Here is a 54,590-nt window from a genome sequence, read left to right as displayed (position 1 = left end):
TTCTAAAACCCAACTCAATCAAACTTAACTAAGTCACTGTTTTATCAGAAGTTTTAATCTTCATCACCGCCGATGGATGTGCATTCTACAGCATTTCAGAGCCCTTGCAACACTTCTTGCAAAGATTTTTTATCGTGTGTTTATTTTTCAAACCAATGAAAACATAAGACACTGTTATATATAGTTAATTTATTTCATTATTTTTAAATTTTATTGAGCACATCCAACGAAACCAACCTGCAAATAACATAAGATATTGTTTTATTTGAATTTAAATTATAATAATCTTTATCACATGACTTATATCGTTCAATTCACATTCTATTCTTGTTTGATTTTTCATCAACCTGGCGTTTATATACACAAAACTTGTTTTATCCGGTCTTCTTCCAAGATACATAGGCCCTATTTAAATATGGAAAAATTGATTGCAACGCTAAAAATTAAAAAGCCATCGCTATTGAGCAATGGCTTTTGGAGTACTGAGTAACAATTAGAATTTCATACTGACACGTGCCCAGTAATTACGTCCCATATTATTAAACTGCTCGGTTGTTGGTAAACCTGTCCCGAAAGCCCCCATTTTATTTAAGTGCTCGGTATAAGTCCGGTCTAGGACATTATCGACTCCGACTGATACATCCACGCTATCCATAATATGATAGCTACCGTTTAAAGACAAAGTGCCAAAGCCTGCGCTCTGCTTGTTGTCATAACCCACAATATTACCTTCGTTAAGACTGATCCGGTTTTGACCACCCACTACACGCCATAGCAATCCAAAATTATATTTGTCTTGAACATAGCGCAAGTTAACACGGGCTTCTAAAGGAGAGATTTGTGGCAAAGGCGTATTATCTGTGGTGTTTTCACCCCAAGCATACATGGCGCTGATATCGGCCTGCAGGCGGTCAGTAAACTGATAACCAATTCCAGCTTCTGCGCCTGCAATGGTTGCATCGATATTTCTTGAATCCGCACTATTCATTTTTGCTGGCTGCATTTCTCCCATATCATTACCCATAGGATGACCATGCCCAGAGTTTGCAGACTTAGGATAAGTCATCAGAATAAAATCCTGAATCACACCGGCATAAGTTGATACCCAAGAATTAAACGCGCCATGATGATGTTGATAACCCAGATCGAGTTGTAAGGTCTTTTCTGTTTTCAGTTGCTTAAATGTATTTGCAGTTATTCCATGATAATCGGTCTTAAATAATTCCCAATAATCAGGCACACGCTCCACATACCCCAGTCCGATATAGGTTTTACCATCATCATGTTCTGGATGGGTATTTTCAAAACGAATGAAGCCGCTTGGCAAGGTTTCCTGACGGGTTTGTCCAGTTTTTAAGGCATCAATCTCCACTTGATCGACCCGCACACCAGTAACCAATTTGTTGTTATCACTTAGTTCATGACTTAGCTCAGCAAAAGCTCCATATGACTGGAATTTCATATCTGGAGTGAGCGGCATATTCATGCTTGTGGATGTCATTCCTCCAGCATGCGTATTGCGCTGAGAATCCATCCCGGCAATCAATTGGTTTTGATCCCATTCACTCGTTATCGCCATACGGGTATTTAAAGTACGGCGTGTAACCTGCATTTCAGAGGGTGCTGGCTGCATGTTATGAGTATGCTCATCATGCTTCATCGGCACTGGACGCAGGCTAAAATTATCCATGATGTGGTCGTTATAGTTATAGTTGATCTGTGCCTCAACTTTCTGAATTACATCAGTCAGGTTTTTCTTTTCAACACGTAAACCCAGACTTTCACGGGCAAACTGTGATCCATCCATATCACGACCGGCATAAACTGCTTCACCATCCGCCTTACCACCCGTCAGCTCTACCCAGGTATCTGTATCTGGAGTCCAGCCCAATGCCAGATCCGCATTCCAGCGCTCCCAGTCTGAAGGCACAGTAGTTCCATCACCATCTTGATAACTACTCGATACCGAACGATTGGTATTGAGTCGGATATATTTCTGTTCATCGCCTGCTGCGACTTCCACATTATGATCAAGACGTCCGAAAGATCCCATCAAGACACTGGCCTGACCGCGATAGTTTTGATCTTGATCAAACTGCTCCGGTGTACGTTCGAAAATCACTGTGGCCGCAGAGCCAGTATTGGCATACTGAACCGTTTGCGGTCCTTTAATCACCGAAATACGGTCATAGCTTTCCGGAGAAATATAAGAGGTTGGCGAATCCATACGACTTGGACAGGCGCCCAGGTTTTCGGTGCCATCGGTTAGGATCTTAATTCGTGAACCAAACATGCCACGGAACGTCACATCACCATTGGTGCCGGCACCGCTATTGACCGAACTAAAGCCAACAATACTTTGCAAATAATCCGCACCATCACTGGCAGGAATCGGTTGAATCGGCTGTTTTGGATCAGCGCGGACAATCAGCCCATTGGCATCATTACCTGCTGCCGATGTCACCACAATCGGGGCCAAAGTCTGAACCGGCATGGCATCATTGGCCATCACCACCGAAGAATAACAAGCAACACAAATCGCAGCCGCAAGTGGCTGTAAAGAAAATTTAGGCTGAGCCATTTCTCTATCTCACTAAATACATAAATTAGGCACGGCTTGAGTCAATACCAACCCAAGCTGAAAAATGCAGATTTATGCAGGCAGTGGTGGCGCTCGCCCCTGAGGAATTAAGAAGAGTTGCTGAAGGACAAACCAGACATGCTTAAAAGTTTTTTGATAGGCAATTAAACGGACATGAATCCGGTCAAGAACCTGTTTGATGTCCAGATCAGGCGGTAAGACTAAATTGGCATGAACCTTACAGTACTGACACTGATGATTGGCATCATGATGATCATGTTGAAGATGATCAGATTGGATAAGGTGACTATGCTCGCCAGCGCTATGCTGCGCATGAGCATCTGTCGCGATAAAAAGCGCACGCGTGATGGTTTCACAGACCGGAGCAACCTGATATTGCTTCGGTAACAAAGGCTGTAAAAATACAGCAATCTGTAGAAACACAGCTGCAAATGCAAATAGCAGCCCCGCGCGTAAAAACACAGGCTATTCCTAAAACATGCTTATGTCGATTATAGCAAAGCCCAATCAGAATTGGGCTTTGCTAGACCATTTAAATAAACTTTAAAATGATCCTAGCGTTTCACTGCTACCTTGTCTTTATTGCGCTGGCGAACCAGTTTTTCCACTTTTTCACGTGCACGTTGACGTTTTAATGGCGATAAATAATCGACAAACAATTTGCCATTTAAGTGATCCATTTCATGTTGGATACACACAGCGAGAAGTCCGTCAGCATCGAGCTCAAATGCTTGACCTTCCAGATTAATTGCCTCAATTTTTACGCGTGACGGACGATCAACTTTATCGTATATTTGAGGAACTGATAGACAGCCTTCTTCGTAGGGCTGCGTTTCTTCAGTCAATGGTGTGATTTTGGGGTTAATAAACACCATCGGTTGATCTTTATTTTCAGACAGATCCATAACAATCAGCTGAATATGACGATCCACCTGAGTCGCGGCAAGTCCGATACCTGGTGCTTCATACATGGTTTCAAACATATCCGCAGCGAGCTGACGAATTTCATCAGTCACTTCTTCGACAGGTTGTGCAATGGTACGAAGACGGGGATCCGGGAAACTTAAAATAGGTAATAAGGCCATACTGCGTCCTCAATTATGCCATTGATCAAAAAACCAAATGAAGGGAATGCTTCATCAAAAAAATGTGTGTAAGATCGTTATTATAACGCAACTACGCACATAATTTTAGGAATTATGATAATGAAAAAGGTTTTGAAGGGCATGCCATTTTTTAGTGCCTTGGGGTTTAAAAATCAGATGCTGGCACTTGCAGTTTGTGTAGGCGTCAGTATGGGGACCATTCATTCTGCCGAGGCAGCACCTGCACGCAACGTCAATCCACCGGCATTAAAAGCTAATGCACCGAACGTTTATGTGGTGAAAAAAGGCGATACGCTTTGGGATATCTCGAAACGCTTCCTGAAAAATCCGGTCCGTTGGCCGGAAATCTGGGCCAGTAATAAGCACGTGAAAAATCCACATTGGATTTTCCCGGGTGACCGCCTGCTGATGTGTGATTACCAAGGCCGTCCGATTATTGGTAAAGATGAAGGTGATGGTTGTGAAGGCATTATCAGCCGCTATCTGGGTAGTACCTCCTTGCAACCTCAGATTCGGGTTGAATCGTTAAACAATACCATTCCAGTAATTCCACTAGAACATATCAAGCAGTGGCTGGAACGCTATACCCTGATGGCACCTGACTCAGTTCAAGGTACGCCATATATTCTTGGCACTGCCGATCAGCGCGTACTGGCTGGCAAAGGTCAGAAAGTCTATGCACGTGGTCACGGCCTGGTAGTGGGTCAGCGCTATGCGGTGTATCGTGAAGCTGAACCGTATGTATTTACGGATGCAAACGGCAAGAAATATACGGCTGCACTCGAGCTGCAACAGGTGGCATCTGGTATTGCGGTACGTGGCGAAGGTGATGTGACCACACTTGAACTGACAGATAGTTACAATGCTGAAGTCCGTCGTGGTGATCGCGTCTTACCTGAATACGACCCAATGTTACCGACTCTGTTCTATCCGACCAATGCAGAAAATATTGCTGCCGGTGGTCAGATTGTGCGTGTACTGGGGTCGATTGGCACAGCAGCGCGTCATAGTGTCGTCACCATTGACCGTGGTACGGCACATGGGGTTCAGACGGGTCATGTCTTTAGCGTGAATCAAAAAGGTGAAGTCGTGACTGATCCGAAAACTAAAGAACGTGTGCAATTGCCAGGTGAGCGTATTGGCCAGATCATGGTATTCAAAACCTTCGATCAATTAAGCTATGCTTATGTGCTGGAGAGCGAATTACCAATCAAGGTTGGTGCAGGAATTCAAGCACCTCTTTTAGATGAATAAATATTTGTCTAAATAAAAAAACTTAATAATAAGAAGACAACCCTATAGGTCTCAATATGCTGAACCCGTTATCACGCGCGCAACTGGAAACAATTACGTTATGGTATCTGGTTCAGCATTCCCTTTCGAGTTTCTATAAAATCAGTCAACACTATGCCGAACTGCCCCATGCCATTCAGCCGGATCAAGTCCCTGTCTGGCAGGCGCTCGGTATTCATGCCAATCATGTACAGCGCTTAAAAGAATTCCATCTACCAGAAGCGCAACAGAAATTTCAGCGTTGTCTGCAGCAGATCCAGCAGGATAGCGATTTTATTTTGCTGCACAGTGACCCGTATTATCCGCAACAATTACACCCTTACGCAGATAAACCACCGATCATTTTTGGTCAAGGCAGGTCTGACACCCTGCTTCAGGCACAGATTGCGATTGTAGGTAGTCGCAAGCCGAGTCCGCATGGCCGGCAAGTAGCTTACGATTTTGCTTTTTATTTGAGTGAACAGGGCTTCTATATCAATAGCGGTCTGGCACATGGTATTGATGAAGCAGCGCATCGGGCTGCCCTACAACATCAAGGCACGATTGCAGTGATGGCGACCGGACTGGATCAAACCTATCCAGCACAACATCAGTCACTACGGCAGCAAATCATTGAGCATGGTGGTGCGGTCATCAGTGAGTTTCTGCCAGATACACTGCCTCTGCAGCACCATTTTCCACGGCGCAACCGAATTGTCAGTGGTTTAAGTCTAGGCGTGATTGTGGCAGAAGCCGCATTAAAAAGTGGTTCTCTGATTACAGCCAAACTGGCGGCCGAGCAAGGCAAAACCGTATTTGCCATTCCGGGACATATTTACAGTGAGCATCATCAAGGCTGCCATCAATTGATTCGTGAAGGTGCGATTCTGATTGATCACCCTCAGCAGGTAATAGAAGAACTGGCACTGGCGACGCAATGGCAGGCTTTGGAAAATATCCCCAAACTGGAAGTCGCTGCAGCAGAATCACAACAGATCCCGCCACATCTGCTCAGTCTGTATAATCAGCTGGACTGGGTGGGACAGAGTCTGGATCAATTGGGAACGCAGGTACAGCAAGAGGTATCTGCACTGACCAGTCAACTGATGGAACTGGAATTACTCGGTTTTTGTACCCAGCAAGCCGGCCTGTATCTACGTTGTCGGATTCTGAAATAAGGTTCACAATAGTGCTTTGTTGTTTAATATAAGGTATCCACATGATCACTACCTCTGTTGCCGAAGCAGCAGCATGGCTTAAAGACGGACAAGTCTTGGCATATCCTACAGAGGCTGTTTGGGGCTTAGGTTGCGACCCCTATAATGAACAGGCATTTCATCAGATTTTAGAATTGAAGCAGCGACCGATTGAAAAAGGTGTAATTCTGCTGGCAGCTCATCTTTCACAGGTAGAACATCTGCTGCAGGATCTAAGTGAAGAAATGCGTGAAAAAGTAATTGAGTCCTGGAGTAATGATCGACCTACAGACCGGGCGACCACCTGGCTACTCCCTGCCAATGACGATATTCCAGGCTGGATTAAAGGCAAACACCCTAAAGTGGCAGTGCGCGTGACCACTCATCCTCTTTGTGTAGCCTTGTGTCAGGCTTTTGGCGGTTTTATTGTTTCAACCAGTGCCAATCCTGCCGGCTTAGAACCTGCACGTTCCCTGCAAGATGCCATGCGTTATTTTGGTCAGGATCTGAATTATCTGAATGGCGATCTGGGACTGAGCCAGAAACCAAGCCGGATTATTGATGCCGTAACAGGTGAAATTATTCGTGACTGAGCCTTTGCTCAGTCATTTTTCTTTTCAAGCCGACTAAAGTTTTAAGACAAAAAAAAGCTCAACCATATAGGGATGGTTGAGCATAAAAAAGGATGTGTATTATCACATCCAGAGGGTATCGAAATCTCTGGGCATTTCAGCAACAGTCGCTGATCTGCGATGGAGCGTATTATGGGCGAACAGTTTAAAAAAAACAAATATATTTTAGCTCTTAAAAAACAGCTTAAACCTATGATTAATCAATCATTATTTGAGAAAAATTCAAATTATCTTGCTCTTTTTAAAGTGCTTTTTAAAGAAGCTAAAAGCTACTCTTCTCGACTAAAGTCTATTTGCCTTTATTCACGAGATCATTCAAGCAAAGAATTAAGTTTGTTTGTTCGTTTTTTGGGCAACTATTTGGCTTTCAGGAGCACTGGCGCCACAGTTTTTTTTCTGGGCCAGCACAATTCCGAACAGAATAATCGCCCCACCAATACTGTGATAAATGGTCCAGGCCTCTTTTAACCAGACAAAGGCAATTAAAGCGGTAAACACCGGCATCAGGTTCATAAAGATACTGGTGCGGGTCGGTCCCAGACGCTGAATCGCCATCATCCACACCAAAGGGGCAATTAATGAAGGGAAAATACTGGCGTAGATAACGCTGCCGGCATTGGTCATATTGATGGCATCAAGACCCAACCAGGCCACAAACGGCAGGTGATACAGCAGCGCAAACAGAATCTGCACATACAGGCTCAGCATTAACGGAATCTGCAGCTGCCATTTTTTCAGAAAAACCCCATAAAAGGCATAGAAAAACACGGCGATAATCATCAGCAGATCGCCCCATTGGCCGCCGGCATGCAGCAGGCCCCAAGGATTGCCCTGCCCCATCACATAGATCAGCCCGGCAAAGGACAACAGACTACCAATAATGGCGTAGCGATTCGGAATATCGCGCAGAATCAGCATCGACACAAAAATGGTAAAAATCGGAATAAAGGCATTAATAATGCCCATATTGGTGGCGGTGGTGTAATGTGCAGCGGTATAAGCCAGTCCCTGATACAGCACCAGACCAAAGGCACTTAGCACTGCCAGCTGTTTCAGATGCGGCACAATCAGGGCACGCTCACGAATCACCCGCGGCAAAATAAACGGGGTTAGAATCAGAAAGGCAAAAAACCAGCGATAAAAACTGATGCTCACCGGCGAGATAAAGTCGGTCACATAGCGGGTCACGACAATATTCAGTGACCAGATCAGTACCGCAGTCAATGGAAGCAGCATGGCCCACCACATTGTTTTTTGCTGCTGCGTCATAACTTCATCCCTGTCTCTATCTATTGTTAATCTATGCGCTCTTGGCAAGTGCCTAAGCATAATTGATTTTTCAACTAAAATTAATGCTATTTGTAGCTGGCAGGTAAGCATTTCACTGATTCCGACTTGTACTGTATTTAAATACCCGTTAAAACAAATAGCCCTCATTCATTTAATAAAAAAGGAAATCTGATGAGCACCTCTGTGTATGACATTCCGGTAAAAACGATTCAAGGAACGGACACGACGCTGAACCAGTATCAGGGTAAGGTTTTGCTGGTGGTTAACGTCGCATCTAAATGTGGCTTGACGCCGCAATATGAAGGCTTACAAAAACTGTATCAGGACAAAAAAGCGGAAGGTTTGGAAATTCTTGGCTTCCCTGCCAATAACTTTTTGGAACAGGAACCGGGTAGCGAAGCCGAGATTCAGGAATTCTGCTCAGTGAATTATAAAGTTGACTTCCCGCTATTTGCTAAAATCTCTGTCGCGGGTGAAGACAAGCATCCTTTATATACCACCCTTACGCAAGCGATCCCGGAACGCATCGGTGAAGGCCCTTGGTGGAAAGATCTGGTCGATTATGGCCTAACGCCAAACCAGCCACCAGAAGTACTATGGAACTTTGAAAAATTCCTGATCAATAAAAATGGTGAAGTAGTGGCACGTTTTGCTCCAGATATCACTGCGGATGATCCACGGATTGTCGATGCAGTGAATGCAGAAATTGCAAAATAATTCTCGATTATTCTCATAATCATCAAGCTTGAAATAAGTATCTATTTTCTTGGTAGATACTTATTTTTTTTTATTTAAAAACGATTATTTAATTGCATTCAAATTCACCTAAAACATTTTCAAAGTGATTGCGGGCCAAACAAGCCAATTTGGTGAGAGCAAAGTACTTCTTTACCAGCTTTTAATAATCTTTTTCTTGTTTTTGAATAGAGTAACGTTCACAACCCAGAAGAATTGTTATGAGTTTGCAACAATCTTTTTTATCTCCATAGTTTGTCCTTATATTAGATACTAATAAAATTCCATCACCTGTATCGAGACCCTGATTCCATGTCCAAGATTCTTGCCAATGCTGTCCTTCCTTTCGCATTATTTAGCTCGGGAATTTTACTGATGGGCTGTGAACAGGCTGTCGAAACACCGACTGAACAGGCAGATACAACAACGTCAGATTTAGAATCAGCCTCTCAGCAACAAGGCTCGGCAACACCAACTGAACTTAAATCTGGCAATATGTTTTATATGGTTCGGGATGTCGCCGACTTGCAGCTCAAGGCCGGCAGTTATGTGGAACAGTTAAAACAGACCCAGAGCGAACTGCAAACGGCGGTCGAAGCTAAAGATACCCAGCAACTGCAGTCCACTGCGACCCAGCTACAACAGCAACTCAGCAATTTTAATCAGGTGTTAGGCAACCTGAACTTGAAAAGTCAGGAAATTGACCAGATTCGTGACAACATTATGACCGCCAATCAGCAAGTTCTGGCTTCTCCTCTTTTAAATGGTCAGGTGGATTTCAGCCAAGTGAACTTGAAAAAGATTGAATCCCAGATGGTTAATGTGCAATCCGAAATGGTCAAACTGGCCGGCTTGCTGATCCAGAATCCAGATCAGAAATCAGAGAGCAATACTGATCAGGACAACACTTAAAATACTTAAAAATCTCATTTTGAGGCGATTGATCGAAACACATCTTCCTCAATCGTCTTGCAGGCTATACACTGTTATCGATTATAAAAATTATATTTAGATCAGGAATTTTCATCTAATCAGATCATCAGGAGTTCAATCATGTCGAATTCAGTGCTGTATTCTATGGTTCCAGTCACATCCCGGCTTGATCTGAAAGATCCTTTTATTTTTACCGTTCATCATCAAGATCATTATCCACAAGGCAATGCCGAATTAGGCCCAGTTTCCCCGCCACAGCAGCATGAATATGACATGTATTATGGCGAGAGTATTCCCGGTTTTCCGGAGCATCCGCATACTGGCTTTGAAACCATTACCATTGTCGAGCGCGGTTATGTCGATCATTTTGACTCGCTGGGAAACTCGGGACGTTATGGCGCGGGTGATGTGCAATGGCTGACTACCGGCAATGGGGTACAGCATTGCGAGATGTTTCCTTTAGTCCATCAGGATCAGGACAATCCTCTGGAGCTGTTTCAAATCTGGCTGAATTCCTCACCGGAACAGAAAAAACAGCCAGCCGATTATAAAATGTTGTGGCGTGAACAGATTCCACATGTATTTTCAGCCGATGCGGGCGGACGTAAAGCGGATATCCGGGTCATTTCAGGACAGTTTAAACAGACTCAGGCACTGGACCGCCCACCACATTCATGGGCAGCCCTTCCAGAGAATCAGCTCAATATTTATTTAATCACTTTAGGGCCGGAAGCAGAATTAATCATTCCTGCAACCACTGCTACTGCAACGCGTTTTTGTTATTTTTATCAAGGTAGAAGCTTGGAACTTGAAGGACAGAAGATAGCGCCGAAGCATCTACTTGAACTCAAACCGGATGCAGATATTCAGCTCAAAGGCGGGCTGCTGGAATCACATATTTTATGGCTGGAGGGTGAACCGATCGGTGCACCGGTGGCTATGCATGGGCCTTTTGTTTTGAATAGTGCTCAAGAGCTAGATACTGCTTTTCGCCGTTATCGCGAAACCCAGTTTGGTGGCTGGCCTTGGCCAAGTGCTGAACTGTCATTTCCACCAGAACATCCGCGCTTTGCCAGTTATGAAGGCGGCAAACGTGAAGAATATCCAGACCAACTAGACAAAGAAACCACTAAATAGTGGCTTCTTTGACATTGGATCAGCTCATATTATTCTTTCGGGCTTTTGACGACGACCAGTTTCTTCTGCACAAACTCTCTAAAACCATCAATCGACAGTTCATGCCCATAACCGGAATTTTTGATTCCACCAAATGGCAATTCGGGCGTGGTGTCAGTAAACCAGTTGATCCAGATCATGCCAGTTTCTACCCGTGACGCCAGTTTTTTCGCCCGCTCAATATCCTGAGCATGGATCACGCCACCTAAGCCATAATTGGAATCATTGGCAATTTCGACAATTTCATCATCATCCTTCGCCACATAGATTTGCGCCACCGGACCAAAGAATTCTTCATACCAGGCTTCATTTTCACGCGTGATATTTTCCAGAATGGTTGGCGCATAGAAATTGCCTTGATGGTCTACAGCCTTACCACCAGTAACTACGGTCGCACCTTGCGCTACAGCCTTTTCAACCTGCTTGGTCAGTTTTTCCAGCGCATCTTTTGAAGACAGTGGCCCTAAAGTGGTTTCAGGATCAAGCGGATCACCCAGTTTTAACTGTTCAAAAGCTTTCAGCATGCCGGTTTTGAATTGTTCGGCAATTTTTTCATGCAAGATAAATCGTTTCGCCGCCGTACACACCTGCCCGGCATTATTAACCCGCGCCTGACAGCCTAACTTGATCGCGCGTTCCAGATCCGCATCATCCAGTACGATGAATACATCATTACCGCCCAGTTCCAGCGTTGACTTTTTAAGATGTTTCCCGGCCTGTTCAGCCACAGCACTGCCCGCACCTTCTGAACCTGTCAGTGCCACACCACGCACACGCTTGTCTGCAATTACTTGCGCGACCTGATCACTGCTGATAAACAGATTGGTCCAGACACCTTTGGGTGCGCCTGCATCCAAGACCAATTGCTCAAAGGCTTCTGCACATTGCGGCACAATGCCGGCATGTTTTGCCAGAACCGGATTACCAATCGCACAGTTCGGCGCAAATACCCGCATCAGTTGATAAAATGGAAAATTCCACGGTTCAACCGCCATGATAATACCCAGTGGATGATGCTCGACCCAAGCTTCTCCTAGTTCCGTTTCATAGGACACGGGTGCTAAAAATTCTTTGGCATGATCGGCATAGTATTCTGCAATTTTGGCGCAGGTTTCGATTTCACCTTCACTTTGCTTAATCAGTTTCCCCATATCCTGGGTCATAAGCTTGGCCAGTTCAGCTTTTTGCGCTCGCATGTTGGTAGCCAATTTACGCAGTACTGCAATACGGGTATCGACCTGCTGTGACCATTCTGACTTTAGAATTTTTTCTGCAGTATCGAGTGCATGTTGAATATCTTGATCGCTATGCGATGGGTAGTCTTTCAATTTTTGATTGGTAAATGGATTAATAGATTGATAAGCCATGGTTTTCCCTTTTTTCAATTATAAGTTTTGCCTGTTCTAAACTTCTATCGTATTAAGCTATAACAAGCGAAATCTGTTCGAATCATTTAACTTATCACTGATTTTTTTATGGCGTGTTTCTGCTTACAGATTGGTTCAAAACATTACTGAGAAAGGGTAAAAGTTATATCGAGCGGTACAGAATGCAATAAATGCAGAGATTTTATAATCTCTTCTTAGGTCTTCTCTTTTGAGTAGTTTCTCTTACTACTGGAATGGGATGTCTAGGTGATGGTTTTAATCCTACACTTTTAATTTTTCTTATCTCTTCTTGATCTAAATTGTAGTAAACAAAAAGTTGTTGAATTAAATTTTCTAAAACTTTTAAGTGCAAAACTAGCTCTTTTCGAGTTTTGGAGTCTGCCCTATGTGCAGCATCATTCCCTAAATAACGAATATCATCAAGTAAGCCTCTTTGCTTAGTTGAGATAAAACCCTCATGTTCAAACTTATTTAAAATTTCCCCCAAATCATCTGAATGACCAAAATATTTCACAATCTGCTCTAATAATGTTCTCAAGCCTAATCCAGTTAGCAAAGGCATTTTATTATTTAACGCCACTATGACCTCTTCATAAGTAGAATAAATCTCTTCAGGTAAGATTTTCTCAAACTCTTTAGAAAAAGCAGTTTCTTCGTCTCTAAGAGGAAAAGTTTTATATAAATAATTTACTTGGTAGATCATATCTTCACTTTGATCATACCCTACAGGATCAACGTCATAAGAGTCATGGGACTTTGTTTGATATGAAATAGACTCACAATTTAAACATCTCAAAATTCTATAATTATAATAAAAAGATATATTTGGATCAGAACAATCATTGTGTGATATATCTACCAATACCTCATGCTTAATTTTTGTTTTACATTCAATACATAATATTTTTTCATAAACAATTTTTGAATCTTGCTTAACACCCTCAAAAATTGGATTCAAAGAAACTATTTTCATTATTCTAGAAATACTATTTAAAAAATTAGTATATAAAAAAACCACCCTTTCGGGTGGCTTTTTCAATCTCAAACCGTCTCTTATTGAGCGCGGTTTTTGATTTTGCGGATCGTTTCCAGCTGAGCAGCAGTTTCTGCAAGAGCAGCCAAAGCAGCAGCAGCGTCCAAATCGCTCTTTTGATTCGCAAGCAATGCTTCAGCGTGTTTACGCGCTTCAACAATAGCTGCTTCATCTAAGTTTTCTGCACGGACTGCAGTATCTGCAAGAACCGTAACAACATGCGGTTGAACTTCTAGAACACCACCAGATACATAGATCAACTCTTCTGTACCGTTTTCCAAAATAACGCGGATCGCGCCAGGTTGGAGCAAAGTTACCAACGGAGCATGGCCAGGCATAATACCCAACTCACCGCCAGCACCTTTTGCAATTAGCATAGTTATAGTGCCTGAGTACAAAGACTCCTGAACACTTACAACATCACATTGCATAGTCGCCATGAGAATCTCCTAAATTAGAGTAGCTAATTAAAGTTTCTCGGCTTTAGCAATAACTTCGTCAATACCACCAACCATGTAGAACGCTTGTTCTGGGATGTGATCGTATTCACCAGCTAGAAGACCTTTAAAGCCACGAATCGTTTCTTTAAGAGATACTAATTTACCAGGAGCACCAGTAAATACTTCAGCTACGTGGAACGGTTGAGAAAAGAAACGCTGGATTTTACGCGCACGGTAAACAACCAGTTTATCTTCTTCAGCAAGCTCGTCCATACCAAGAATCGCGATGATGTCTTTAAGCTCTTTATAACGTTGCAATACGTTCTGTACAGAACGTGCAATTTCATAATGCTCTTGACCAACAACTAACGGATCTAACTGGCGTGAAGTTGAGTCTAGTGGATCGATCGCTGGGTAAATACCAGAAGATGCGATGTCACGGCTCAATACAACAGTTGCGTCCAAGTGAGCAAACGTTGTAGCAGGCGATGGATCTGTCAAGTCATCGGCAGGTACGTATACCGCTTGGATTGACGTAATAGAACCAGACTTAGTCGATGTAATACGTTCTTGAAGAACACCCATCTCTTCTGCAAGTGTAGGCTGGTAACCTACTGCAGATGGCATACGACCTAGAAGTGCTGATACTTCAGTACCCGCTAGTGTATAACGATAGATGTTATCTACGAACAATAGTACGTCACGGCCTTTACCGTTTTCGTCTTTCTCATCACGGAAATATTCAGCCATGGTCAAACCAGTCAACGCTACGCGTAAACGGTTACCTGGTGGCTCGTTCATCTGACCGTAGACCATTGCTACTTTGTCTAGAACGTTAGAATCTTTCATTTCGTGATAGAAGTCGTTACCTTCACGAGTACGCTCACCAACACCAGCAAACACAGATAAACCTGAGTGAGCTTTCGCGATGTTGTTGATCAACTCCATCATGTTTACAGTTTTACCAACACCGGCACCACCGAACAGACCAACTTTACCACCTTTCGCAAACGGGCAAAGTAAGTCAATGACTTTAATACCAGTTTCTAAAAGGTCAGTAGAAGCCGCTTGTTCTGCATAAGAAGGCGCTTGACGGTGAATTGGTAAACGCGCTTCAGTCGCAACAGGACCAGCTTCGTCGATCGGGCGACCAAGAACGTCCATGATACGGCCTAGAGTCGCTGTACCTACTGGTACAGAAATCGGCGCGTTAGTGTTAGTTACGTTCAAACCACGCTTAAGGCCTTCAGTAGAACCCATTGCAATAGTACGAACTACGCCATCACCAAGCTGTTGCTGAACTTCTAAAGTAGTTTCAGTACCATCTACTTGGAGAGCGTCATAGATCTTAGGAACGCTGTTGCGTTCAAACTCGACGTCGATAACCGCGCCGATGATCTGAATGATACGACCGCTATTCATTGCTGTCTCCTCAATTCAAAATAATGTTAAACGGCAGCGGCACCACCAACGATCTCAGAAATTTCCTGAGTAATCGCGGCTTGACGCAGCTTGTTATAAATAAGTTGCAGGCTCTTAATGATCTCGCCTGCGTTGTCTGTCGCTGCTTTCATAGCGACCATACGTGCAGACTGCTCACATGCGATGTTTTCAATCACACCTTGATACACCACAGACTCGATATAGCGAACCAACAAGCCATTTAAAAGCTCTTCAGCTTCAGGCTCGTAGATGTAATCCCAACCGTATTGACGGTTCAGATTCTTGTCTTCTTCAGCAGCAGCCAAAGGAACAAGTTGTTCGATCTTTTGATTTTGAGTCATGGCATTGACAAAGCCGTTTGACACTAGATAAATACGATCTAACTCGCCTTTATCATAAGCGTCCAACATCACCTGTACAGAACCAGATAACTGCTCAAGACTTGGGGCATCACCGACTTGCGTCGTCGCACCAAGCACTTTACCGCCGTAGTTTTTAAAAAACGAAACCGCTTTTTGACCAATTAAAGCAAATTGAACTTCAATTGACTGCTCTTGTTGCTGTTGAACGTGTTTAACCACTTTCTTGAACAGGTTAATGTTCAAACCACCAGCAAGGCCACGATCTGAAGACACAATGATATAGCCAACGCGCTTAACCGGGCGTTCAACCATATAACGGTGTTTGTATTCAGGATTCGCTTGGACCAAATGAGCAATTACACGGTGCATATTTTCGGCATACGGACGGCCTTGAGCCATACGCTCTTGCGCACGACGCATCTTAGAAGCTGCTACCATTTGCATCGCTCGAGTAATCTTCTGCGTGCTCTTGATACTAGCTACTTTGGCGCGAATTTCTTTTAAATTTGCCATACGCTTAACCTAGTATTCGAAAGCCCTTGCGAGCTTCCGAAGGTTGATTCCGTGAACCAAACCAACACTAATCTAGCAAGTTGCTAAATTAGTAAGTTTGAGTCGCTTTAAAGCTTTCAATACCTGCTTTGATTGCAGCTTCAATGTCTTTGTTGTAATCACCAGAGGCATCGATTTGTTGCATTAACGCAGCATGTTCTGAACGGAAGTAAGAAATTAACGCAGCATCAAAGTCTACGATTTTCTTAACGTCTACGTCAGCCATGTAGCCTTCGTTAGATGCATAAATTGAAACAGCTTGGTCAGCAATTGAGTAAGGAGCATATTGTTTTTGCTTCATTAACTCAGTTACACGTTGACCATGTTCAAGTTGCTTACGAGTTGCTTCGTCAAGATCAGAAGCGAACTGAGCAAATGCTGCCAATTCACGGTATTGCGCCAAAGCAGTACGGATACCACCAGACAATTTCTTGATGATCTTGGTTTGCGCTGAACCACCAACACGAGATACAGAGATACCCGCGTTCACAGCAGGACGAATACCTGCGTTGAATAATGATGTTTCAAGGAAGATCTGACCATCAGTAATCGAAATTACGTTGGTTGGTACGAATGCAGATACGTCACCCGCTTGAGTTTCAATAATCGGCAATGCAGTTAATGAACCAGTTTGGCCTTTAACTTCACCGTTAGTGAATTTCTCAACGTAGTCAGCAGATACACGAGAAGCACGTTCAAGTAGACGCGAGTGTAGATAGAACACGTCACCTGGATACGCTTCACGACCTGGTGGACGGCGTAAAAGCAATGAAATTTGACGGTAAGCAACAGCTTGCTTAGACAAGTCATCATAAATGATTAACGCATCTTCACCGCGGTCACGGAAGTATTCGCCCATTGTACAGCCAGAGTACGGAGCTAGATACAGCATTGCTGCTGGATCAGCTGCAGCTGCTGCTACAACAGTTGTATACGCCATAGCGCCAGTTTCTTCTAGCTTGCGTACCACGTTAGCGATAGTCGATTGTTTTTGACCGATTGCTACGTATACACATTTAATGCCAGAGTTTTTCTGAGCGATGATCGCGTCGATCGCCATTGCTGTTTTACCAGTTTGACGGTCACCAATGATCAACTCACGTTGACCACGGCCTACAGGGATCATTGTATCTACTGATTTATAACCAGTTTGTACAGGTTGATCCACTGATTGACGCCAAATTACGCCTGGTGCTACTTTTTCAACAGCATCAGTTAATTTTGCATCAATAGGGCCTTTACCATCAATCGGGTTACCCAAAGCATCTACTACACGGCCTAAAAGTTCTGGACCAACCGGAACTTCTAATACACGACCTGTGCAACGCGCTTTTTGACCTTCTTGAAGGCTTAAGTAGTTACCTAAAACAACGACGCCCACTGAATCCTGTTCTAGGTTCAGTGCCATACCGTAAAGGCCGCCGTCGAATTCGATCATTTCACCGTACATAGCGTCAGCTAAGCCGTGAATACGCACAATACCGTCGGAAACCATAACAATGGTTCCTTCGTTCTTAGCGGTTGCGCTGGTGTCCAGATCGCCGATACGCTGTTTAATGAGCGCACTGATCTCGGATGGATTCAGTTGTTGCATTGCGCTATACCTCAATCTTTTTAAAGTTCAGTCTTCTAAATGCAATTAAGCAAGAAGACGAGTACGCATTTTTTCAAGCTTGTTAAGCGCAGAATCATCTATCACTTGGTCGCCTGCACGAATAACTACACCAGCAATCAGCGCTGGGTTAACTTCTACAGAAACATTTACCGCCGCTTCGAATTTTTTCTCTAATGCGTGAGTAAGAAGTTGTTCCTGTACAGAAGTCAATGGGAATGCTGATTCAATCACAACATCCACAGTATTGTTATTCTGTGATTTAAGCTGCTCATATTCTGCTGCAATCTCAGGAAGAAGAACCAAACGGTTATTCTCTGCAAGCAATGTCAGGAAGTTAGACACTGCTGCAGTTTGGTCTTCACCTAAAACTTTCGCAAAAAGAGCCACCTGCTCAGCAGGTGTAAGCTCAGGGCGATTTAGATAAGCTGAAAATGCTTCGTCTTGCACCGCAGCACTGAGCAATTCAAGTGCTGTTGACCAAGAGTCAGTTGCACTTTGCTCAGAAGCGTAAGCAAATGCTGCTTTAGCGTATGGGCGTGCCAACGTCAAGAGTTCAGCCATAATCCGCCTCTCTTAAAGTTTAGCAGCCAGCTGAGTCAGCATGGCATTGTGAGCTTCTGCATCAACTTGCTGGCTAAGAATTTTCTCAGCACCAGTTACTGCAAGAGCAGCCACTTGTTGACGCAATTCTTCGCGAGCAGCATTGATTTCAGTATCAACAGCTTCTTTAGCCTGTTGACGAATACGCTCACCTTCAGCCGCAGCTTGGGTACGCGCTTCTTCGATCAATTGTGCACCACGACGGTTCGCTTGTTCGATCAATTGAGCCGCTTGTGCTTTTGCCGCGTCTAACTCAGCTTTCACTTGTGCTTGCGCATCTGCAAGGTCAGCCTTCGCTTTTTCAGCAGCATTTAAGCCATCAGCGATTTTACGCTGACGTTCACTAATCGCATTGATTAGTGGTGGCCATACAAACTTCATGCAGAATGCGACAAAAATCGCAAACGCAATCGCTTGGCCAAACAATGTGAGGTTGATATTCATTGCAAATTCCTCAAATAGTGAATTTCGGAATTAAGCTGATTAACCTACAAATGGATTAGCGAAGATGAAGAACAAGCCAATACCAACACCGATCATAGGCACAGCATCAAGAAGACCCGCGATTAAGAACATACGAGTTTGAAGTTGTGGAGCCAATTCTGGTTGACGAGCTACAGCTTCAAGGAAACGGCCGCCTAGAAGACCAAAACCAATCGCAGTACCTAAAGCACCGAAAGCGATCAAGATAGCAGATGCAATTGCAACTAGACCTAAAGTGAGTTCCATGATAATTCCTCAGAGGTTAGGTTTTATACCAAATTAAGTTAAAAAATTGTGTGCCCAACCATCCGTTGACAGTTAGGCAATACCATTAATGCTTTTCGCTTGCCATACTCATGTACACGATAGTCAACATCATGAAAATGAATGCTTGTAGCGTAATAATCAAAATGTGGAAAATCGCCCAAGGCACAGACAACGCCCACTGGATCCAGAACGGTAATAACGCGATAAGAATGAAGATTAACTCACCCGCATACATGTTACCGAACAGTCGTAGAGCCAATGAAACTGGTCGCGCCAAGAAAGTAGTCAATTCCAACAATAAGTTGAATGGAATTAAAAGCACTTTAGCAACTGGATTACTTGGGTTAAATGGGTTCAGTGCTAACTCACCAACGAAGCCGCCAACACCTTTCTCACGAATACTATAGAAAATAATTAAGAAGAATACAGAAATAGACATACCGAGGGTAATGTTTGGATCTGTAGTCGGAACAATTTTAAAGTAAACCTGATGAGGGTCTACACCCAGCATAGAAGCAATCGCGTGTTGAGCTACATAAGGAATAAAGTCAACAGGGATCAAATCCATCAAGTTCATGAGGAAAATCCACACGAAAATGGTTAATGCTAAGGGTGCAATTAATCGAGACTTCCCGTGGAAGGTATCACGTACACTTGAATCTACAAACTCGATAATCATTTCAATTGCAGACTGGAACTTGGTAGGAACACCAGCATTAGCCGCTTTCGCAACCAACCAGAACAACAAACAGAAAATCAGACCCAGTCCGATAGACCAACCCATTGAATCCAAGTGAATAGCAGTGAACCCCATCTGTTGAGCTTCAGCACCGCTCTCGGCCAATTTCCACGTACCGTCCGGCATTTTGCCATAGGTCATGTTGGTCAAGTGATGCTTGATATACTCGGTCGAAGTAAGGGCATGTTCTTCAGCAGCCATAAATCACACCTGGTCAATGTCAAAAAACTAATAGAACAAACGAATATCGCGTGCTGCTTGATATCTCGCCTGCTCCTGAAAAACTTTTCAATTTCTTGTTGTGCTTATACTCATTTTTGTAGACGTGACGCCCAAAACGGAGCGACCCACGACATGGCTTGAACAAGTATAAAACCACAAAACAACGCCACCGCTGACAACGGTTTAACATTGCTTAAAATTAAAATGAAACCAACAATCACAATGGCAAACTTTCCCATCAAGCCTTTATACATGTTCGAAAGAACTTGTTTAGACGCGCGGGCTCCTGCTGCTCGAAACGATTGCCACGAAAAATAACAAGTCGCGAGCCAACATACCAGTGCACCTAATGCTGCACTCAAGGCTGCGGTTGAGTCTTTCACGACCCAGCCGATCAAGGCTGAAACAGGGATCATACAGGCTTGCAAGAGGACCAAAGCTTTCGCTAATCGTCGGTCAATCAAGCGACTAGTTCGGCTCATTATTTATTCACTCACAGCAATCATGCTTGACAAGTTTAACAGGTGATTATTTTTAATCGCAGGCATTATAGAGTTACACCCCTGAACATGCAATCTTTTCCCGACCTTAGTCGTGTTTTTTTAAATCGGGTCACTGCTGTTAAACTAATCAAAATCTGTCTATTTTTTAAATCATTAGCGTGCATTTAGTACACATTTCTGGGTTTCTGTGGCCAATTGCTGCCAAGCCTGCACAAAGTCCCCTGCCCCGCTCATGCTTTCATCGACATGCTGGAACAGTACCGGATTGAGTTTGCGGTACTGGTTTTCACTGGCATGACCTTCGGCCAGCAGGCACATTTTGCGTTGTGGACGATGATCCTGTAAAAACTTGATTTGCGCCACGGTTGGCGAAACATGCGGATCATCGGTCAGCGCACCCATGAATTTTAAATTGAGTGGGCGTTCCAGATACTGATAGGCATCGTGATAAGACCAATAGGGTTTGGCTTTGTTGCTTGAACTATAACGCTGGGCCGTAGCAAACATGTTTTGTGCAAAGTCACGGGCATTTTTCCAGTAGCGTTCACGATGCTCCGGCAGTTGCTGCGAACGTAGCGCCGCAATAAAGAAACCTATCCGTACCGCATTATTCGGATCGAGCCAGACATGCGTGTCTACCGTATTTTTTAAGGCCTCGCCACGCGGATTACGCATCGGCAAGGTAGTCAAAATTCCGGAGTCTAAAAGTGCGATACCTTTATTACTTTCATTCAGCACTTTGGCCAAGGGTGCTTCATGCGCCTGACCCAGCCAGATCACCAGACCTGCATTCTGAATAGTTTTTCGATGCGCCGGAGTCAGACTCACATCATGTCCACTTTGGTTGGCCAGCAATAAAGTCGGCTGTTCCACCCCCTGGGTAATTTTCTTGGCAATCAGATGGATCGGCTGCGTAGACACCACCAGACTTTGTGACCAACTGAGTGTACTGAACAATGCGAGCAGACTGATTGCAAGAAGACGGAACATGAGTAGAAATCACTTAAAAACGATAAAATCAGGAAGTGTTATAATATAACAAAAATACAAAAATACCTATGCCCAATCGAAACTCAGAACGCTTCATGTTAAGATTTGAAATCTATTAATTTTCAGTTTCGCACTTGAGGTGAACTATGGGTTCCTGTTCGCACGAACACCACAACGCATTGCACGGCGTGCACGACCATCCCAATGTCGCACAACGTCTTGCTGAAGCGGAAAGTCTTTGTGCAGCAAGCGGCGCACGCCTTACACCTTTACGTAAAGAAGTGCTGGAACTCATTCTGAATGCGCATGGCCCGATGGGCGCCTATGATCTGCTGGCACAAATGAAAAATGCCAGTGATCGTCCTGCAGCACCACCAACGGTGTATCGCACTCTGGATTTTTTATTAAGCAAAGGGCTGATTCATCGCCTGACCTCGATCAATGCCTATATCCCCTGTTGCCATCCGCGCGAAGGGCATCAGGCGGCTTTTTTAATCTGTACCGAATGTAAAGCCGTGAAAGAAGCGTCGGCTCAGGGCCTGCTCGATCAGCTTGATGCACTGGCCAGCTCGGACGACTTCACGGCACATCACAGCATTATCGAAATTTCAGGAATTTGTCAGCAGTGCCGCAACAAAGCTTAAGTGCCTCTCCCTTGATTCAGCTTTCCAAGATCTGGGTCAAAATCGATGAGCGCGATATCTTAAAAGCCATTGATTTCTCGTTACAAGAGAAAGAAATTGTCACACTGATTGGTCCCAATGGTGCTGGTAAATCGACCTTGATTAAAGTCATGCTGGGCATACTGAAACCACAATCGGGTGAAATCAAAACTGCGCGCAAACTCAAATTTTCCTATGTGCCGCAAAAATTCAATCCCTCACATAGCTTACCGCTACGGGTAAAAGATTTATTAGCACTAGAAAAGTGCCCGTCCCAGATTAAAACCGAAATTATCCGGGATACCGGCATTAGTAAACTGCAAGATTCTAAAGTTCAGCAGTTGTCTGGTGGCGAACGTCAGCGGGTGCTACTGGCCCGTGCCTTATTACGTCAGCCGGACATTTTAGTTCTCGATGAACCGATGCAGGGTCTAGACATCCAGTCCGAAGCTGAACTGTATGAATATGTGCGTAACTTACCGGAAAAATATGGGTGTGCCGTACTGATGGTTTCACATGACCTGCAATGGGTGATGCAAGGTACGACTCGTGTGGTCTGCTTGAACAAGCATATCTGCTGTAGTGGGCTGCCGGAAAGCGTGCAGCAACATCCCGAATATCAGGCGATTTTTGGTACTAACCGGGTATTCTATCAGCATCATCATGATCATTGCGCACACGGCGATTCTGCCACCCCCTGTCAGCATGATTCACGCCCTCATATTCACCCCGAGCCGGAAGCTTAAACCATGATGGATTGGTTACAACTCCTTTTACCTGCATGGATCATGGGAACGCTATTGGTATTTCTGACTGCACCGCTGGGCTGTCTCATGCTCTGGCGGCGTATGTCATTTTTTGCTGACACTATGGCACACGGTACTTTACTCGGTGTTGCCATTGCTGGGGCTTTAAGTTTACCGCTGTGGATGGGTGTAACTTTTATTGCCTTATTATTGGTAGGGATTTTGTGGGTACTGCATGATCCGCGCCTGCCCAATGATGCCCTGCTTGCCCTGTGCTCAGCCACTTTACTTTGCTCCGGCTTGTTATTCATTCAGCATATACCAAGCTTAAGACCTGAATTGCTCAGCTATTTATTTGGCGATCTGCTGACCATTTCCTGGACAGACTTGCCGACCTTTGCCATCGTGATCATTCTGGCTTTGGCTGTGCTGTATAAAAGCTGGCAAGCGCAGATTCAAATCGCGATTGATCCGGATATGGCAGTCAGTGAAGGAGTAAATGCCAAATGGCAGCGTCTGATCTTTATGTTATTGCTGGCATTATTTACCGTACTGGCACTAAAAGCAGTCGGTTCATTGTTGATGGGTGCTTTACTGGTGATTCCTGCGCTAACGGCACGATTACTGGCACATTCACCGAAACAGATGGTGATTTGGGCATTTGTGATTGCGCAAATTGGGGTGACCGTAGGCCTGTGGTCGAGTGCCGGTCTCAATACTTCGACAGGTTTAACTATTGTACTGACCATGGCGGTGCTATTTGCACTGTTCTTCTGCGTGCAGAAGTTTAAAAAGCTGGCTTAATATTTCTGTTAAATCATGATGATTTTCTAATGATCTATTCCGCCTCTCTCCTTTAAGGAGAGAGCAAACACTCTTTATTGATGCACCAAACTCAATAAAAATGCAGCGCCTGCAAATAAACCGGCAAAAGTCCGGTTCATGACTTTTTGTTGTTTCGATGATTTTAGTAGCCTTAAAACTTTAGCAGCCAATCCGGTATAACCCGCCATCACAATCAGATCAATCGTGACCATTGTCGCAGCCATAATCAAATACTGAATCCATTGTGGCTTAGACAAATCCAGAAATTGCGGCAAGACGGCCAGTAAAAATACGATGGCTTTAGGATTAGTGATATTAACCAAGAAACCATGCAGTACCAGTTTCCCTCTCGATTTTCGCGCCAATTCATGTTTAATTTCGATAGATTGTACAGGTGCTTTCCATTGCAAAATAGCCAAATACAATAAATAGCCGACACCAAACCATTTCACCACTAAAAATGCCCATGGGGTTGTCGCAAACAAAACTCCCACGCCTGCCGCAACCACTGCAATCTGTACCAATAATGCCAGTTGCAGGCCCAGCGCATTCCAGTAACCATGCCGAAAACCATAATTCAGTCCACTCGACATGGAAGCAATCGCTCCTGCGCCCGGAGACACACTAATCACCCAGCAGGCCAGCATATAGGCAAACCACATTTGATAGGACATAAACATTTCACTCAGCAAAACTCACCCAATATTATATGAATTTTCCAATAAAATCAGGCTAAAAACCTGCTTAAATATAAGGCACTGTACTATTCACTCTGTCTAGCTTCAGGCACAATATGTACATTAAAAACAGGATCTATCCTTACAGGAGCCATGAATGACAGCCCAATCGGTAATCTTGCCACTTCCTTCAGATCATGCTCGCTTTATTGTGTTACGTCTTAAAGATTTGAGTATTGAAAAATTAAAAGAACAACTCGAACATCTTTTTACTTCTCGTGATCGCCTGATCACGCAACATCCTCAAGCCCAAATTAAAACAGCGGTGGCCTTTGGTCATGAACTCTGGTCAACCCTATATTCGCAAAGTCCGGCAGGATTTAAACAGCTTGAACCTATTCATGGTTCATTTGAAATGCCGGCTGTTCCAGCAGATATGTTAATTCATATTGCCAGTGCTCGGGCTGATATCTGCTTTGCACTTAGTCAGGCTTTTTTTGAAGGCATTCAGGACCAGGTTCAAGTGCTGGATGAGCGAGTTTGCTTCCGATATTTTGATGGTCGTGACATTACTGGCTTTATTGATGGAACTGAAAATCCGCAATTCCCGGATGATCGTGCTGAAGTCGCATTATTAGGTGAAGATTCAGGTATTTTCCAAGATGGTTCATTTATTTTTGCCCAGCGTTACGCGCATAACCTGGAAAAATGGAAAAAGCTAAAAGTTGATACTCAGGAACAGGTCATGGGTCGCACCAAGCTTGAGTCTATTGAATTGGATGATGAAGTCAAACCTGAAAATGCGCATGTGGCACGTACTGTAGTGGAAGATGAAGAAGGTGAAGAAATGGAAATCCTGCGTCATTCTCTACCTTATGGTGACGGACGTGGTGACCAAGGGCTATTCTTTATTGCCTACACCAAAGACCTTACGATTATTGATGCTATGTTAGAACGTATGTTCGGTACCTCTGGCGATGGGATTCATGACCGTCTGCTGCATTTCGTAACACCTCTGGATGGTGCCTATTACTTTTCGCCGAGTGAGGAGCTGCTGGAAGAGGTTTTGGAAGGGTAAAAGAAAAAAGCCGGTGGAAGCCGGCTTTTTAAATTAATTATTCTTAGAATGAGAATTCTTTTTTATTATTTCCTTCAAAATATTTTATGTTTAAATTACCATCAATATTTACATTTTTTCCTGCATAAATATATTTTTCTGAAATTAAATTAAAATTTTTAACTTTCATAATCCTTAAATTAGCTCCCTCTTCATCAAAAAACGGAGATACTATTAAAAAGAAATCTTTTTCCCCTTTCAGAAAAACACTCATTCCATCTTGAGGGTTAATAAAATTATACTTATTTAATATTTTTTGCAAAGATATTAATCTCAAGTTATTACATTGATTTAATTTAATATTATTTATACACTTAAAATGAATATCAGATGAATAGGGCAACTTAGAAAATTCTTCAATACCATTTAATCTTAAGCCCTCTATTTTATTTACACGTCCTTTTTCAAACTTATAACATTCATTTTCAATATTAATATTATTATTTTCTAAAAAGTAGGTAGTCCCTGATAAACAAACTTTATTATCTTTTTTATTATATTTTATAATAGCAGGATCATCATTAATTTCCCTTAAATTACCATCGACAAAATTACCTACCATCTGAGGCACAGGAATTACTTTTTTTTCTAGAGGATCTAATATAACTATCAGCTTAACAACTCTACTTTCACCTTTACCTGTACTTCTATTATGATTTAAAATTAATAATATTTTATCATTTGAAAAATTAGGAAAATCTTTAATATGTTGATTATAGATTTCAATCTTGTTTCTAGAACAAAAATCAACAACTTCACTTTCAAAATAACATCTTGATACATTATTTGATGTTATTAATATATTTTCTTTTGGGTATGTACAACTTGAAAATAATAAACCATTAAAAAACAATGATAAAATTAATTTGGATTTCATATTTAAAACCTATTTATTTGAATGATAAGCATGAATTTTTTCAAATATAACTTTAACTTTTTCGGTAGAATGTTTATTTGCTTTATTCGTTTTAGATTCATGATAACCGATACTACCATCAGAAATAATTCCATATTTATTCTTTTCTCCCTTCGGTAAAGCAATTGAAGCCCACTCTTTCGAAGCATCAACCATGGCCTGCTCTACAGTTTTATCACCTTTAATAATCAAGCTGTAGATAGATGAACGACCTCTTAATAAATGCTCCTTAAAGACTCTTTCTTGCATAGCAGGATCATATAATTCATTACCACTCAAATTTAGTCTCGCTTTAGCTGCTGCTAAAGTAGAAGGAATTGTTTGATATTTTCCAGTGGCAAATCTTCTTCTATTGTCATCCCATCTATATTTTTTCGCAGCGTCTAAAATTTCATCAATAGTTTTTTCAGTGATTGTACCTGGCAAGTCATTCATTTTTCCGTATTTAACTCTTTTTCCTTCTGGAGCTCCTGCATTCCAAGCTTCATAGCTACCTTCACCACTAGCAATCGCATCACCTAATTCTTTTACCAGAGCCTCAATAGTTTGATCTGTTATTTTAGAAATAGTAGAAGTATTTACGATTATTCCTGCACAATTTAAAATAGAATTCATATTTAGTGATTTAATAATCTCAACTACCGGATTTCCATTGAGATCTTTAATTTCTTTTTTGAAGTATTCATCATTAAAGTAAATATTTGAGAATCTTGTCACATCAAAATGAACCCAGGTAGTTGCTCCATTTGCTCCACTCTTAAATTTTTTTGGTTCTAAATATATTTTATCAGAAGCCCTTTCTTCACTTGCTCTCATTTTTATAGTCATAATTTTTTTTCTAATAAACTCTATATCTTCTATAGCCTTAGTCCTCTTCCCATTTTTATTAATATGTATATCTAATGCTAAACCCATATGATTTACTGTAGTTCTGCCTTTTTTCTTATTATCATTTATACATCTATAACCAGATTCTATATAAGCCACTTCAAGACCTTTATATTTAAATTCATTTTTTAAATAAAAATTTAATGCTTTTAATATCCATATTAAAGATCTATGCAATCCTGGATATTCATTAGCAGTATTCAAACCAGATTTAATACCTCTTCTATTATTACCATAACCTGAACACTGACCACAGGGACAACTAGCTTTAGTCATAAAATTTGCAATTCCATATTCATCACGGAACTTATCTAAAGCTGCTAAAAAAATTCCGCATATTTTTCCAGTTTCAGGAACCCCCATATAATCCCGTTGAAATTGCTTTATACATTCCGCTGTTAAAGGAGTAAATTCATCTGTAGGTAATGCGCCACCAAAGCCTGCTAGCCTGATATTAACCTCTCTAATAAGTTCACTTTTGCCTTGAGATATACATTGAGGATTAGTTTTACATAAATTGGAAGTATCAGTTTTCGGTGTTCCGCCATCCTGACTGCGATCCTCTTTCATATCAATTTTTATTGCATCCGATAAAGCTTTCTTACCTTCTTCATACCATTCATTAAGCTGCTCTAATGCTTTCTTCTCATACTCTTCAACTGTATTCACAATTCCTTTATCAGCCTGTTTAGTCTCTTTTTTACTTTTCTCTGATGATTGAGACTTATTATTTTGAGAAGCATTTTTTTGAGGGTTTGGCTTTCTATCAATACTTGTATTATTTCCTGTAGCAGGCATATTAATTGGAAGTTTAATTACTTGTCCTATGCTGATTTTATTGACATCTTTTATCCCATTCAGCCTTTCGAGCACTCGGATTGTGGTGTGATACTGTTGTGCAATAGATGATAAAGTTTCACCTTTTTTAACCTTATGTGTTTTACGTTTATAACTTCCTTTATTTTCATTATTTTCTAATGTTTTTAAATCCAAGAGAATTTTAGGACTTATAACCGTAACCAGCATACGGTCTTTCGCCATTATGAAAGTCTGAACTTTTTTCATACCTCCACCTAAAAGGCTTTTGACATATATATCTAAAACCGTTCCTTTGTCTCTTTGAATTTCATAAAGGCACCCCTTGGAATTGGTAGAACCCCGTACTACATGTTGACCTGTCTTACTATTTTTGACTTCATATTGAACTTTAGGAATTGGATTTCCTAACAAATCTAGAATTTGTACTGTTGCTAAAGACTTATTTGTCATTTTTATTTTTATCTCCTATTTATTATTCTGCTCAATCAGGTCATCAACATCATAACCTTGGACACTTAATCCCCATTCATCATTGAGCCCTACCAAAATTTCTACTTTAGAGGAATCAGCTGTAGTAATTTTTCCAGTACGACCGTGCGCATCAAGCTGACCTGAAATATACGAATTAGTATCAGGAATAAAAGCTTTATAATTTATTGAACTGAAATCGGACTGCCAAAATAGATCATATATATCCAGCCTATTGCTATATAAAGCATTATTCGGAAGCTGAGGTATTTCATAAGAGACTTTAGCCCCTCCCATAAAATTATGTTGCCCCGCCTTACACTCAAATTTTCCGCCAGTCGTGACAAATACCCCGCCACTATTTACCTTAATTTGAGACCCTCCAGCGGTCAGTACAATCTCCTTCGGACTAGTGATTTCGATTTTGTCTTCAGTCGAAATAAGCTTGATTACCTTGCGGGCAATCGCTTCAATTGCATCATCTTGGGCTTGTATTTCAATTTTGCCTTGAGCTGCATAGACACTTACGCCTTCTTGAGCAGCGAACAAACTGATCCGGTCCTGTGCATGAGCAACTAAAGATTTCTGTGTGGAAAAATGAATATTGTCCCCGGCACTCTGATTGATTTGCTGATCAGCGGATAAATGGATATTTTCCTTTGTGCTCAGTGCAATCGATTGGGGTGCCGTTAACAGCATCACCGCCTGTTTAAATGCAGTAGCTTTGCCCCGGTCTTCAGCTTCAATCTGATTCAGAAACTGTTTTAAACTATCAAAAAATTCCAATGGATCAGCCTGCTGTTTTTCTGCAATATCACTCAAGGCTTTACTATGATTGAGATTCGATTCAAGCTGTTCTTTGGCTGGGTCAGCCTCTAGGTGATTGCCTGCTGCTGAATCTTGTCGATAAGTGGAAATCAGCAAGCCGTTTCCTGCTCGTAGGGCACCCCACTGGTCTGTCCTTAGTTCAAAACCTTCACCTCGACCTTCACTGCTTTCACTTTCTTTGGGGTGACTTAGATTTCCCAGATTGAGCTGACTGGCTGCATGACTACTTTGCAGCTGTACACTGATCTGTTCAGGGGTATCATCAAAACGAAGCTGGTTAAAACCTTCGCCATCGACCTCCTGAGAACGGATACCACTAAGTTTTTTGGTCGCAGGAAGTTCTCCTTTTGCATCAAACATGGTCGGATGCCGTTCTGCTTCATGAATCCGTCCCACCACAAAGGGCCGGTCGATATCACCTTCAAAGAAGTCAATCACTACAATTTCGCCAATTCGCGGATGCAACCTGATGCCATAACCCTCACCCGCCCAAGGGGTCAAAACATCCACCCAAGCAGAATCGCTATCATTGTCATTGCTACCTGCGCCGCCATCATGCTGATGATCCTCACTCCGGGTAAACAGAAAACGAACTTTCACCCGCCCCCATGCATCGACATGAATCGTTTCACCTTCAGGTCCGACCACTCGAGCCCGTTGCGGATATGCAGCAGGCCGATGAATGAAGGGGTGGTACTCAGGAACAACCTGGATTTCACGGCGCACCATCTGTAGTTCATTGGCCTGTCGTTCCTCCTGTGTCATCTGCCAGCCGCTCTTCTCAAGCAAACTGTCCAGCTGAGATAAGATATCTTTGGGTAAATTGTTCTGGTTATAAAACCGCTTAGCTAAAATCAGAAATTCACGTTGATGGGCAGGATGCTGATCAATTTCAGGATGCTGTTGCAGTTCAAACCAGTATCCAACCTGAGCATCTCGTACGCTGCTACTGGCTTTAAAATATTTAGACTGCAAAGCATGATAGTCAGTGAGCTGCTGATTGAGTCGATCCAGTTGGGCTATACCAGATGCTGTCACCTGATCCTCATGATTTAAGTCGCCGGTCCAAGCCGGACTGATGTTCCACGCATCTTCAAGCTGAAGAGTGGCATTTGCATGGATATCACTTTGCTGATGATTACTGAATAAAGGCTGGCTTTGATCCTGGGCAAGTTGCTGGGCATGCCAACGCTGGGTCTGGGTACTATTCGGATTGAGCTGACGTACCGCAATCAGACTGTTCAGTGTGTCGAGCTGTTCGGTGGCATGACTGCGATGAAACCGGATGGAGCGGCGTTTTAAAGCTGAAAAATATTGGGAATGATCTATCAGTTTTAAAAGCTGAGCTTGAATCTCGCTGGCTGATACAGGCACGGTTAATTGCTTTTCATCGATCAGCCAGTTAATTCCTTCGCTACGCCATAAACGGGTCAGAAAATCATAATCCGATTCATTCGACTGCATCACAAAAGGCCGGACATCATAGTCCCGGCTGAGTCCTGTCAAATCCAGGCTGAGACTGGCCGCGAATAATACACTTCTGTTTTGCCATTCACTGAACAGGATTTCACTGATCTCGCGCACCGTCTTGTTCATAAAAACCCGACTGTTACGGCGCTTCTGCCAGAGTGCAGTCGCGTCATTTAGCGTCAGTTTATACAGGGTCAAAGCTCCATCATTCTGTCCTTGACTGGCTGCAGTAATAATGCCCGTAGTCCGGAAAAGTTCACCCCGGTCTGTGACCTGATCAATGGCCACCCGACAGCCGATAAACTGTTTCAAGGCAATATGAGCATGAGTGGAAAGACAGATCAGTTCAGCCTGCAGGCCTTGATTGATCTGATGCTGACCCTCAATACGCTGAATCAAAACCTGATGATTTAAAGGAGGATGTGAAAACTGTAAATGTAGCGCACGATGCTGTCGCTTAAGCCCGAGCTGCTCCACCAGCATATGGATAGGTTTTGGCATTTTATAGTTATAATTTTAAGCTTTATTATTGTGCGGCAGATTTTAGGAAAAGTTATCCATTTCGTCCAGTTCACGATGCATTTCACATAATTAGGCCTTTAATTTATGGCCCTTCAATTAAAAATCTTAAATTGCATGTGGTACATCTTAATTAAAAATATTGCTCAATATTCCCTATTTTTCCGATTATCCTATACGGAACTTGCTGCTACACTCATTCAGATCTCATTCTTCAAGGCCAAGGACATGCTGGAACTCCCTTCTAAATTACCCGATTTGGGCGTGACCATTTTTAGTACCATGTCGGCCTTGGCACAAAAACTCGGAGCCTTGAATCTTTCTCAAGGATTTCCAGACTTTGCAGCGCCTCCTGCCTTGATTGAAGCTTTAAACCGGGCTAGCCAGAATGGATTTAACCAGTACGCTCCGGGAGATGGTCTGCCAGTCTTGCGAGGTCTAGTGGCAGATCTCTATCAGCAGCGTGATCAACTGATGATTGATCCTTTCGAGGAAATCACGATTACGCCTGGGGCCACGATTGCGATTTTTTGTGCCATTCAGGCCACAGTGCGCGCCGGTGAAGAAGTCATTATTTTCGATCCCAGCTACGACAGTTATGGCCCTGCGGTACAACTGGTCGGGGCAAAGCCAGTGCATATTGCTTTGCAGCATCCTGATTTTTCTGTGGACTGGAATCAGGTCAAAGATACCATTAATGACCGTACCCGCATGATTGTGGTAAATACTCCACATAATCCGAGTGGTAGTGTCTGGTCCAAGGCAGACTGGCAGCAACTGATCGAGCTGATTCGCGAGCGCAATATTGTGGTGCTGTCCGATGAAGTCTACGAACATCTGGTTTTTGACGGCGTTCAGCACTATTCGGCCTGGTCATTTCCAGAACTTCGTGAGCGGAGTTTTGTGATTGGTTCTTTTGGTAAAACCTTCCATGTCACTGGCTGGAAAACCGGATTTTGTATTGCTGCACCCGCACTGATGAAAATGTTCAGACAGATTTATCAGTTTGCCAGTTTCTGTGGTGTGACGCCCGTTCAGGTTGCCTTGGCGGAATATATGCAACTGCATCCTGAGCATATACCTGAACTGTCCTCTTTCTATCAAAACAAACGGGATTTATTTAACTCATCCATTGAAACGTCACGCTTTAAATGGACACCTTCTCAAGGGACTTATTTCCAGAACTTAGATTATTCAGAGATTCGGCCTGAGCTCGATGATTTATCCATGTGCCATTTTCTGGCAGAACAACATGGGATTGTCGCGATTCCAGTCTCTGCGTTCTACCAGCATCCTCCTACAGATTTACGCTTGCTCAGGTTTTGCTTTGCAAAAAAAGAACAAACCTTGATCCAGGCAGGTCAAATTCTTTCAAAGGTTTAACTCATTTTTTAACTAAAAATCTCATAAAATAAATGCCTTAGTTACTTAAAAGCTAAGGCTTTTTTTTACATTCTGCCGAATAATAGCTGCATCAACAAATAGATGATAATTCAATCACAGGATGTCGCATGGCACAGCACTCACTGATTCATCAACAGAATTTATGGAAAGCCTTTCTGGTATTTCTGTTGCCATTAATTGCGACCAATATCCTGCAAAGTCTCTCCGGCACGATCAATACGGTTTTTGTGGGACAAATGCTCGGAGTGAATGCGATTGCTGCTGTTGCCGTTTTTTTCCCGATCCTGTTTTGTCTGATGGCCTTTGTGATTGGTTTATCGGCCGGCTCTACCGTATTGATTGGCCAGGCTTGGGGCGGGAAAAATATAGAAAAAGTGCGCTGTGTGGTCGGTTCAACTTTATTTATGACTTTAATTGGCGGAAGTTTGATTGCACTTTTTGGGGTAATTTTTGCTGAAAATATTCTCTTGGCGCTTGGCACAGATCCGGATGTGATGCATTTATCCTTGCCCTATGTGCAATGGATGCTAGCGGGTAGTCCCTTAATCTTTATCTATATTATTTATACTTCCATCTTGCGCGGCGTTGGCGACAGCACCACACCCCTGTTCGCTTCCGCACTTACCATTGGGGTGGGTTTGGTGGTGACACCGGTCCTGATTGCCGGTTATTTTGGCTTTCCTAAAATGGGTATTATCTCGCCGGCGATTGCCACCATTCTGGGAAATCTGGCAGTCCTGTTGTTTTTAATCCTGTATTTGAATTATAGGCAACATCCGCTCAGACTGGACTGGGCCTTATTAAAAAATATTCGTCATCAACCACAGTTAAGCAGAATGATCTTGAAACTGGGGGTTCCTACGGGTGTGCAAATGGTCACCACTTCAGTTGCCGGACTGGTAATTGTCGGACTGGTCAACCGCTATGGTGCAGAAGCAACAGCGGCCTATGGCGCGGTCAATCAGGTCTTAAATTATATTCAATTTCCCGCTTTGTCGATTGCAATTGCCGCATCTGTATTTGGTGCGCAAGCGATTGGCGCAGGTAAATCAGATCTGCTCAATAAAGTTACCCGGACTGCGCTGAGTATGAATATCCTGTTTACCGGCGGTCTGGTTATTCTGGCCTATCTGTTCTCCAAATATCTGATGACGCTGTTTATTACCGATCCTAAGGTTGTAGTACTGGGACAACAACTGCTGTTTATTGTGCTGTGGTCAATTTTGTTTTTTGGCGCCAGTGCCATTTTTGCTTCAATCATGCGCTCGAGTGGTACGGTGACCGTGCCAATGTTGATCAACATTTTTGCCATTCTCTGTATTGAAGTTCCCGCCGCTTATCTGTTTAGCCGGTGGTGGGGTCTGGAAGGTATCTGGTATGCCTACGCGTTGGCCTTTGTCAGCCTGTGTATTTTGCAGGGAGTGTATTATCAGTTTGTCTGGAAGAAAAAAACGGTTGAAGCGTTGATTTAGATGGAGGTTTTTTACGTGCCTAAAGCATTACAGGAGTTAATACTCTCATTTGCAAAAAATTAGCCCCTATCACAGCGATAAAAAAACCCGCTTTCGCGGGTCTGTTTTGCATTTTTTTAAGCAGACTTTTTCTTCTTTTTACCAAACTGGGTCGCCAGTGCAGTGACATGCTGATAACCGGTCGGCAAGATCCGCTGAATCAGGTCAATTGCTTTGGCATCATTACCGATCAGCAGACGGCGCTTGTCTTTTTGTACCGCCTCCAGAATTTGACGAGCGGCTTCTGCAGGTGGACAACGCAATAATTTATTAAAATTACGGGCTGATTTTTCCGGATTCATACCTAAAGTCAGCAGGCTGTTATTCATTTTTGCAGCATTGGCAATATTGGTACGGATACCGCCCGGATGTACACACAGTGCACTCATCCCACAATTTTCCATATCCAGTTCCTGACGCAGGGATTCAGTAAAACCACGTACCGCAAACTTGGTCGCGTTATAAGCAGACTGGGTCGGTTGAGCAGTCAGACCAAACAGGCTGGAAATATTGATGATATGACCATCGCCGGTTTTCTTGATCAAAGGTAAGAATTCTTTGGTTCCGTAAACTACACCCCAGAAATTGATTCCGACAATCCATTCCAGTTCTTCATAAGATGCCCCTTCAACGGTTGAACCCAATGCAACGCCGGCATTGTTAAAGATCATATTGACACTGCCATGATCCTGTTCGACCTGTGCCGCCCAATTACGCACCTGCTCCAATTCTGCTACGTTTACTTTCTGAATGGTGACACGAACATCACTCTCTTTGAGCAATTCAAGCGTTTGTGCCAGACCTTGTTCATTGATATCACTCAGCGCCAAGTGACAACCCTGCTGGGCCAGTAATATTGCCAGTTGCTGGCCAATACCCGAACCTGCACCGGTAATCGCAGCGACTTTATTTTTAAAATTTTTCATTCAATTTCCTTATGTAAAGAACTGCCATTCCATGACAGCAGGATCTTGTTCTGTTGTTTCAGGAGCTAGCACAGATCCTCAATATAGTTTTGACAATATAGATTGTCAATAATTATCCCATGTCCTTAGAGGCCAAATTTCAGGGCAGCATTTCCATATAGGTCTAAGCGTGATTTATTGCTAAGATATTTAAAATCTTCATGCAGATGAGCACACAGGCCTTATGACCGATTCAATCGACTCAGCAGCAAAATCACGACCCTCCAAAACTAAGGAACGTCAGTTTAAAGGCCTGTCGATGGCTGAACGGCAGCAGGCACGTCGTGAAAAGCTCATCGAAGCCGGGATTGAAGCTTATGGTAGTTATGGTTTTTTTTCAGTTACTGTCAAAGATATCTGCAATGAAGCCAAACTAACCGAACGTTATTTTTATGAATCTTTCAAGAAAAGCGAACATCTGTTTCAGACCATTTTCTTAAAACTGATTGATGAACTGCAACAGAATGTCATGCAGGCCATGATGCAGGCATCGACCGATCCGAAAAAAATGATCGAAGCCGGTCTGACTGCTCTACTCACTACCCTGCGTGACAATCCACGTATGGCACGGATCATTTATATCGATGCCATGCTGGTACAGGAGCTGCATAATCAGGCCACTATTCATGAAACCATGTCACGTTTCGACCGCATGATTCATGCCTTTGTCATGTTGATGATGCCGCAGTTAAATCGCAGCGAGCAGGAAATTTCACTGGTGTCGACCGGTTTAAATGGCTATGTCACCCAAATTGCTATTCGTTGGGTGATGAGCGGTTTTAAGCATTCGCTTGAGGAGGTTTTATCGTCGTGCAGTGTGGTTTTTTTGGCGCTGCTCGAGTCATTTTCCGAGAAAAAATAGCTGTTAAATCCTGTGCTTAATCGGCTTTCCTGCATTTACTAGTAAGTTGAAGATTTATGCTGTACTACGGAAATGAGTAAAATTAATTTATGATTTTTTAACAAGTTTCTGCATTATATTTGTCACAAATCTTTGCGAATATCAGCAGTTTTTCCCTTTCTGCAATGATACTGTCATAATTAGTCTTTGTAATAAGCCTGTCATAAATATAAAACGGTTCACCGTTTACATGAAATAGGGTATTGCGTTGTGAAAGATGACTACATATTAATCGTCGATGACGAGCTCCCGATTCGGGAAATGATCCATACCTCTCTGGATATGGCCGGTTTTCAGTGCTTGCAGGCAGAAGATGCCAAGCAGGCGCATCAGATGATTGTGGATCAGCGTCCGGCACTGATTTTGCTGGACTGGATGATGCCAGGTGGCGTCAGCGGTGTGGACCTGTGTCGTCGTCTGAAACGTGATGAAAGCCTGTCAGAAATTCCGGTGATTATGCTCACAGCGCGCGGTGAAGAAGACCACAAGGTACAAGGTCTGGATGCCGGTGCCGATGACTACATGACCAAGCCATTCTCGACCCGGGAACTGGTCTCGCGGATTAAGGCGGTACTGCGCCGCGCCAATGCCCTGAGCGGTGAAAAAACTATTGATGCCAACGGCTTGATTCTGGATCCGGTCAGCCAGCGGGTGAATTTTGGTAACAACATTCTGGAAATGGGTCCGACTGAATACCGTTTACTGGCATTCTTCATGACCCATCCGGAACGTGCCTATACCCGTGCGCAATTGCTGGATCAGGTTTGGGGCGGTAACGTCTATATTGAAGACCGGACTATCGATGTGCATATCCGCCGTTTGCGTAAAGTGCTGGAACCTTATGGTGTAGACCGTTTTGTACAGACCGTTCGCGGAACGGGGTATCGTTTCTCGACGCGTTCAGATGTCGCTTTAGGTTAATATCTTTTAAGGTAAATCTTGTTTTATGTATGAACCCTACCCTGTCCCCGAACTGGCACGCGAACACAAAAGAATCCGTTACAGCAGTTTATGGGATTTTGCGAAGCAGGATTTACGCCTACTGGCTTTTTTCCTGATTATCGCCAGCTTTATCGGTTTTGGGATTGGGTATTTCTGGATTTGTATCGTAATTGCTTTCGTGGCGTTCTTTGCGACCCAAATGCGTTCCTTATATCTGGTCAATGAATGGATTTCCAATCGCCCCTATGATGTTCCGCCTAATATTGGCGGAATTTGGGGTGCACTGCTTTTCAATGTTTACCGCGCCCAACGTCAGGAACGGATTGTTCAGGCGGAAATGGTCGAATTGATTGATCGTGCACAATCTTCGCTGGTGGCCTTGCAAGAAGCCGTGGTACTACTTGATGAAAACCAGCAGATTGAATGGTGGAATCCGGCAGCCGAACGTCTGCTCGGAATCTCCAGTGATGACCGTCGCCGTAATATCCTGACCTTGTTACGCCAACCAAGCTTTATCGAATACTATTACCATATTGATGAATCCCCGGACGGCCTGAAAATGCGTTCTTCGCTGTTTGAAGACCATTATGTTCAGGTCAAAATGACCCGTTTTGGCGGAGAAAGTCGGGTACTGGTCGCTTATGATGTGACCCGCATGCACAATCTGGAACAGATGCGAAAGGATTTTGTCGATAATATTTCACATGAACTACGCACTCCTTTGACCGTGCTCAGTGGCTATATTGAAACCTTTACCGATCAGGAAGATATCAATCCACGCTGGAAACGCGCTTTTGATCAGATGCAGTCGCAAACCCGACGCATGAATGCCCTGGTCAACGACCTGCTGCTGCTGTCACGTCTGGAAAATGATAAAAATATTGCCAAAAACCAGATCATTGAAATGCCAAGTCTGATGAACCAGCTATTCGATGATGCCCAGGCCTATAATATTGATTATGGTCATACCCTGAATCTGGACATTGACAGTCATTGCGATCTGATCGGTTCAGATATGGAACTGGCCAGCGCCTTTAGCAACCTGATTACCAATGCCATCAAGTATACGCCTAAAGGCGGCACCATCACCATCGGCTGGCATGATGACGGTGAATCGGCCTATTTTGTGGTGCAAGATAACGGCATCGGTATTGATCCCAAGCATCTGCCACGTCTGACCGAGCGTTTTTACCGCATCGATTCAGACCGCAGCCGTCGTACTGGCGGTACCGGTTTGGGATTGGCAATTGTTAAACATGTACTCATGCAGCATCAGGCACATCTGGAAATTGAGTCCAAGGAAAACCAAGGTTCCACGTTTAAGGTAGTTTTCCCCAAAGAACGTCTCAGCTTTCCGGACTAATCTCACAAAATCAAAAAAGGTACCATCGGCACCTTTTCTTTTAAGCGTTTAAGAGCTGATCTGTTTTTCTTTGGACAGTGCACGCGCATAGGCAGCACGTTGCGACACCCGTTTAAGATAGGCTTGAATCGCTGGATAGCTTTGACCCGTCCGGCTCTGCATGGCCTCCAAAGGAAAACTCATCTGAATATCGGCAAAACTGAAATGCCCGGCAAAATAATCATGCTCACTCAAATAGCTTTCCAGAAACTGGATATGATCTTTTAAACGGCTCTGTACAAATTGCTTTTTCACCCCATCACAGATTTTCTTGGCCACCGGCCGAATCAGCAACGGGGTATGTTTTGGTACAGTGGTCATCACCAGTTGCATCACCAGCAGCGGCATTAACGAGCCTTCCGCATAATGCATCCAGTAACGGTACTGGGCCTTGTCGGCAATATTTTCTGGGCGAAACTGCTGCTTTTCATCATAAGTTTCCTGCAAATATTCCAGGATCGCTGCAGATTCTGCCAGTACCTGCGACTGATCGACCAGAATCGGAGCCTTGCCCAACGGATGGATCTGTTTTAAGGCCGGCGGCGCAGAAAGGTTAGGCTGACGTTTATAGTATTTAACCTCGTAATCCAGTCCTAATTCTTCCATGGCCCACAGGATACGAAATGATCGAGATTGTTCGAGATGATGTAAAACACGCATATTAGACTCATGATTTTATTGTTCTTGCTCACTGAGCATAACAAAAAGCAGCCGAATATAGCTCAATTTTTGATGACTGTAATGATATGTATCCTATGTTGCAGATTCATTATTTGAGTTCAACTCAGACAGCGTTCCATATTCCCATCATTTTTAGCATTTATCGGGAAGCCCGCATCTGGTCTGGAAATGCAGGCGCTTCTAAACGTGGTCCATCATAGGCAGGAATGGAACCAAAACGTTCATGACCTTCAATCCATTGTTCCCGCGCAATTTTAAGTTCCTCTGTCGTGCGCCCGACCAAATTCCACCACAGTAAAATCGGGCTTTCAAATGGCTCCCCACCAATCAATAGCACCCGGCTCCCGGCATGAACTTCAGCATTGACCTGCTGTAAGCCCGGCTCCAGGATCAGCATATTGTCCTCTGTCAGTTCATGTCCATTGATGCTGGCCGTCCCTTCAAGCACCATAAAGCCATATTCAAATTTCGGATTCAGCGGCAAACGCATACTGCTACTTTCAGCTGCGTACAAGTCTACTCCGAGTAGTTCGCTATGTACTTTAACCGGTGATCTCGTTTTTAAATATTCTCCAACCAGCACGGTAAACTCAATGCCTTGCTCATTGACCACCGGTAATTCAGGATAATGTTCAAAACCCGGTGCCATATTGATTTTGTCATCCGGCAAGGCAATCCATAACTGCGCTGCATGCATATGCGTTTCACTCTCGGGGGAGACTTCGGTATGTGAAATGCCATAGCCCGAGATCATCAGATTGACCTGCTTGGGACGAATCAATTGCTGATTCCCCAGACTGTCATTGTGCATCATGCTGCCCTCGATCATCCAGGTAAAGGTCTGCAGCCCAATGTGTGGATGTGGTCCGATATCCAGACCATCTCCTTGCGGGAAACTGGCCGGACCCGCATGATCCAGAAAACACCAGGCACCAATCATGCGCTTATGCCGGCTCGGCAAGGCGCGTTTAATCACGGTGCCCTGCCCGATTTCTGCGCGACGTAAAGGAAACTCCTGAATAAACTGATTCACATACTTTTCACAATCATCGGAATCCGACAGTTCAATATCACTATTATTCGACATGGCTGAGCTTACCTCGGCATTTTCATTCTACTTTTGAGTGGGTGAGATATGCATTTGACCGATTCAAGATGCCTCTCTGTTCAGGACAATGTACAGGGTCTATGGGCAAAATCTATCCCTGGAAATATTTAGATACGTATAAAACTCCTCATTAGTTCCATCAATTTAAATCCTGAAAAGCTGATGAGATTTGTATCCAAAGCCCCAAACTTGAGTTTTAGCAAGTCAATCATGATTTAGGTACATGGCGTTATGAGTTTAAATAAACTGAAGATCAGGAATGTCATTTATGTTTCACGTGAAACGAATCAACAACATCCAAAGCCCCCCATGAATAAGATGATTATTCATGTATTTCAATCACTTTCCATTTAACAAAACACAAATTTTGTTACGTTTTAGCATTAAAAACTTCCCGGATACCCAATTTTTGGGAGGTTATTTTTTACTCAACCACGGCATAATAGGCACCTATAAAAATAATACTGGACCAGGACATGTCTGCTCAGAATGAAAATATATATTCAACGGCGAATGTATCTTTTCAAAATTCGACGACCGATAAATCACTGAAATTATCTGAATGTGATCTGCAGAACCGTCAGCTGATTGAACAGGCGCTGACAGATCCTCATGCCCGTATTCCTGCCCCGTTTCAGCAGTATTTTCATGATTATGTCTATACGCATAGTCATCATAACTTGCGTCAAATTAACTATCTGGCGCAAATTGCCTTTTTACTCTATTTCTTTGCCGATATTCTGATTATTCCAGATATGTTTTTTATTTCTGGTCTGATGCGCGTCGTTCTGGTTCTGGGGGCGATGTTTTGCTGTTATTACCTGTTTAAAAAATATAAAAATATTCAGATTTTGGACAGAATCTTGCCGATAGGCACCACTGTAGCTGCAGCGGCCTGGATTAGCTTACTCGCGCTTTCAACCAGTCCCCATGTTGCCATCTATATTTATGCCTCTGCGATCTTTATTCTTATCGCCAATCTCTGTGTGCAGACCCAGTTTAAAGTCGCAGTCTATTGCTCCATCTTGATTGCGCTGTTTATCATGCTTGGGGTGACCCAGTTCATGAGTGCCTCTCAAGCCTTTATTTTTAGTGTGGTCTTTAGTCCACTGTGGTTTTTTAGCATTTATATTAACTGGAATAATATTCTGAATGTGCGGCGTTCTTTTCTGCGCTCCCTGCTTGATGAATGGAACTATCAAACCTTAAAGAATCTGGCACATACCGATGATTTGACCCAGCTCTACAACCGTCGCCATTTTGTCGATATGGCTGAACGCTCTATTCATCAATGGCCCAAACATGCCAGTAGCTGCCTGTTGATGTTTGATGTGGATCATTTTAAAAATATTAATGATAGCTATGGGCATGATGTCGGTGATCGGGTGCTACAACTGATTGCTGAAGTGACCCGTAAAGAAATGCGGCATAGCGATGTACTGGCACGTTTTGGCGGGGAAGAGTTTATCGCTCTCCTGGAAGATACTCAGCTACAAGACAGCCTGGTGATTGCAGAACGAATTCGTTGTGCAATTCAAAAGCAGTATATTTATGTTGAATCCAATCATGCCATCCGGTTCACCATTTCGATCGGTGTAGCAGAACTGGAATCCCATACCCAACCCCTGGAAGACCTGATCAAACAAGCCGATATTGCCTTGTATCAGGCCAAGAAGTCTGGCCGAAACCGGATTGAGGTCTATCATCCAGATATGCTGAATAAGCCCAAGCCTGCGACAGAAAATCCCTGGAATGTATTTAAGCCAGACACTCAACCAGCCCAGTCAACGGCGAATTAAAGCTGGATCATTAGTCTGTTCTATAAGCTAGGATCATCCTTAGAATGCACTAATCGGGGATTTCATTTTATAAAATAAATTTGATTCTTCCACTTTTAAAATATCCAACAAAAGAATAGAATATTTTTTATACAACTATATATAAATTTCATCTTATTCATTTTTATATATTTTAATTTGGGAAGGCTGCATGCCGCATGATAACGAAAAAGAATCACGTACCCTGATTCAGGAGGCTCTTCAAGATCCGCTTATTCGTATTCCTGCGCCTCTAAAACCGGCCTACTATGCCCATCAAAAGAAGCTCACTTTAAAATACCTATTACAGGTTAATTTATTCGCACAGCTGGCATATGCCTCTTATACCCTCGCCGATATTCTGGTGCTGCATGATATTCTCAATTTGCTCATTTTGACCAAAATTAGCTATACCATTCTGATCGTACTGATCACGATCTGGATGTATCACTCTTACCGCAATTTACCTGTGTTTGATTTACTCTTACCTACCTCAATTATTGGCGCAAGTGCCATCTGGTTTTTTAATCTAAATCAGTCTGAAAGTGCTTATACCCTCATTTATCAATATGCCTCCTTGGTTTTTATTGTGTTGGCCAATTTATGTGTGCAGATCCGGTTCTGGCCGTCTTTGATTACTTCGAGTCTGATTACTTTGATGATTTACATCGGTGTATATTTCAATACTCGATCTGACCTGTACCAGATGTTTTTATTTTCCCTGATTTATCTACCAGTATTGACCTTCAGTCTATATATTAGCTGGAGCTCGACCTTAAAATCATGCATGGTATTCTTGCAGCATACCCTGAATGAATATAACCGGCAGGCCTTTGAAAATATGGCCCATACCGATTCCCTCACCGGCCTGAATAACCGTCGCTGTTTTGAATATCTCGCGCAACAACTGGTACAACAGAATTTTGATCAACCGGTACCTATGAATTTACTGGTATTTGATGTGGATCATTTTAAGCAGATTAATGATCGTTATGGTCATGATATCGGAGATCAGGTCTTACAGACGATTGCCCTGAGCACACGCAGTGAAATGCGACAGCATGATATTTTGGCACGCTATGGCGGTGAAGAATTTATTGCATTTTTACCCGAAACCTCTCTGGATGAAGCGCTAAAAGTTGCCGAGCGTTTAAGGCATAACATTGAAAATATTGTGATCGATCTAGACAGCCAGCATCGTTTCAGTTTTAGCATTTCGATTGGTGCTGCCATTCTGGAAAGCTGTGAAACAGATTTAATGACCCTGATTAAACAGGCCGATATTGCCTTATATCAGGCTAAAGCCAATGGACGGAATCGGGTTGAAGCTTATGATCCAGATCTGGAGCAAAGTTTAGCTGGGGAGCTGCAAAACTGGCAGGTTAAACCGGCTTAAATTACCCGTTAAAAATTATCTTCATCAAAACGATCTTGGTCGATTTTATAGATATGAAAACTACGTTCTATTTGTACACCTAAACCAAATTCAATCATTAAAGACGTCAGCTTATCGCCATCAATTAAAACAATACCGGATTTTCTTGCCGACTCAATGGCCTCTTTACTGAAACTTGACGTAGTAATGAATACACCCTTCTTAGCAACTTGATCGGCCAAAGCACCTTTAAACTGTTGAATGTCGGGACGACCAACAGTATCTTTCCAACGTTTCGCTTGGATGTAAATTTTATCTAGCCCTAATCGATCTTCACTAATTACACCATCAATTCCACCATCGTTGGTTTTACCAATCGCTTGAGCTGCATCTTGATGTGAACCGCCGTAGCCCATTGCCACCAGAAGATCGACAACCAGTCTTTCAAAAAATGAAGGAGATTTATCTTTTACCATCTGAAGCAAATCACTTTTCAAATCAGATTTTAATAATTCCGTTGTGTTCTGGATTGTTTCTTCTGGAGTCTGAGTTTCTTGGTAACTATTTAGGCTTTCAATAACTTGTAGATTCCCGATCCCAAACTCATCTTTATTTTTCTTTCCTAATTTAAAATCTGAAAATCCGTTGAACTGTGCTAAATATTCATTTGTTATAGCATCTAAACTTTTTAAATCAACCTGTCTACCCAAGCTACTAATCTCACAATATGCTCTCTTCGGTTGTTGAACTAAGCCCGCCTTAACTAAGTAGGTCTTTGCCCATGCCACTCTATCTTTAAATATATTTTTCCCGCTCGGAAGAATTTTATTTAAATCCTCTTCGTGTAAATTGGAACGTTCAGCTAGGATATTCGCAGCATCCGAAATTTTTATTGGCTCATTTAATTCTGATAATAATTTCATTAAAGGCAGCATTAATTGATCATAAGTAGGTAAAGGCATTTTTTAGATTTTAAAGGTTTATTTTTATTCAGTATAAATCAAAAAAAGAGCGCCGAAGCGCTCTTTTTTATTAGGTTATATCTGATAAACCAGATACTGCCACGCGCATAGCGCTTGGCGTAATTTAGGCGGACAGCAGTGCTGTCCGAAACCCCTAAATTACTCCCATTCAATTGTTGCTGGTGGTTTAGACGATACGTCATACACAACACGAGAAACTTCAGCAATTTCATTCATGATACGGGTCGAGATCTTATCGACTAAATCATAAGGAAGATGCGCGAAACGAGCCGTCATAAAGTCCACGGTTTCTACCGCACGCAGTGCAATCACCCATGCATAACGACGGCCATCACCGACTACACCCACCGATTTTACTGGCTGGAATACTGCAAATGCTTGAGCAGTCTTGTCATACCAGCCGCTGGCACGCAGTTCCTGCATGAAAATGTCATCCGCAAGACGTAAAATGTCTGCATATTCTTTTTTCACTTCACCCAAGATACGCACACCTAGACCTGGGCCCGGGAATGGATGACGGTAGATCATGCTGTGTGGCAAGCCTAAAGTCGTACCCAATTTACGTACTTCATCTTTAAATAAGTCCCGTAATGGTTCAACCAGTTCAAACGCTAGATCTGCTGGTAAACCACCCACATTATGGTGTGATTTAATCACATGCGCCTTACCCTGCTTGCTTGCAGCAGATTCAATCACGTCTGGATAAATCGTACCTTGTGCAAGGAATTTTACGCCATCTAATTTACGTGCTTCTTCAGCGAAGACAGCAATAAATTCACGGCCAATAATTTTACGTTTTGCTTCAGGATCAACTTCACCTGCAAGCGCAGTCAAGAAACGCTCTTCAGCATCAGCACGAATCACGCGGATACCCATGTTATCAGCAAACATTTGCATCACTTGATCGCCTTCGTTCAAACGAAGCAAACCGTTGTCTACAAATACACAGGTCAGCTGATCACCGATCGCTTTATGCAACAGCGCTGCCACTACAGATGAATCCACACCACCAGAAAGTCCTAGTAATACTTTTTCATCACCAATCTGTTGGCGAAGCTGTTCTACACGTAGATCAATAATGTGTTCTGGCGTCCACAGACCGCGACAGCCACAAATTTGATGCACGAAGTTCGACAGTAATTCTGCACCTTTAGACGTATGTGTCACTTCAGGATGGAACTGAATACCATAGAAACGGCGAGTTTCATCAGATACCATCGCAATTGGGCAGCTAGGCGTCTGTGCAGTGATCTGGAAGCCTTCTGGAATACGGGCAACCTTGTCACCATGACTCATCCAGACATGCAGCTGGTTTTCACGGTCCTGTAAATTACCGATCAGCTTGTCACGTACAACAATATCTACTTCTGCATAGCCAAACTCATGCACAGTACCTGGCTCAACTTTACCGCCAAGCTGTTCGCACATGGTTTGCAGGCCATAACAAATACCCAATACCGGCACACCCAGCTCGAATACCACTTGTGGCGCACGCGGGCTGCCTTCAAGGTGAACGCTCTCAGGTCCACCAGACAAGATGATACCGTTTGGATTAAATGCACGAATGTCTTCTTCAGACATATCATAGGCATACATTTCAGAATATACACCAGCTTCACGAACACGACGTGCGATGAGCTGACTATATTGAGAACCGAAATCCAGAATCAGGATACGATCTTCAGTAATTTGAGTATTGGTAGTCATGACGAACAACTATGAAAGGCAAACGAAAGATAAGCGCCGTATTCTAACATTTTTCAGCGCATTAAGCACACAATTCGCATTAGGTATACATTTAGTTGATTGCATTATATTTCTAGCACAACAAAGCATCCCTTCGGATGCCTTTCTTAGTCTGTCATTTTTATATTTTTAAGCCCAAGATTTAATCCAACTAAGCCTGTTTTTATAAAAATCTGAAGATAATATGTAAGAGAAATTTTGGCTCAATTGAAGATGGATGAAGCGCTAATTATTTTACTTTCTGGTACTGACTTTCATGCCCCGGGCTGTTAGGATTTGACCACACTTTTGCTTGTACTGGGCTCATGGAACTGATTGATTTTATCTTGCATGTTGATGATCACTTGCTTGAATTTATCACCAATTACGGGATCTGGATTTATGCCATTCTTTTCCTGATTATCTTTGTAGAAACAGGTCTGGTGGTGATGCCGTTCCTGCCCGGCGACAGCTTGCTATTTGCAGCAGGTGCACTGGCAGCCTCTACTGGTGCGATGGATCCATGGGTGCTGATTCCACTCTTGTTTGTGGCGGCAGTATTGGGCGACACCTTGAATTATCATATTGGGAAATATATTGGTCCTCGGGTTTTCGAGATCGAATCGCGCTTTATCAATAAAAAACACTTATTGGCGACTCAGCAATTCTTTGCCAGACATGGTGGTAAGACCATTATTTTTGCGCGTTTTGTTCCTTTTGCCCGTACCTTTGCACCATTCGTCGCCGGTGCTGGCAGCATGAATTACAAATATTTCCTGACCTATAATGTGGTGGGTGCGTTCGCCTGGATTGGCTCATTTGTCATTTTGGGCTATATGTTTGGCAATATGCCGATCGTCAAAGACAACTTTACCTATCTGATTTTTGGCATCATTATTTTAAGTGTATTGCCAGGTGTGATTGGCTTTATTCAACAAAAGCTCAAAAAAAGTAAAACAGCTTAAGAACTGTTTAGATTAAGATTTTTTACAGCCTGTGCGTTTAATCCCATAGCCTGATCAGGAGTGGGATCAGACAAAGCAGGACAAATAAAGCCGCGCCTTTATAAATGAGGCCGGCTTTTATTTTTTCAGATGGACTGGTCAATATGGCCTGACCAAAGACCATCCAGAAAATCCCGACTGGAACGGTACTCAAGCTAAAGGCAGCAAAAACCAGAACGAAGTTGGTCGGGCTTTGCCAGGTTTCCATCGGTAAAATCCCGGAGGCCAACAATGCTGCTTTAGGATTTTTTAGGGTAGTTGTAAACATTTGCCAGGGACGTATCTGCGGATGGTTTTTGCTGTAACGTTCTAACTGCTGAGCCTTATATAAATGCAAGGTCATCCAGCCCACACAGATGGTACTCAGTACATAGACCAAGCCTTTAAAGTTTGGCCAGATCGGTGACGCCAGATGAATCAACAAGGCCCAAACATTAATGGCATAAAAATAGCCGAGCAAAATGGCAGGAAGATAGAGACTGGTTTTAGCCTGCCCCTGCTGATGAGCAGAGCTGGCCACCAAGGCATTGGCGGGCCCTGGAACCATCAACACAGCAATGAGTCCTAAAACAAATAACCAATTTTCAATCATCGCAATGAACTTTTCCGGGCCAAGGTTGTAGCTTAATCAATATGGGAGTGGGATAACAAGCTTATAAATTTCAGATTTATATACACTCTGGTCAATTTCCCGTGAGTTTTATCTTAATTTAAACTGCCCTATTCTTGATGAAAACAATAAAAAATGCCGACCTAAAGTCAGCATTTATCCGTTTAATGTTGAATGATTTATTTAGGCGTCGCCTGCTGAACGATGATCGGACAGTTCTTATAACGCGCGGCCTGTACAATCGCTTCCTGCTCGCCTAAAAGCCGTGCCAGTTCGGTTCTTTTGGTATCGGATGACTGTCCCATATTGACCGAAACACTCGGGCCAATACCCCAACCACCGCGACTGCCCCAGCCACCACCAAGACCAACGCCCACACCGACGCCAGTACGTTTCGGTGGCTCAACGCCATTGTCGATATACTGCTGAATACGGTTATATTCACCCTGTAGTTGCGAACAACCCAAGGTCTGATAGAGGGTTGGCGACACATAAGTCGGTTTTACCGGCGTTGCACAGGCACTCAGTAATGCAAGTGCAGCAATACTCAGGCTTATTTTCACAAGTTTCATAGCTAACTCGATCTTAATTCTGCTCTATCTCATTGAACAACGATTGATACGCCTGAGTCAATTTATGATCAGTAGCCAAATAAATCAAAGGCAGATTTTTCTGATGAGATTCTTTCATCAAGATTGACGGTGGCAACATACTGTCGAGGACCGGCAACCCTTCATCTTTGAGTTGCTGTACCACTTCACGCGGTAATTTGGCCTGTGCCTGAAACTGGTTCACGACAATCCCTTCGATTTCCAGCCCTTCATTATGGTCATCCTGGGTTTCAATGACATTTTCAATCAGGGTCTGTAGGGCACGTTTAGAAAATACATCACAGTCAAATGGAATCAGCACGCGGTTCGCCGCAATGAGAGCAGAGAGGGTAAAGAAATTGAATGCAGGCGGTGTATCAATAAATACCCGGTCATAATGCCCCGACAGTTGTTGCAAGGCATCTCGTAGCTTATAAATCTTGTGCTTGGACTCCAGTGCATGGGCCAATGCACCCAGCGTTGGACTAGCCGGAATGACATCCAGATGTTTAAAAGAGGATTGATGCACATAACTTTCCAAGCCTTTGCTACGACTTTTTAAAATCGAGCCAATCGCATTGCCGAGTAGGCCCTTGCTTTGCTGATTACCGAGTACATCTTCAAAATAGTTTTCTATATTTGGTTCGAGTGCCGGCTTGTCACTAGAATACGTCGCATCATCGCCCAGCACATACTGGCTAGAGTTGGCCTGCGGATCCAGGTCAATCAATAAGGTTTTTAAGCCCTGATGTGCACTGATTGCTGCCAGATTGACAGTAATACTCGACTTGCCTACCCCACCCTTTTGATTAAATACCACACGTGTACGCATGTCCCCTCCTCACATTTTTAATTACTTTTACCACATTTGTATTTTTTAATTATTTGCATGGACTGGCTGTGCTGATCATCACAGCCAGCTTGCTTTTAGCCAAAATTCGGCTTGATCATTACCAAAGCCAGAATAGACACCAACGAAACTACAGCAATAACTAAGCCAGCCCGACGCTGCGATAGCAAGATAGAATCATCTTTTTTATAGGCTTTGCCTAACGAGGACACCAGTACCAAAAATAAAATGACTTTGGCATAAAACCAAGGCTGTACATCAAAGTCTTTGAGGACGAGCGACATAATACCGGTCAGTGCAATTACCGTGATGGCTAAATGCTGTAAGGCCACGAGCGCTGTACGTGCCACCGGATTAGGTAAATTCCCTTGTGTACCGACAAACAAGGTGAAGGCACGGGCAAGAATGGTGACAATCGCCAGTCCTGCTGCCGACATATGAATAATCTTGACTAAAAGTTGGGTTTCCATCATGTCCTCTTAGTTTTTTGGTGCGTGTGCACAAGCAGGGCTGGTGGTGTCCTGACCTGCCCATTCTTCAGGCAAAAATGCATGAATGGCCAGCGCATGAATCTTGTCTTTTGACAGCAAATCACCCGCAGCAGCATAAACTTTCTGATGACGCTGGACTGGACGTAAACCCTCAAAAACCTGACTCACAATCACGGTTTTAAAATGCGATTCTTTTCCCGGAAAATAACCGCCATGACCCGAAGATTCATTCACCACTTCCAAATGGGTTGGGGCTAATTGCGCCAAACGATCTTTCAGTTGTTGTTCTAAGCTCATGGCCTGACTCCAATCTTCAAAAATATAATCCCAGTATACCTTGTTCTGCCGAGTATTTCGGTAATCTGTTCAGGTGCAATCCGTTGATTGTGGTGAAATTTCATTGATTTCTATATGAATATTGGTTATTTATTGTCTAATCTACAGCATTTTGCTTTTATTTTATGCAATTGATGCAAGATTTTTAACAAAGGTGTTGACCACATTTTTGCATGCTGTATTATACACGGCATGCGGGAATAGCTCAGTTGGTAGAGCATAACCTTGCCAAGGTTGGGGTCGGGAGTTCGAGTCTCCTTTCCCGCTCAAAATTTTTTCATTTAGTTTTTTCATTTAAAAAACTTTATAGACTCCGCGGGAATAGCTCAGTTGGTAGAGCATAACCTTGCCAAGGTTGGGGTCGGGAGTTCGAGTCTCCTTTCCCGCTCCAGATTCTAAAAAAGCCCTGATCGAAAGATCGGGGCTTTTTTTATGTTGATGTTATTTTTTTAAATGATCCTTTCATTTTTGTTTCACTCAATAACAAATTCTTAAAGTACTTTCTGATTTTATAACCAAGATGTGACCATAGTACCCCCCCTACGGCAATAAAAAAGCCCTCATCAAAAGATCAGGGCTTTTTGATATTCCATCAATGAATCAGATGAAAGCAGGCTAGCGCAAAAAAACTAGCGATGATAAGAATCCATCTTCAATACAATTAAAAGGTAATTCGCTGATAATCACGGTATTGCGGTGTCCAGAAATTATGCTCTATTGCTAGCTGCAATTCTTCTACACTGACTTTCGGTGCTACTCCGTCTTCAATCGCAGCAAGTGCCACTTTTAAGGCAATCTGCTTCGAAATTGACTGTAAACAATCCAGATTCGGCAATAAATCTGCCTGAGGATCTTTCAGTTTCGGAGAACAGTCCGCCAAGGCATTACTCGAGGCCATCAGCATATTATCCGTGACACGTTTTGCACCTGAAGCAACTACACCCAAACCAATGCCCGGAAAGATATAAGAGTTATTGCATTGTGAAATATGATGAATCTGCCCCTGATAATTCACTGGTGCAAATGGGCTACCCGTCGCAATCAATGCTCTGCCATTGGTCCATTGCAAGATATCTGCCGGAACAGCTTCTACGCGGGAAGTCGGGTTGGATAAAGGGAAAATAATCGGTTGTACACTATTTTCAGCCATGGCTTCAATCACTTCCTGAGTGAATAAACCCGGCTGTCCAGATACACCAATCAATACCGTCGGTTTGGCACGCTTAACTACATCTAGCAGAGAAATCATGCTCTCTGCATCTGCCCAGCTTTCTACATTTTCAAGAGGCTGTGCCAGTTTGCGCTGGAAATCCAATAAATTCGGCTGATTTTCAGTGATCAGGCCAAAGCGGTCGACCATAAATACGCGTGCACGCGCTTCAGCATCACTTAAACCCTCAGCAACCATTTGCTTAATGATCTGTTCTGCAATCCCGCAACCAGCTGAACCAGCACCCAGGAAAGTAACCACCTGATCTTTGAGCTGTTTACCTGCTGCACGCGAAGCAGCAATCAGGCTGCCGACAGACACTGCTGCGGTGCCCTGAATATCATCATTAAAACAACAGATTCGATCACGATATTTTTCCAGCAAAGGCATGGCATTTTTCTGTGCAAAGTCTTCAAACTGAATTAAGGCATCTGGCCAGCGCTGTTGAATCGCCCGAATCACCGTCTCGACAAAAGCATAGTATTCATCGCCGCTGATTCGTGGTTCACGCCAGCCCATATAAATCGGGTCATTTAACAACTGCTGATTATTGGTACCGACATCAAGAGTAATCGGTAAGGTATAGGCCGGACTGATCCCGCCACATGCGGTGTAGAGTGCCAGTTTTCCAATGGGAATCCCCATACCACCGATGCCTTGATCTCCAAGACCCAAAATGCGCTCACCATCTGTAATCACAATCACTTTCACGTTCTTTTTATTGATATTGTGAATAATCTGGTCGATCTGATCACGGTCAGGATAGGAAATAAAGATCCCACGATGACGGCGATAAATATCAGAAAAGCGCTGACATGCCTCACCCACAGTCGGGGTATAGATAATCGGCATCATCTCACTGAGGTGATTTTCAATCAGATGGTAAAACAGGGTCTCATTGGTATCCTGAATATTCCGCAAATAAATATGCTTGTTAATATCACTGCTAAAAGCACAATACTGCTGATAAGAACGCTGACTTTGTTCTTCAATCGTCTCGGTGACATGAGGAATCAAGCCATGCAAGTTAAAGCTTCTACGCTCTTCTTCAGAAAATGCAGAGCCTTTATTGAGTAGTGGGAGTTCTAGCAGAGTATTTCCAGCATAAGGAATATATAAAGGGCGTTTACTGTTCAAATTTTCTCTGGGCATTATTTAACTCATCTAATCAATCTTCGGCAGTTCTGCCAAAATAGTCACATCACTTTGTTTATTTTATATAGCTTAGCCTGATTTTAAGCTGTTAGGTCATTTAGCAAATTTATAATACTTGTAGCAGGATTTTATAATCTGATAACACTCATTTTCAGCCTAGGTTTTGGACGGTTTCTAAAATTAATCCCTATTCGTATTTTTAATTTAAATCGGCAGCAAGATCTGTTTGACAAAAAACCTCAGCTCATCAAGGATAAAGCATAAATTTAATAAGACCAACGAGTATAACAATGAGTGAACTGCAACCGCTTTATCAGCCCGATATTTTGGGGACAGGTTATGAGCAAGCGACCTTAAACTTTCCCGATGATTATGAGGGCAAAGTCGTAGCAACCCTGATCCGTAAAAAAGCAGCCCAACCTACAAAAAAAGCAGTTCTATATATTCACGGCTTTATCGATTATTTTTTTCAGACCGAAATGGCAGAGCGCTTTAATCAGCATGGTTTTGATTTTTATGCGCTGGATTTGAGAAAATACGGCCGTTCGATTCTGCCGCATCAAAAATATTATAACGTGTATGACCTTGCTGAATATGATGCAGAAATTACCCAGGCACTCGACATTATAGCAGCCGAGGGTCACGATGCTGCCCTGCTCTGTGGTCATTCTACCGGCGGCCTGACCACGACCTTGTATGCGGCACATCATCCGCAGCATTCTTTAATTAAAGCACTTTGGGTCAACAGTCCATTTTATGACTTCAATATGAATCCGATTAAACGTGCGCTTGGCATTCCGCAACTGAGCAGACTGGCCAAAATTTTTCCCAATCTTAAATTTCCAAGCGAGCTGAACAAGTGGTATGCCACCAGCCTGCATAAGGATTTAAAAGGCGAATGGGACTTCAGTCTGGACTGGAAAAAGACCCGCTATCCGATGGTTCGGATCAGTTTTATTCGTGCCATTCATGAGGCACAGAAGGAAATTCATCGCGGTGTTCAGCTCGATGTTCCGGTACTCATCATGCATTCGCATCAGACCTTATACCCTAAAAAATGGGGCAAAGCCGCACAGAGCAGCGATGTAATTTTAGGCATTAAAGACATTCAAAAATATGCCAAAAAAATTAAAGGCGATGTCACTGTTCAAAGTATCCAGAACGGTTTACATGATCTGGTACTTTCAGAGCAATCTGTGCGTAAGCAGGTTTATCAGCAACTGTTTCAGTGGCTGCATGACCAAGGCCTTTAAACACTTTAAATAAAGCAGCGAGGAGAAATGAAACTTACCCTCATTTCTCCTGCTTGGCTTCTTTTAAATCCTGACTAGGTCTAAATGTAATCAAGCGCATTAAAAATATGCCAATTTTTCGATGGTTTATAAGTGCTATAAACCCTTGTTTTTAAATTTAAGACTTGAGAATTTATAACTTTTATTCTTCTACTGCTTGTCTCCAAATATTGTCTTTTGTAGCAAGCCTGTAAACAAACAACCGCCCGTCTTTTTCCCTCTTTATAGTAGAGCTGAATGCAGAATCGCCTATATTTTTTGATCGGCAACATGCGCTCGACCTGCACCACTAACAATCATATAAAGGAATAGATTATGCGTTATGCAGACCCCAATACTGACGGTTCAAAAATCCAATTTAAAACACAATACGAGAATTTTATTGGCGGCGAATGGGCCGCTCCGGTTAAAGGCGAATACTTTGACAATCTCTCTCCGGTAGATGGCAAAGTCTTTACCAAGGTTCCGCGTTCTTCTGCAGAAGACATTGAATTGGCACTTGATGCAGCACACAAAGCCAAAAAACAATGGAACCAGTCATCACCGACCACCCGCTCCAATATTCTGTTGAAAATTGCCGACCGTCTGGAACAAAATCTGGAAATGTTGGCTGTGGCAGAAACCTGGGACAATGGCAAACCGATCCGTGAAACGCTGGCTGCCGATATTCCGCTGGCTATTGACCATTTCCGTTATTTTGCCGGCTGTATTCGTGCGCAGGAAG

At 43.1% G+C, this 54,590-nt stretch carries 51 protein-coding genes and 2 tRNA genes; 22 read left to right on the top strand and 31 right to left on the bottom strand.

Annotated features, from left to right (window positions below; translation table 11 throughout):
- Positions 1-493 precede the first annotated feature (493 nt).
- From NI468_RS10570 to def, 3 genes are all read right to left on the bottom strand, one after another.
- Complete coding sequence (locus NI468_RS10570) at positions 494-2,581, bottom strand: TonB-dependent copper receptor (protein ID WP_253101758.1); 2,088 nt, start codon at positions 2,579-2,581, stop codon at positions 494-496.
- A 72-nt stretch (positions 2,582-2,653) separates the two neighbouring features.
- Complete coding sequence (locus NI468_RS10565; RefSeq protein ID WP_004644876.1) at positions 2,654-3,064, bottom strand: DUF2946 family protein; 411 nt, start codon at positions 3,062-3,064, stop codon at positions 2,654-2,656.
- 92 nt (positions 3,065-3,156) lie between these two features.
- Entirely contained in the window at positions 3,157-3,687 is a 531-nt protein-coding gene (gene def, locus NI468_RS10560; protein WP_004644875.1) for a peptide deformylase, read from the bottom strand.
- 120 nt (positions 3,688-3,807) lie between these two features.
- Here def and NI468_RS10555 point away from each other — a divergent pair, with 120 nt between their 5' ends.
- Genes NI468_RS10555 through tsaC form a run of 3 tightly spaced genes read left to right on the top strand, consistent with a single transcriptional unit; the run spans position 3,808 to position 6,769 of the window.
- Positions 3,808-4,962 carry a LysM peptidoglycan-binding domain-containing protein gene (locus NI468_RS10555; protein ID WP_191112936.1) on the top strand — a complete coding sequence of 385 codons (1,155 nt, stop codon included), beginning with the start codon at positions 3,808-3,810 and terminating at the stop codon, positions 4,960-4,962.
- A gap of 56 nt (positions 4,963-5,018) precedes the next feature.
- Positions 5,019-6,158, top strand: a complete 1,140-nt coding sequence (gene dprA, locus NI468_RS10550; RefSeq protein WP_253101755.1) for a DNA-processing protein DprA — start codon at positions 5,019-5,021, stop codon at positions 6,156-6,158.
- Positions 6,159-6,199: 41 nt separating this feature from the next.
- Positions 6,200-6,769: an L-threonylcarbamoyladenylate synthase type 1 TsaC gene (tsaC, locus tag NI468_RS10545; RefSeq protein WP_253101751.1), complete on the top strand. Its 570-nt coding sequence runs from the start codon at positions 6,200-6,202 to the stop codon at positions 6,767-6,769.
- 366 nt (positions 6,770-7,135) lie between these two features.
- On the opposite strand, the gene NI468_RS10540 is transcribed toward tsaC, so the two are convergent.
- Complete coding sequence (locus NI468_RS10540; RefSeq protein ID WP_253101748.1) at positions 7,136-8,077, bottom strand: DMT family transporter; 942 nt, start codon at positions 8,075-8,077, stop codon at positions 7,136-7,138.
- A 192-nt stretch (positions 8,078-8,269) separates the two neighbouring features.
- Between NI468_RS10540 and NI468_RS10535 the strand changes: the two genes are divergently transcribed.
- The 3 genes from NI468_RS10535 to NI468_RS10525 all read left to right on the top strand — a co-directional run bounded on the left by NI468_RS10535 (position 8,270) and on the right by NI468_RS10525 (position 10,903).
- Complete coding sequence (locus tag NI468_RS10535; RefSeq protein ID WP_253101745.1) at positions 8,270-8,815, top strand: glutathione peroxidase; 546 nt, start codon at positions 8,270-8,272, stop codon at positions 8,813-8,815.
- 330 nt (positions 8,816-9,145) lie between these two features.
- Entirely contained in the window at positions 9,146-9,745 is a 600-nt protein-coding gene (locus tag NI468_RS10530) for a hypothetical protein (RefSeq protein ID WP_253101742.1), read from the top strand.
- A 141-nt stretch (positions 9,746-9,886) separates the two neighbouring features.
- Complete coding sequence (locus tag NI468_RS10525) at positions 9,887-10,903, top strand: pirin family protein (RefSeq protein ID WP_253101739.1); 1,017 nt, start codon at positions 9,887-9,889, stop codon at positions 10,901-10,903.
- A gap of 29 nt (positions 10,904-10,932) precedes the next feature.
- Here NI468_RS10525 and NI468_RS10520 read toward each other — a convergent pair whose 3' ends face one another.
- The 12 genes from NI468_RS10520 to NI468_RS10465 form a co-directional block, all read right to left on the bottom strand.
- Positions 10,933-12,309, bottom strand: a complete 1,377-nt coding sequence (locus NI468_RS10520) for an NAD-dependent succinate-semialdehyde dehydrogenase (RefSeq protein ID WP_253101736.1) — start codon at positions 12,307-12,309, stop codon at positions 10,933-10,935.
- 202 nt (positions 12,310-12,511) lie between these two features.
- A complete protein-coding gene (locus tag NI468_RS10515; RefSeq protein ID WP_228719753.1) occupies positions 12,512-13,369 on the bottom strand; it encodes a DUF4145 domain-containing protein in 858 nt (285 codons plus the stop codon).
- A gap of 14 nt (positions 13,370-13,383) precedes the next feature.
- Entirely contained in the window at positions 13,384-13,803 is a 420-nt protein-coding gene (locus NI468_RS10510; protein WP_004732608.1) for a F0F1 ATP synthase subunit epsilon, read from the bottom strand.
- Between the two features lie 27 nt (positions 13,804-13,830).
- Positions 13,831-15,225: a F0F1 ATP synthase subunit beta gene (gene atpD, locus NI468_RS10505; protein WP_004644863.1), complete on the bottom strand. Its 1,395-nt coding sequence runs from the start codon at positions 15,223-15,225 to the stop codon at positions 13,831-13,833.
- 26 nt (positions 15,226-15,251) lie between these two features.
- A complete protein-coding gene (atpG, locus tag NI468_RS10500; RefSeq protein WP_004644862.1) occupies positions 15,252-16,121 on the bottom strand; it encodes a F0F1 ATP synthase subunit gamma in 870 nt (289 codons plus the stop codon).
- A gap of 88 nt (positions 16,122-16,209) precedes the next feature.
- Positions 16,210-17,754 (bottom strand): F0F1 ATP synthase subunit alpha, encoded by a 1,545-nt coding sequence (gene atpA, locus NI468_RS10495; protein WP_004644861.1) that lies wholly within the window; start codon positions 17,752-17,754, stop codon positions 16,210-16,212.
- 45 nt (positions 17,755-17,799) lie between these two features.
- A complete protein-coding gene (locus NI468_RS10490) occupies positions 17,800-18,336 on the bottom strand; it encodes a F0F1 ATP synthase subunit delta (protein ID WP_004644860.1) in 537 nt (178 codons plus the stop codon).
- 12 nt (positions 18,337-18,348) lie between these two features.
- Complete coding sequence (locus NI468_RS10485; protein WP_004280990.1) at positions 18,349-18,819, bottom strand: F0F1 ATP synthase subunit B; 471 nt, start codon at positions 18,817-18,819, stop codon at positions 18,349-18,351.
- Positions 18,820-18,858: 39 nt separating this feature from the next.
- Entirely contained in the window at positions 18,859-19,104 is a 246-nt protein-coding gene (atpE, locus tag NI468_RS10480; protein WP_000424060.1) for a F0F1 ATP synthase subunit C, read from the bottom strand.
- An 85-nt stretch (positions 19,105-19,189) separates the two neighbouring features.
- A complete protein-coding gene (gene atpB / locus NI468_RS10475) occupies positions 19,190-20,065 on the bottom strand; it encodes a F0F1 ATP synthase subunit A (RefSeq protein ID WP_004644859.1) in 876 nt (291 codons plus the stop codon).
- 110 nt (positions 20,066-20,175) lie between these two features.
- Positions 20,176-20,568, bottom strand: a complete 393-nt coding sequence (locus NI468_RS10470) for an ATP synthase subunit I (protein ID WP_004280982.1) — start codon at positions 20,566-20,568, stop codon at positions 20,176-20,178.
- A gap of 174 nt (positions 20,569-20,742) precedes the next feature.
- The gene (locus NI468_RS10465; protein ID WP_114542152.1) at positions 20,743-21,579 is read right to left on the bottom strand and encodes a metal ABC transporter solute-binding protein, Zn/Mn family; all 837 of its coding nucleotides are present in this window, start codon (positions 21,577-21,579) and stop codon (positions 20,743-20,745) included.
- Between the two features lie 146 nt (positions 21,580-21,725).
- Between NI468_RS10465 and NI468_RS10460 the strand changes: the two genes are divergently transcribed.
- Genes NI468_RS10460 through znuB form a run of 3 tightly spaced genes read left to right on the top strand, consistent with a single transcriptional unit; the run spans position 21,726 to position 23,791 of the window.
- Complete coding sequence (locus tag NI468_RS10460) at positions 21,726-22,223, top strand: transcriptional repressor (protein WP_004280980.1); 498 nt, start codon at positions 21,726-21,728, stop codon at positions 22,221-22,223.
- Positions 22,205-22,987 (top strand): zinc ABC transporter ATP-binding protein ZnuC, encoded by a 783-nt coding sequence (gene znuC / locus NI468_RS10455; protein WP_005105130.1) that lies wholly within the window; start codon positions 22,205-22,207, stop codon positions 22,985-22,987. The genes NI468_RS10460 and znuC overlap by 19 nt, the downstream gene beginning before the upstream one ends.
- A 3-nt stretch (positions 22,988-22,990) precedes the next feature.
- Positions 22,991-23,791 (top strand): zinc ABC transporter permease subunit ZnuB, encoded by an 801-nt coding sequence (gene znuB, locus NI468_RS10450; RefSeq protein WP_253101733.1) that lies wholly within the window; start codon positions 22,991-22,993, stop codon positions 23,789-23,791.
- Positions 23,792-23,865: 74 nt separating this feature from the next.
- On the opposite strand, the gene NI468_RS10445 is transcribed toward znuB, so the two are convergent.
- On the bottom strand, positions 23,866-24,486 hold the full coding sequence (locus tag NI468_RS10445) for a LysE family transporter (RefSeq protein ID WP_148334832.1): 621 nt from the start codon (positions 24,484-24,486) through the stop codon (positions 23,866-23,868).
- A gap of 160 nt (positions 24,487-24,646) precedes the next feature.
- Here NI468_RS10445 and NI468_RS10440 point away from each other — a divergent pair, with 160 nt between their 5' ends.
- Complete coding sequence (locus NI468_RS10440) at positions 24,647-25,567, top strand: Dyp-type peroxidase (RefSeq protein WP_253101730.1); 921 nt, start codon at positions 24,647-24,649, stop codon at positions 25,565-25,567.
- Positions 25,568-25,610: 43 nt separating this feature from the next.
- Here the strand turns inward: NI468_RS10440 and NI468_RS10435 are convergent, their stop codons facing one another.
- Genes NI468_RS10435 through NI468_RS10425 form a run of 3 tightly spaced genes read right to left on the bottom strand, consistent with a single transcriptional unit; the run spans position 25,611 to position 31,496 of the window.
- On the bottom strand, positions 25,611-26,483 hold the full coding sequence (locus NI468_RS10435) for a hypothetical protein (protein WP_253101728.1): 873 nt from the start codon (positions 26,481-26,483) through the stop codon (positions 25,611-25,613).
- Between the two features lie 9 nt (positions 26,484-26,492).
- Positions 26,493-28,679, bottom strand: a complete 2,187-nt coding sequence (locus tag NI468_RS10430) for a LysM peptidoglycan-binding domain-containing protein (protein WP_174894092.1) — start codon at positions 28,677-28,679, stop codon at positions 26,493-26,495.
- A 15-nt stretch (positions 28,680-28,694) separates the two neighbouring features.
- The gene (locus tag NI468_RS10425) at positions 28,695-31,496 is read right to left on the bottom strand and encodes a type VI secretion system Vgr family protein (protein ID WP_174894091.1); all 2,802 of its coding nucleotides are present in this window, start codon (positions 31,494-31,496) and stop codon (positions 28,695-28,697) included.
- A gap of 246 nt (positions 31,497-31,742) precedes the next feature.
- Here NI468_RS10425 and NI468_RS10420 point away from each other — a divergent pair, with 246 nt between their 5' ends.
- Entirely contained in the window at positions 31,743-32,897 is a 1,155-nt protein-coding gene (locus tag NI468_RS10420; RefSeq protein WP_034435675.1) for a methionine aminotransferase, read from the top strand.
- A gap of 128 nt (positions 32,898-33,025) precedes the next feature.
- Positions 33,026-34,390, top strand: coding sequence for an MATE family efflux transporter (locus tag NI468_RS10415; RefSeq protein ID WP_253101725.1), 1,365 nt, complete (start codon positions 33,026-33,028; stop codon positions 34,388-34,390).
- Positions 34,391-34,506: 116 nt separating this feature from the next.
- Here the strand turns inward: NI468_RS10415 and NI468_RS10410 are convergent, their stop codons facing one another.
- The gene (locus tag NI468_RS10410) at positions 34,507-35,355 is read right to left on the bottom strand and encodes an SDR family NAD(P)-dependent oxidoreductase (protein ID WP_253101722.1); all 849 of its coding nucleotides are present in this window, start codon (positions 35,353-35,355) and stop codon (positions 34,507-34,509) included.
- 223 nt (positions 35,356-35,578) lie between these two features.
- Between NI468_RS10410 and NI468_RS10405 the strand changes: the two genes are divergently transcribed.
- From NI468_RS10405 to phoR, 3 genes are all read left to right on the top strand, one after another.
- Positions 35,579-36,256, top strand: coding sequence for a TetR/AcrR family transcriptional regulator (locus NI468_RS10405; protein WP_005108393.1), 678 nt, complete (start codon positions 35,579-35,581; stop codon positions 36,254-36,256).
- A gap of 249 nt (positions 36,257-36,505) precedes the next feature.
- Entirely contained in the window at positions 36,506-37,216 is a 711-nt protein-coding gene (gene phoB / locus NI468_RS10400) for a phosphate regulon transcriptional regulator PhoB (RefSeq protein ID WP_004280972.1), read from the top strand.
- 25 nt (positions 37,217-37,241) lie between these two features.
- Complete coding sequence (phoR, locus tag NI468_RS10395) at positions 37,242-38,600, top strand: phosphate regulon sensor histidine kinase PhoR (RefSeq protein ID WP_005249597.1); 1,359 nt, start codon at positions 37,242-37,244, stop codon at positions 38,598-38,600.
- Positions 38,601-38,648: 48 nt separating this feature from the next.
- On the opposite strand, the gene NI468_RS10390 is transcribed toward phoR, so the two are convergent.
- Positions 38,649-39,299 (bottom strand): glutathione S-transferase family protein, encoded by a 651-nt coding sequence (locus NI468_RS10390; protein ID WP_253101719.1) that lies wholly within the window; start codon positions 39,297-39,299, stop codon positions 38,649-38,651.
- A gap of 160 nt (positions 39,300-39,459) precedes the next feature.
- On the bottom strand, positions 39,460-40,407 hold the full coding sequence (locus NI468_RS10385; protein WP_253101716.1) for a pirin family protein: 948 nt from the start codon (positions 40,405-40,407) through the stop codon (positions 39,460-39,462).
- A 497-nt stretch (positions 40,408-40,904) separates the two neighbouring features.
- On the opposite strand from NI468_RS10385, the gene NI468_RS10380 reads away from it, so the two are divergent.
- Positions 40,905-42,227: a GGDEF domain-containing protein gene (locus tag NI468_RS10380; RefSeq protein WP_253101713.1), complete on the top strand. Its 1,323-nt coding sequence runs from the start codon at positions 40,905-40,907 to the stop codon at positions 42,225-42,227.
- A gap of 190 nt (positions 42,228-42,417) precedes the next feature.
- Complete coding sequence (locus NI468_RS10375; RefSeq protein ID WP_253101710.1) at positions 42,418-43,641, top strand: GGDEF domain-containing protein; 1,224 nt, start codon at positions 42,418-42,420, stop codon at positions 43,639-43,641.
- A gap of 8 nt (positions 43,642-43,649) precedes the next feature.
- Here the strand turns inward: NI468_RS10375 and NI468_RS10370 are convergent, their stop codons facing one another.
- Both NI468_RS10370 and guaA read right to left on the bottom strand, forming a co-directional pair.
- Positions 43,650-44,582, bottom strand: coding sequence for a restriction endonuclease (locus NI468_RS10370; protein ID WP_004280964.1), 933 nt, complete (start codon positions 44,580-44,582; stop codon positions 43,650-43,652).
- A gap of 159 nt (positions 44,583-44,741) precedes the next feature.
- Entirely contained in the window at positions 44,742-46,310 is a 1,569-nt protein-coding gene (gene guaA, locus NI468_RS10365) for a glutamine-hydrolyzing GMP synthase (protein ID WP_005245345.1), read from the bottom strand.
- A 344-nt stretch (positions 46,311-46,654) separates the two neighbouring features.
- Here guaA and NI468_RS10360 point away from each other — a divergent pair, with 344 nt between their 5' ends.
- Positions 46,655-47,293: a DedA family protein gene (locus NI468_RS10360; RefSeq protein ID WP_005264627.1), complete on the top strand. Its 639-nt coding sequence runs from the start codon at positions 46,655-46,657 to the stop codon at positions 47,291-47,293.
- 37 nt (positions 47,294-47,330) lie between these two features.
- Here the strand turns inward: NI468_RS10360 and NI468_RS10355 are convergent, their stop codons facing one another.
- The 5 genes from NI468_RS10355 to NI468_RS10335 form a co-directional block, all read right to left on the bottom strand.
- Positions 47,331-47,924, bottom strand: coding sequence for a hypothetical protein (locus NI468_RS10355; protein ID WP_005245346.1), 594 nt, complete (start codon positions 47,922-47,924; stop codon positions 47,331-47,333).
- A 197-nt stretch (positions 47,925-48,121) separates the two neighbouring features.
- Positions 48,122-48,514: a hypothetical protein gene (locus NI468_RS10350; protein ID WP_129717383.1), complete on the bottom strand. Its 393-nt coding sequence runs from the start codon at positions 48,512-48,514 to the stop codon at positions 48,122-48,124.
- Between the two features lie 13 nt (positions 48,515-48,527).
- Positions 48,528-49,364: a ParA family protein gene (locus tag NI468_RS10345; RefSeq protein ID WP_129717385.1), complete on the bottom strand. Its 837-nt coding sequence runs from the start codon at positions 49,362-49,364 to the stop codon at positions 48,528-48,530.
- A gap of 95 nt (positions 49,365-49,459) precedes the next feature.
- Positions 49,460-49,852: a SirB2 family protein gene (locus NI468_RS10340; protein WP_174894703.1), complete on the bottom strand. Its 393-nt coding sequence runs from the start codon at positions 49,850-49,852 to the stop codon at positions 49,460-49,462.
- A 9-nt stretch (positions 49,853-49,861) separates the two neighbouring features.
- Positions 49,862-50,170, bottom strand: coding sequence for a BolA family protein (locus NI468_RS10335; RefSeq protein ID WP_253101707.1), 309 nt, complete (start codon positions 50,168-50,170; stop codon positions 49,862-49,864).
- A 233-nt stretch (positions 50,171-50,403) separates the two neighbouring features.
- Between NI468_RS10335 and NI468_RS10330 the strand changes: the two genes are divergently transcribed.
- A tRNA-Gly gene (locus NI468_RS10330) sits at positions 50,404-50,476 on the top strand.
- A 48-nt stretch (positions 50,477-50,524) separates the two neighbouring features.
- Positions 50,525-50,600 (top strand) — tRNA-Gly (locus NI468_RS10325).
- 270 nt (positions 50,601-50,870) lie between these two features.
- Here the strand turns inward: NI468_RS10325 and NI468_RS10320 are convergent.
- The gene (locus tag NI468_RS10320; protein WP_253101704.1) at positions 50,871-52,571 is read right to left on the bottom strand and encodes an NAD-dependent malic enzyme; all 1,701 of its coding nucleotides are present in this window, start codon (positions 52,569-52,571) and stop codon (positions 50,871-50,873) included.
- 293 nt (positions 52,572-52,864) lie between these two features.
- Between NI468_RS10320 and NI468_RS10315 the strand changes: the two genes are divergently transcribed.
- The gene (locus NI468_RS10315) at positions 52,865-53,827 is read left to right on the top strand and encodes an alpha/beta hydrolase (protein WP_253101701.1); all 963 of its coding nucleotides are present in this window, start codon (positions 52,865-52,867) and stop codon (positions 53,825-53,827) included.
- 354 nt (positions 53,828-54,181) lie between these two features.
- Positions 54,182-54,590 (top strand): aldehyde dehydrogenase family protein (locus NI468_RS10310; protein ID WP_253101698.1); only part of this gene is annotated, 409 nt, incomplete at its 3' end.

Source organism: Acinetobacter lwoffii, assembly GCF_024129355.1.
Taxonomy (GTDB): Bacteria; Pseudomonadota; Gammaproteobacteria; order Pseudomonadales; family Moraxellaceae; genus Acinetobacter; species Acinetobacter lwoffii_I.
Note: the sequence above shows the minus strand (reverse complement) of the source record. Positions and strands in the feature narration are given on the sequence as shown.

Coding starts and splice junctions, on each gene's coding strand:
- NI468_RS10570 (WP_253101758.1), bottom strand. CDS start 2,581: ATGGCTCAGCCTAAATTTTCTTTACAGCCACTTGCGGCTGCGATTTGT.
- def (WP_004644875.1), bottom strand. CDS start 3,687: ATGGCCTTATTACCTATTTTAAGTTTCCCGGATCCCCGTCTTCGTACC.
- NI468_RS10555 (WP_191112936.1), top strand. CDS start 3,808: ATGAAAAAGGTTTTGAAGGGCATGCCATTTTTTAGTGCCTTGGGGTTT.
- dprA (WP_253101755.1), top strand. CDS start 5,019: ATGCTGAACCCGTTATCACGCGCGCAACTGGAAACAATTACGTTATGG.
- tsaC (WP_253101751.1), top strand. CDS start 6,200: ATGATCACTACCTCTGTTGCCGAAGCAGCAGCATGGCTTAAAGACGGA.
- NI468_RS10540 (WP_253101748.1), bottom strand. CDS start 8,077: ATGACGCAGCAGCAAAAAACAATGTGGTGGGCCATGCTGCTTCCATTG.
- NI468_RS10535 (WP_253101745.1), top strand. CDS start 8,270: ATGAGCACCTCTGTGTATGACATTCCGGTAAAAACGATTCAAGGAACG.
- NI468_RS10530 (WP_253101742.1), top strand. CDS start 9,146: ATGTCCAAGATTCTTGCCAATGCTGTCCTTCCTTTCGCATTATTTAGC.
- NI468_RS10525 (WP_253101739.1), top strand. CDS start 9,887: ATGTCGAATTCAGTGCTGTATTCTATGGTTCCAGTCACATCCCGGCTT.
- NI468_RS10520 (WP_253101736.1), bottom strand. CDS start 12,309: ATGGCTTATCAATCTATTAATCCATTTACCAATCAAAAATTGAAAGAC.
- NI468_RS10510 (WP_004732608.1), bottom strand. CDS start 13,803: ATGGCGACTATGCAATGTGATGTTGTAAGTGTTCAGGAGTCTTTGTAC.
- atpD (WP_004644863.1), bottom strand. CDS start 15,225: ATGAATAGCGGTCGTATCATTCAGATCATCGGCGCGGTTATCGACGTC.
- atpG (WP_004644862.1), bottom strand. CDS start 16,121: ATGGCAAATTTAAAAGAAATTCGCGCCAAAGTAGCTAGTATCAAGAGC.
- atpA (WP_004644861.1), bottom strand. CDS start 17,754: ATGCAACAACTGAATCCATCCGAGATCAGTGCGCTCATTAAACAGCGT.
- NI468_RS10490 (WP_004644860.1), bottom strand. CDS start 18,336: ATGGCTGAACTCTTGACGTTGGCACGCCCATACGCTAAAGCAGCATTT.
- NI468_RS10485 (WP_004280990.1), bottom strand. CDS start 18,819: ATGAATATCAACCTCACATTGTTTGGCCAAGCGATTGCGTTTGCGATT.
- atpE (WP_000424060.1), bottom strand. CDS start 19,104: ATGGAACTCACTTTAGGTCTAGTTGCAATTGCATCTGCTATCTTGATC.
- atpB (WP_004644859.1), bottom strand. CDS start 20,065: ATGGCTGCTGAAGAACATGCCCTTACTTCGACCGAGTATATCAAGCAT.
- NI468_RS10470 (WP_004280982.1), bottom strand. CDS start 20,568: ATGAGCCGAACTAGTCGCTTGATTGACCGACGATTAGCGAAAGCTTTG.
- NI468_RS10465 (WP_114542152.1), bottom strand. CDS start 21,579: ATGTTCCGTCTTCTTGCAATCAGTCTGCTCGCATTGTTCAGTACACTC.
- NI468_RS10460 (WP_004280980.1), top strand. CDS start 21,726: ATGGGTTCCTGTTCGCACGAACACCACAACGCATTGCACGGCGTGCAC.
- znuB (WP_253101733.1), top strand. CDS start 22,991: ATGATGGATTGGTTACAACTCCTTTTACCTGCATGGATCATGGGAACG.
- NI468_RS10445 (WP_148334832.1), bottom strand. CDS start 24,486: ATGTCCTATCAAATGTGGTTTGCCTATATGCTGGCCTGCTGGGTGATT.
- NI468_RS10440 (WP_253101730.1), top strand. CDS start 24,647: ATGACAGCCCAATCGGTAATCTTGCCACTTCCTTCAGATCATGCTCGC.
- NI468_RS10435 (WP_253101728.1), bottom strand. CDS start 26,483: ATGAAATCCAAATTAATTTTATCATTGTTTTTTAATGGTTTATTATTT.
- NI468_RS10430 (WP_174894092.1), bottom strand. CDS start 28,679: ATGACAAATAAGTCTTTAGCAACAGTACAAATTCTAGATTTGTTAGGA.
- NI468_RS10425 (WP_174894091.1), bottom strand. CDS start 31,496: ATGCCAAAACCTATCCATATGCTGGTGGAGCAGCTCGGGCTTAAGCGA.
- NI468_RS10420 (WP_034435675.1), top strand. CDS start 31,743: ATGCTGGAACTCCCTTCTAAATTACCCGATTTGGGCGTGACCATTTTT.
- NI468_RS10415 (WP_253101725.1), top strand. CDS start 33,026: ATGGCACAGCACTCACTGATTCATCAACAGAATTTATGGAAAGCCTTT.
- NI468_RS10410 (WP_253101722.1), bottom strand. CDS start 35,355: ATGAAAAATTTTAAAAATAAAGTCGCTGCGATTACCGGTGCAGGTTCG.
- NI468_RS10405 (WP_005108393.1), top strand. CDS start 35,579: ATGACCGATTCAATCGACTCAGCAGCAAAATCACGACCCTCCAAAACT.
- phoR (WP_005249597.1), top strand. CDS start 37,242: ATGTATGAACCCTACCCTGTCCCCGAACTGGCACGCGAACACAAAAGA.
- NI468_RS10390 (WP_253101719.1), bottom strand. CDS start 39,299: ATGCGTGTTTTACATCATCTCGAACAATCTCGATCATTTCGTATCCTG.
- NI468_RS10385 (WP_253101716.1), bottom strand. CDS start 40,407: ATGTCGAATAATAGTGATATTGAACTGTCGGATTCCGATGATTGTGAA.
- NI468_RS10380 (WP_253101713.1), top strand. CDS start 40,905: ATGTCTGCTCAGAATGAAAATATATATTCAACGGCGAATGTATCTTTT.
- NI468_RS10375 (WP_253101710.1), top strand. CDS start 42,418: ATGCCGCATGATAACGAAAAAGAATCACGTACCCTGATTCAGGAGGCT.
- NI468_RS10370 (WP_004280964.1), bottom strand. CDS start 44,582: ATGCCTTTACCTACTTATGATCAATTAATGCTGCCTTTAATGAAATTA.
- guaA (WP_005245345.1), bottom strand. CDS start 46,310: ATGACTACCAATACTCAAATTACTGAAGATCGTATCCTGATTCTGGAT.
- NI468_RS10360 (WP_005264627.1), top strand. CDS start 46,655: ATGGAACTGATTGATTTTATCTTGCATGTTGATGATCACTTGCTTGAA.
- NI468_RS10355 (WP_005245346.1), bottom strand. CDS start 47,924: ATGATTGAAAATTGGTTATTTGTTTTAGGACTCATTGCTGTGTTGATG.
- NI468_RS10350 (WP_129717383.1), bottom strand. CDS start 48,514: ATGAAACTTGTGAAAATAAGCCTGAGTATTGCTGCACTTGCATTACTG.
- NI468_RS10345 (WP_129717385.1), bottom strand. CDS start 49,364: ATGCGTACACGTGTGGTATTTAATCAAAAGGGTGGGGTAGGCAAGTCG.
- NI468_RS10340 (WP_174894703.1), bottom strand. CDS start 49,852: ATGGAAACCCAACTTTTAGTCAAGATTATTCATATGTCGGCAGCAGGA.
- NI468_RS10335 (WP_253101707.1), bottom strand. CDS start 50,170: ATGAGCTTAGAACAACAACTGAAAGATCGTTTGGCGCAATTAGCCCCA.
- NI468_RS10320 (WP_253101704.1), bottom strand. CDS start 52,571: ATGCCCAGAGAAAATTTGAACAGTAAACGCCCTTTATATATTCCTTAT.
- NI468_RS10315 (WP_253101701.1), top strand. CDS start 52,865: ATGAGTGAACTGCAACCGCTTTATCAGCCCGATATTTTGGGGACAGGT.